Origin of the sequence: Empedobacter brevis, from assembly GCF_965118635.1 — a bacterium.
GTDB lineage: Bacteria > Bacteroidota > Bacteroidia > Flavobacteriales > Weeksellaceae > Empedobacter > Empedobacter brevis_A.
Genome location: NZ_CBCPHV010000012.1, coordinates 1 through 57,671 on the forward strand (window position 1 = coordinate 1; position 57,671 = coordinate 57,671).

The window sequence follows — 57,671 nt, forward strand, 5'->3', positions numbered from 1 at the left end:
ACATGCATGGAATTGAGTAAAACTTTTTCTTTTTTAGCGAATAAAGGGAAAAACTTATTTGATGATCATCAAATTTTGAATGTCAGCCAAACAAAAAGAATCAACGCTATTATGCAAACATGTGGTTTCTATGACGAATCTGGCGAATTTGCCTTTCGTGTAGGTTTACCTGGAAAAAGTGGTGTTGGCGGTGGAATTGTTGCAATAATGCCAAAATATTATATCGTTTCTGTTTGGAGCCCTAAATTAAATCCGAAGGGAAATTCTTACAGAGGAATGAAATTTTTGGAAGAATTTACAACTGCAACAGAAGATTCTATTTTTTAGATTGAATAATTTCCATCACTTTATTTACAGTTTCTTCTAAATTCATATTCGAATTATCCACTTCTATTGCATCATCAGCTTTACGAAGTGGCGAATATGCACGATGAGAATCGATATAATCTCTTTCATTTACATTTTTTAAAACCTCATCCAAAGGAATATTTTTTCCTTGTTGTTGATATTCTAAAAAACGGCGTTCTGCACGAACTTCAGGCGAAGCTGTAACAAAAATTTTGATATCTGCATAAGGAAAAACAGTCGTTCCTATATCGCGGCCATCCATTACAATACTTCCCTTTTCTCCCATTTGTTGTTGAAGCGCAACGCAATAATCACGAACCGCAGGAATTTCAGAAATTGGACTCACCATTTTAGAAACTTGCATGGTACGAATGTCAGCTTCTACATTTTTACCATTTAAATACGTAATATTCTTCTGAGTAGTTGAATCTTGCTTAAATTCTATTTTAATTTTAGACAAGTTATTAACCAATGATTGCTCATCAATCTTATTATCGACAATATAATTATGTTGAAATGCATATAAAGTTACAGCGCGATACATTGCACCGCTATCAATATGTGTATAACCAAGATTTTTTGCAATAATTTTTGACATCGAACTTTTTCCTGTAGAAGAATATCCGTCGATTGCAATAATTAAATTTTCTTTCATCTAAATAGAATTGAACACAAAGATAATATTTTATCGTTTCGTTGTTTGAAAAGTTTTTATAACCAAGGATTACTTCTCCAATAATCTCGTCCTTGAATAATACGATCTAAATTGATTATCAAACCAAAATGATTAGATCCTCCTGATTTATGGTAATTCGCATGACTATATTCGAATCGGAAAGCATTTACACGAATTCCAAAACCATATGTTAATCCAGATAATGAGCGAATTCCTTCCGCGGCTAATTCATTTCCTCGTTTAAAATTATATCCTAAACGCATATTGAAATCTGATTCTGGAAATAATTCTGCTCCTACAGAAACATGATCTATTATTTTTCGTCCACCAGAAACTTCTTCTCCATTTTTATTATAAGGTTGAGAAATATCAAACTTCTGCAAATCATGTAAAGAAAGCGTAAATTCTAACGGTACATGTTCCAATCGATGCGAAATTCCCAAGTTAACTTGCGTTGGCATATCTTCCTTTTTACCATTATAAGTTTGAATTTGTCCTCCTATGTTTCGCACAACCAACGATACATCGATATTTTTATCGAAATCGTGATAAGAAACTCCTATATCTCCAGCTATTGCAGAAGATTTGTACGATTCGATTGTCGAATTTATATATTTTAAATTTGCTCCAATTGTCCAATAATCTCCCAAAACGCGAGCATAACCAACTGTAATCGCTGCATCATTTGCTTTGAAATTTCCTGTGAAATTTCCATTCTGATCTGTTCCAACTAATTTTCCATAATCGACATATTGTCCATGAAGAGACAAAAAATTCTCTTTATCAATTTCATAAACCGTAGAAAATGTTCCGAAATCTACATCTGCAATATAATTGACATAATTAATTCCGAATTGTCCATGTTGTTCACGATTCATCAATGCAGGATTCCATAAAGAAGAATTTGGATCGGCATCCCAAGAAGTCGATGCATTTCCTCCCAAAGCAGCTTGGCGAGGAGAAGTTGTAATGTTCAAAAACTCGTAAACACGCGTTCCATCTTGCGCAAAAATCGAAGACGAAAGTGCGATAAACAATAATGTACTTAGCTTTTTAAACATTTAGCAAAAATAAAGATTTTGTAGAATAACGGAAACAGAATGATTTTGGTATAAATGAAACAATATTTTAAGGTTTCTGAAAAAAAAGCTTAACTTCAATTCACCTAATAAATACTTTATGGAATTTTTTATTACCATTTTTATTTTCGTGCTAATTTTCATTTTGTTCAATAAAATCTCGAAATTAAAAAAACAACTTGATTCTCAAGAAAATAAGTTAAAATATTTGCAAGAACAAATTGATGAAAAGGAAACTAAACCTGAATTAAAATCAATTGTTGAACAACCTAAAATAATTGAAGAGAAAAAAACTGAACCTCAACCAGAAATTGTTTCATATAACAAGGTAGAACCACCAAAAGAAATTTTTGACGAAGTTCCACCAAGACAAACTACTGAAAGTATTTTTGATAAAAACCTGAACAATGCAATTGCTTTTATTAAAGACAATTTCTTAACGATTTTCGGGATTGTAACATTAGTTCTTGGAATTGGTTATTTCGTGAAATATGCAATTGATCAAAATTGGGTTAAAGAAACTTTCCGTATGATAATTGGAATTGTTGTTGGTTTAGGAATTATTGGCATTGCACACAAAATCAGAAAAAACTACGAAATCTTTTCTTCTATATTAATTGGCGGCGGATTAGCCATTTTATATTTTACATTAACAATTGCCTTTCGCGAATATCAATTATTTTCTCAGAATACAGCTTTTGGATTGATAACAATCGTAACAATTTTTTCTATTGTAATGGCAATGTTATATAATCGACAAGTTTTAGCCATTTTCTCAATCATTGGTGGTTTTACTGCTCCATTAATGGTTAGTTCGGGCGAAAGCAATTTTATTTTTCTGTTTGGTTATTTATCAATTCTTAATCTAAGTATGCTTTATATGGCTTGGCGCAAAAATTGGGAAATCATTTCATTTATTGCATTTGGCTTTACCTTTATATATAGTATTGCGTGGATTGATAATTCCAAAACCTCAACCCAATATCTTTTCTTTGGTTTGCTTTACCTTATTTTTACACTAACAAGCTTACTTAATTATTTCAAAAAAGGAGAATTTTCAGTTTGGAATTCGCTTTTCTTTATTTTTAATACAATTTTATCTACAATCTTAATTTCTTCTGTTTATTATTTTATTATTGGGAATAATAATGGTTTGATAACATTTTTATTTGGATTGATAAACGCATTTGCTGCATTTTATATCTACAAAACATCAAAACACAATTTATTACAAAGCACTTTAATTGGTTTAAGCATTGCTTTGATAACAACTGCAATTGCATTACAATTCAAAGCCAATGTTGTTTCGATTTGTTTCGCAATTGAATCGACTTTATTATTATTTCTTTGGAAAAAAAGTAGAGAAAATATTTTCAAAATCTTTTTCATCGCAATGTTTCCATTTCTATTAATTGCTTTATGCATTAATTGGTTTGATTATATAGATAGCACAAAACATTTAACTATCATTTTCAATCATGTTTTTATCACAAGTTTTATTGCGCTTATTTGTTCTATTGTGAATATTTATTTAATGAATGATTTCGAAAACGAAGAACAATTTTTAGGATTTAAGCTCAATCATTCTAAGTTTATTTTCATCTTAATCTCCATTTTATTGATGTACACAGGAATTTTGTTCGAATTAATTTATCAAATCGAACCTTATTTCAATTCCGCAATGATTTTAAGTTATGTTTTTATTTATACATTGTTCTTTATTGCTTTTATTTTAACTCTTCGTCAAAAACTGAATTTAGGAAATAGATTGCAACTTGTTCTACAAATTTCAGCAAGTATTTGTGTGCTATTTTTACCAATTTGCGCAGATATTCCGAATTTAATATACGATACAAATCATAACCTTGGCAGTTATTTACTTTATTTGACTTATCTAATTCCTACCATTTACATTACTTATTCGGTTGTAAAAGATCGTGATTTCTCAATTTCTAATACAAAACAAATCGTTTGTATGTTCTTCTTAGTTTATGTTATTAGTTTTGAAATTTACAATACGTTTATGTTCATCACACTTGATGAAACATCATCTAACTTTTATCATCAAACTGATATTTTCCGAATGATATTATTACCAATTATTTGGGCAATTATAGGATTTGCATTGATTTATTTCGGATTGAAAAAACAACTGAAAGGTTTTCCTCTTGTTGGAATTATATTATTTGGATTGATTATTCTGAAATTATATCTTGTTGATGTTTGGGAAATGAGCAACATTTTCAGAATAATATCTTTTATTGTTTTAGGAATTTTAATTTTATTAACTTCTTTTATGTATCAAAAACTAAAAAATTTAATGGTTAATTTGATTGAAAAACCAAACGAAAACAAAGAAGCTGAACAATAATGTTCAGCTTCTTTGTTAATTATTTTTCTTTTAAAACATCTCCTATAAAACGCATATCGTCTGAAGAAGGCGATTCGAAAATCTCTAAATGGAAGAATGGAACAATAGCAAAAATATGATCAAAAATATCTGCCATAATCACTTCATATTCATTCCAAACAGTTGTATTGGTAAACATAAATAACTCAATTGGAACGCCATGTTCTGTTGACTGAAGTTGCCGAACCTCGAACATTAAATCTGTTCTAATTTTTGGGCTATTATATGTATATGTCTTGATATATTGTCGAAACAAACCGATATTCGTCATTCTTCTGCCATTTACTAAAACTGTAGGATCAACTTTATTCGAAACATTATATTGATTAATTTCGTTTGTTCTATCTACAATAAAATCGTGAAGCATTCGAATTTTTTTCAACTCTTCGATTTCTTCTTCTGTTAAAAACCGAATGGAATTTATCTTGATATTGATTGAACGTTTTATTCTTCTTCCTCCAGCGTTTTGCATTCCACGATAATTGCGAAACGAATCTGAAACCAAAGCATAAGTAGGAATTGTTGTAATTGTTTTATCAAAATTCTGAACTTTTACTGTTCCTAAATTGATCTCGATTACTGTTCCATCTGCGCCATATTTTGTCATTTCAATCCAATCGCCAACTCGAACCATATCATTCATAGAAACCTGAATGCTTGCTACAAAACCTAAAATAAAATCTTTAAAAATCAACATTAAAATAGCTGAAGCAGCTCCCAAAGAAACTAAAAATGTGATTGGAGATTTTCCTGTAACAATTGAAAAAATAAGAATTCCACAAACAAAAAACAGTGTAATACTCATTACTTGTACATAACTATCAATTGGTTTGTCTGCAAAAGATTTTTTGCTGCGGAGAAGATCTCGAAATGTTTTAAAAACCGCATTAAATAATAAACCAACTATTATAACTAATGCAATATCGGTGATTTGCATGGCTATTTTTATCCAATTCGGAAATCCTCTGAAGATAAATGGAATGGCTTCTTTTGCTACAATTATAGGAACAATGTGTGTTGCGAATTGCAAAACTCTATTCTTCACTAGTAAATCATCTATCTTCGTTTTACTTTTCTGAATCGCGTTTGTTAAAACTAATAACAACACTTTTCGCAATAAAAAATCGATTACATATAAGATAATCACAAGTGATATCGATAACAAAATTGTTGTCATTATCGTGGTTGAATAACTTGAAAGCCCTAGCTTGGCAATTATTTCTAATGTTGAACGATATAAATCGCTTTGAATATTTTCGTCTAAAAGTTCCATCTAAATCATAAACTAATTTGACAAAAATAAGTTTATCCTTTTCATAAATTACAAAAATTGAGTAATTAGATTGAAAAATATTTAAACTATTAATTTATTTTGATTCAAAGTAAAGAATGGTTTATATTTGTTAGATTAATCTAACTTATTTATTAAAATTAATGTTATCAAATCCTTTGATATTTGCTTTTAGTTTAACATTTCTTGCTGGAATCAGTACTGGAATTGGAAGTCTTTTGTGTTTATTGTACAAAAAATTCAATCCAAAATTCTTAGGAATCATGTTAGGAATTTCTGCTGGCGTTATGCTTTATGTTTCATTTGTAGAAATTTTGACAAAAGCTAAAGAATCTCTTTCGATTGTTTTTGGAGAAAAATTAGGTTCTACCTACACTTTATTAGGATTTTTTATTGGGATTTTAGTTATTATATTAATTGATAAATTATTACCTTTTCATCTTTGTGAAGAAAAAGAAACGGAAACCAACGATCAAAAACTTTTGCGTTTAGGGATATTTTCTGCTTTAGCTTTATCTATTCACAATTTCCCAGAAGGTTTAGCTACTTTTTTGTCTGCGCTAGAAAATCCGGCATATGGTCTTTCCATTGCTGTTGCTATTGCGATTCATAATATTCCCGAAGGAATCGCTGTTGCTGTGCCCATATATTATGCGACAAAAAATAGAAAAAAAGCATTTTTATATTCTTTTCTATCTGGATTGACTGAACCTATAGGCGCTGTGATTGGTTATTTTGTTTTATTACAATTTTTTGACGAATCTATTTTTGGTGCTATTTTCGCAAGTGTTGCAGGAATGATGGTTTATATTTCTATCAATGAATTAATTCCTACCGCAAAAGAATATGCTGGTAAAAAGCTGTCAACATACGGAATTGTTTTGGGAATGTTTATTATGGCTGTTAGTCTTATATTTCTAAATTAAAAACATAAAAAAAACTTCCCTAAAAGAGAAGTAATTTTTAAGAAATGATATAAATTAACACATGAGGATTTTGTTACTGCAAATGTATACAAGAAACTAAACACAAAGCTTAATAGAATATCATTAGATTGTTAAGTAAGTATTAAGAAGTAATATTAACATTATAAAAAAAGCTCGAAACATTTGTTTCGAGCTTTTCTAGTACTCGGAGTGGGAATCGAACCCACACTCCAAAGGAACACGAGTTTGAGTCGTGCGCGTCTACCAATTCCGCCATCCGAGCCTTTATGGATTGCAAATATAGTGTTAGTTTATTTATTTTTCCAAATGTTTTTTTAAACTTTTCACAGAATTATTTCTAACATATCGTAAGCCAAATGTTTACCTTTTGGCAATTGCTTTTCTACAACATCATGAAAACCTAAATAATGTGATATATGCGTAAAATAAGTTTCTTTTGCTCCTATCAAATCTGAATACTGAATAGCTTCATCTAACAAAATATGCGAAAAATGTTCTTGTTCAACTCGCAATGCACTTATGATTAAAACTTCAACTCCTTTTAGTTTCTCAAGAGATTCTGCTGGAATTGTTTTTACATCTGTTAAATAAGCAACTTTATCATCAATCAAATAACCCAAAATAGGTAAAGTTCCATGCATAATTTTTATAGGTTCAATTTTAAAACCAGCAACTGAAAACGATTTCTCTTTTATGACGTTCTCAATAACCGTAGGAACACCGGGATATTTATGCTCAACAAACATATATGGAAAACGATGATGCAATTCATTTAGCACACGTTCCAAACCATAAACATTCATATCTTTTCCAGATTTAAAAACTAATGGACGAATATCATCCAAGCCCATTACATGATCATTATGTTCATGCGTATATAATATCCCATCTAATCTTTGAGCATTATAACGCAACATTTGTTGCCTAAAATCTGGTCCACTATCAATTGTTATAATCTTGCCATCCTTTTCCAATAATAAAGAAGAACGCAAACGTTTATCTTTTTGATTTGTTGATAAACATACAGGATGATCGCTTCCTATAATAGGAATTCCTTGCGAAGTTCCTGTTCCTAAAAAATGTATTTTTATATTTGATTTAGCCATAATGATTTGGTAAATTTACCACAAACTATTTGAAATTAAAATATGGCATTAGAACAAGTTCTTACACCTAAACAAAAAGCTTTAGAGATTAATTTGAATCCGAAAATCTACGGTTCTTTTGCAGAAATTGGAGCAGGTCAAGAGACCGTTCGTTTTTTTTATCGTGCTGGAGCTGCTTCAGGAACTGTTGCAAAAGCTATGAGCGCCTATGATAAGGAAATGTCCGATTCTATATATGGTGTACAAGAAAATCGTCGCTATGTTACTCAAGCTCGTCTTAAAAAGATGTTAGATCATGAAATGGAATTGATGAAAGAACGTCTTATTCATGACCATTACAAAGAAAAAGCTTTTTTTACGTATGCAAATACGGTAACAACAATCGACTATTCGAAGAAAAATGAAGGTCAAGGTTGGATAGGTTTACGTTTCAAACTAAATGCAGAAGAAGAAAAAGCGAACGAGATTATTTTTCATGTAAAATTCAAAGAAAATACTGCTCAATTACAACAAGAAACTTTAGGTGTTTTGGGTGTTAATTTAATTTACGGTGCATATTACTATTATGACAATCCAAGAAAATTAATAAAATCTTTGTACGATACATTGGACAAAGATCAATTAGAAATTGACATGATTAATTTCCGTGGGCCACAATTCAAATATGTTGATAACCGTTTAATGTCACTTCAATTAGTTAAAAACGGAATGACAGATGTTGCAGTTTTTAATCCGCAAGGAAAAAATATTTTACCAGCCGACTTATTATACAAAAAAAACATCTTTGCTGTTCGTGGTTCTTTCCGTCCTTTTATGAATGTGAATATGGATATGTTCAAAGGAGGTTTAGAGATTTTCAAACAAGAAGATGATGTTCGAAATGATAATACTGAAATTTTATTCGAAATCACACTTTCTAATTTGATCGCTTCTGGTTTTGAAGGAAAATTAAACGAACGAGATTTCTTAGATCGTGCTGATATTATTGGAAGTTTGGGCTACAATGTTATTATTTCTAATTTTTCTGAATATTATAAATTGGTTGATTATTTCTCAAAATTCACCAGAAATCAAACTAAAATTGGTTTAGCAATGGGCGTTAATAATTTGATTGAAATTTTCAATGAGCAATATTATGCCGATTTACCAGGAGGAATTATGGAAGCTTTCGGAAAACTATTCAAGAAAAATGTAAAAGTTTATCTGTATCCATATTTAGACAAAGAAAAAGATATTCTATTGACATCAAAAAATCTACAAGTAAGTGATAATGTACATGAATTGTACAAATATTTCTTATATAACGGAAGAATTCAAGATATACTGAATTACAATAGAAGTTATTTAGATTCTTATTCGCGCCGAATTTTAGAAAAAATAGCGAATGCCGAACAAGATTGGGAAAACGAATGTCCCGAAGGTGTTGCCGATATAATCAAAGATCGTGGAATGTTTGGTTATAAATTAAAATATATTTTGGAGTAATTTTTTTAATAATATTATGTCTAAAAAATGAATACAACATAATAATAAGGTTAACTATTTTTTTAACCTTATTTTATATTTTTAATTACTACTAATTTTATTTATGAAATATTATTACATCTTATTCTCTTTTTTCTCTTTTATTTTATTTATTTTTTCATGTACAAACGATGATGATTCTCAAATTTTAAAAGAAAAAAAACCAATTGAATTAACTACTTTACCCGTTACAAACGAAAGTTTATATTCTCTTGAATTAAATGCAGATTTCAAAATCGATGATGTAAATTTAATGACTGAGTATGGATTTATAGTTGATACAGTTAAAGATGTATCTCCAAATAAAAATATGAAAATTTTTAAATCTCAAATAAAAAACAATAAACTATATACTTTATTAGGAGATCTTGTTAACAACAAAACATTATATATAAAATCTTACGCCAAGATTAAAGATAAATATTATCTAGGAAATGAGATCGAGCATAAACTAATAGAAGACAACGTTTTATATATTTATAAAGATTTAATTATAGACACTCAAGAAAAATTAAACGAACTAGTGTCAAAAAATTATACAAGTATCAGACAAAAAATCAATAGTTCATCTTTAATTATCACAGGAAGTGTAAATGACATTTCTGGTCTCAATTCAATTGAAATTTTAGAACTTTACCGTTTAAATATTGAAAACTCTAACATTGAAAACCTTAACAGTTTTAATAAATTGAAATCAATTGGATCTGGAAGTCTCAGATTTTATTATGGAATTAATATAAGTAATAATAAAAATTTAAAAAAAATAGAAGGTTTTAAAGAATTCACAACTAATTATTCTTCATTATCAATCTCGAATAACCCTAATTTAGAAACAATTAATTCATTTAATAAACTTTACATTAATTACACTGACTTACAGATACATAATAATCCAAATCTAAAAGTAATAGATTCCTTTAAATCATTATGGAAATTATCTAGCATATCTATTAATAAAAATGATAATCTAATTACGCTAAATAATAGTTTCGAGAAATTAGAATTAGCTGCTTATGGAACCACAATAAGTAGTAATAAAAAGCTTTCTACAGTAAATAATTTTCAATCATTAAAAAAAACTGAAGGTCTTCATATTGAAAATAATCAATCATTAAGTGAAATCTCATTCCCTAACTTAGAAACTATTAATTGGGCTTTTAATATTTTAAATAATGACAATTTATCTAAACTTAGTTTTCCTAATTTTAAAAGTGCAGAATACATAAATTTTTCTAATAACAATAGTTTAGTAAATTTGGATGGAATAAAAGGTGTTGAAACAGATTATTTATTTATAAAGAATAATAAGAAACTCAAAAATCTTACTTCATTCAAGGATGTTAAAATACAAATTCACTTATATGAAAATCCTTCATTAATCTCATTAAAAGGTCTTGAAAATATAAAATAATTAAAAGGAACATTTGATAATGCAGAAATAAGTATAAATTATAATAATTCTTTAGAAGACTTATCTGGATTGGATAATTTAGAAAGTATTTATGGTGGAAATTTCACTATTTCGGGTAATAAAAATTTGAAATCCCTAAAAGGTTTAAATAATTTAACATCAATTATTCATCCTAACGGTAATAGTCGTGCAATCGAAATTTTTGAAAACCCTAAACTTTCTGAATATTGTGCAATTAAAAAAATTGTTTCAAATTCAGATAATAAATTTTATTTGATTACAACAAATAATTTATACAATCCAACAATAGAGGATATCAAAAAGAATTGTAATTAAAAAAAGCTCTGAGTTTCCTCAGAGCTTAAAATCATTTATATATGAAATTTCAAATTAATCTTCTGCAAATAATTCTGCTTCATCTGCTGGATTATCAACAGAAACTTCACCAGATGTTGGTTCTCCTTTGATTAATGCAACAATTTTTGCTTCAATTTCTTCTGCCAATTCAGGATTATCTCTCAATACTTCTTTTACAGCATCGCGACCTTGTCCTAATTTGCTATCGTTGTACGAATACCAAGATCCAGATTTGTTAACAATTCCTTTCTCAACACCCATATCCAAAATTTCTCCAACTTTAGAAATACCTTCGCCATACATAATATCAAACTCTGCTTGACGGAATGGAGGAGCAACTTTATTTTTAACAACTTTTACTTTAGAATGATTTCCGATAACTTCGTCACCATTTTTAATTTGTGTAGAACGACGGATATCCAAACGAACAGATGCATAGAATTTTAAGGCATTACCTCCTGTTGTAGTTTCTGGATTCCCGAACATTACACCAATTTTTTCACGTAATTGATTAATAAAAATTGCTGTACATTTTGTCTTATTAATCGTTCCTGTTAATTTACGCAAAGCTTGAGACATTAAACGAGCTTGTAATCCCATACGAGAATCTCCCATTTCTCCTTCAATTTCTGCCTTAGGCGTAAGAGCGGCAACAGAGTCTATTACAATAATATCTATCGCTCCCGAACGAATTAAATTGTCTGCAATTTCTAATGCTTGTTCTCCATTGTCTGGTTGAGAAATAATTAAATTCTCTACATCAACACCTAATTTTGCAGCATAAAAACGATCAAATGCATGTTCTGCATCGATAAAAGCAGCTATTCCACCAGCTTTCTGAGCTTCTGCAATTGCATGTAACGTTAATGTTGTTTTCCCTGATGATTCTGGTCCATAAATTTCGATTACACGTCCACGAGGATAACCTCCAACTCCTAACGCTAAATCTAGTCCTAATGATCCCGAAGGAATAACTTCTATTTTATCATCAACAGCAGAATCTCCCATACGCATTACAGTTCCTTTTCCGTAAGCTTTATCCATCTTATCTAGAATAAGCTGTAATGCTTTCTTTTTATTATCTAAATCGCTCATTATATTATTTTTTATTTTTCTAAAATTTGTTTTGCGTGTTCTTTTGTTTTTACTTTTTCAATTACATCTGTAATTATTCCTTTTTCATCAATGATAAAAGTTGTACGATGTATTCCATCAAATTCGCGTCCCATAAATTTCTTTGGTCCCCAAACACCAAATGCATTCAAAATATCATGATTTTCATCTGCAAGCAAAGGGAAAGACAAATTGTTTTTCTCTGCAAAATTCTTTTGTCTCTTTACAGAATCTGCACTTACTCCGACCAAATGATATCCTTGTGCTTTCAGAGCATTTTCATTATCTCGTAAATCACACGCTTCTGCTGTGCAACCTGGTGTACTTGCTTTTGGATAAAAAAATACTACCAATTTTTTTCCTACAAAATCTTGGTATGAAATTTCTTTTCCATCTTGATCAATTCCTTTAAAATCTGGAACTTTATCTCCTATTTTTAACATCTTGATTTGTCTTTAGAACTTCTCGTAAAAATAATGATTAAATATCGAATCGTAACTGATTTAACTAATTAATCTTTCATTTATAGTACAAATATAACGCTACACAACGACAAAATAAGTCGCTATAAAATAATCAAGATAAAAATTATACATTTACACAAAAGTCTAAAACTTATGATGCTAAAGAAAGAACGTGTTCAATTTGTGATTGATGAATTGGAAAAATTATATCCTGTACCGCCTATTCCATTAGACCATCAAGATGCTTTTACATTATTAATTGCTGTGTTATTATCTGCTCAAACAACAGATAAAAAAGTGAACCAAGTAACGCCCGAATTATTTGCAAAAGCTGCAAATGCCAAAGCAATGTCGATGTTAGAAGTGGATGAAATAAAACATTATATCCGTGAGATTGGCTTATCAAACACAAAGGCAAAAAACATTAAAAGATTATCCGAAATATTACTTGAAAAATACAACGGCGAAGTTCCTGAAAGCTTTGAAGAATTAGAAGAATTACCTGGCGTTGGACACAAAACTGCTTCGGTTGTTATGTCGCAATGGTTTGGTCATCCTGCTTTTCCTGTTGATACACATATTCATCGTTTAATGAAATTATGGAAATTAACAAAAGGTAAAAACGTTGAAGAGACGGAAAAAGATGCGAAGAAAATTTTCCCAAAAGAATTGTGGAACAAATTGCATATTCAAATCATCTATTACGGACGAGAATATTCTCCCGCAAGAGCTTGGAGTTTGGATAAAGATTTCATAACTCGAAAAATGTTTGAATAAAAAAATACCTTCCGTGAATCGGAAGGTATTTTTTTATTTTATAATTTCAAAAACTTGTAAACGAAGCTTTCTCTCATCACCTTTACCCAATGTATCTTGTAAAATCAAAAATTGAGGATCTAACTGCTTTACATAATATTCTAAATTTTTATCTTTTGTTTCCATTTTCAACGAACGACTTGTTTTAGATGTATTATAAACATAAGTCCCAGAAGTTTTTTCTTCCAAACAATTTCCGTTTTCTGTTCTATACATTATAGAATTGTAATTCTTAACATCCGAAAAATCTAATGTCGATTGTCGTTCACAAGCTAAAAGTTTATCTGCTTCCCTTATATTTCCGCTTACTTTTATAATTTCTTTCAATTGCCATTTTCCTGACCGTAATAATTGATCTTGAGAGATAGGCAAAGAATTGTCTTCTTGGCATGAAAGAACAGAGAACAATAAAATTGATGCTAAAAATAGGTTGAATATATTTTTCATTCGGTCAATAATTATTTGGTAAAAATAAAGATTTAGGATGACTTAAAGTGAAGATAAAAATAAACTAGAAAACTTATTTTATTTATTGTTTACGTAAAATATCATAACTGATTGTGTTTGCTATTTTCTCAAATTCCTTATCTGAATCTACAATTTTTTTATCAATATATGTTTCAAAAGTTATCGTTTCATCTTGATTAATTTTCACTATTACATCCTCATAAACATAATCATCAATGTAAAATTGAATTCTATTATCAACAATTCGCCACAATGTTAATCGGGGCTCACTAGGAAAACAATTGCCATTACTTCCTTCTACATAATTATAAATAGCATCTCCATTATCCCAAATTGTATAATTTCTCATTAACTGGCAATCATCAAATTCTTTAGACACTTTTTTGCCATTTTCATAAAAGCCAGATTCTTGTAATTTCCAAAAACCAATCACATTATCAGGATTTAATTTTTGAGAAAACATTTTAGGAGAGAATAATATTAATAAAAATAAAATAATTTTTTTCATAAGATTGATTTACCTTGTAAAGATACTTTTTTATCTTATCAAATAAAAAAATGACAGAATTCATACTAGAAACTTCCGACAAATATCTAATTGCAGACAAAATAGCAATGATTTTTTAGGTTTGATACACTATATTGAAGAGTAAAAAAGCTCGAGAATTTCTCGAGCTTCTTTTATTTATAATCTAATACTAACTCCGCCCAAAACATTTATTCCAGCTTGAGGAAAATAATATCCTCCTCCGTAATAATAACCATTCGATTCGTATTTAACATCAAATAAATTATTGATTAAGAATGAAAATTCAAGATTTTTGATTCCTTTTACTTTTGGTGAATAACGTATTAATAAATCTGAAACCAAATAACTATCTAGTTTACCATCTGCTGGTTCTGTATTAGATAAATATTGATCACCAACATATTTATTGGTTAAATTAATTAAGACATTTTTGAATGGTACAGCTTCAAAACCAAAAGCAGAAATTACATCTGGAGAAAGTGCAATTTTAGTTTTTCCAAACTTCTTCACATATGATTTTCCAGCTTCATCCCAAGCTTCTTCTTCATAATTTGTATTTTTATTCTGACTTACAGTCAAGTTTCCAAAAATATTCAATCGATCAGGAATAATTTTATAGTTTGCATCTAATTCTATTCCTCTTCTGTAACTTTTACCTGAATTGATACGTTTTCGAGCTCCAACTTCATTTAATTCTCCTGTCGCGACCAATTGATTTCTATAATCCATATAGTACAAATTAGCACTTAAAGAAAGCTGCCCCATTTTTCTATATCCTAATTCATAATCTTGTAAGAATTCTTCCTTAGGTTTGGACTTAGAATCAACATAATCACTTCTCAAAGGTTCTCTATGCGAAATTCCATAAGAAGCGTATAAAACATTTGAATGATTAATATTAAAATTAATTCCTCCTTTTGGGTTCACAAAATTGAATGTATCAGAAAATGGTTCAAAATCTTCCTTCTTGTTCTCTCCATTTGGTAAATATTTTGCATCGTAATCAACGTAACGGTATTGTATATCTCCAAAGAATTCAAACTTATTTAATTTATATAGAACCTTTGCATAAGCAGCTAACTGTTTTTTTACTGAGCGATTATTGTAATATTTAAAATTTTTGTTGTTCCATTGGACATCTTTTACCCACAATACATTTCCGTAATGATCTCCGTCATATTCGTTTGCAGAAAGTCCGAAGAATACTTTGAAATCATTTAAACGTTGATTTTCAACTTCGAGATTAAATCCATAAAAATCATTATCTAGATATTCACGATTAATTAAATTACGAGATTCATTTTCGTATCCAGCAATTTTATAGCGATTTAATTTTCTATCATTTTTATAGCTCTCGTAATATCCTTTACCTTTTGTATAATGGAACGTTAAATTAGATTTCCAACTATTTCCAAAATCTTGAAGCCACGAAAGAAAATAATGATTCTGTGTATAATTATCAGTATGGTTATTATAGAAACCAATTACTTTTCCTTCATCATCTGTAATTTCTCCTTCAGGATTGTATCTTCTATCTTTTTTTAAAGTTTCAGCATCTACACCACTCCAAGCTTGATACGTTTGTTCTTTACCAAACATATTTTGAAATCTAAACTTTGTTTTTTCATTCAATTCATATAAAGCAGTAAAATCATAAGAGATTAAATCTGACCACGATCTATCTTTGTAACCATCTGAATTTATCTTAGAAAATCGTCCATCAATACTTAATTTATTATTTAAGATTTTACCCGTACCTGCCTGAACTGTATACTTTTGTGTTTTAAAATTTCCGAATGAAACATTCGCTTCAGTAAAAGGAACTGAAGATGGATTTTGAGAATCTATATTAATACTTGCTCCAAATGATGCCATTCCGTTAGAAGATGTTCCAACCCCTCTCTGAATCATAATTGAACTTGCAGATGAAGCTAAATCTGGCATATTTACCCAAAATACACCTTGAGATTCGGCATTATTTAGAGGAATACCATTCAGTGTAACATTTATTGACTGCTCATTAAGTCCTCGTATTCTAACAGAAGAATAACCAATTCCTGTTCCTGTATCGGAAGTAATCGAAACTGATGTAGCAGCATTTAATAAAGTTGGTACATCTTGTCCCAAGTTTTTCTTTTGTAACATTTTGTGTGTTACTTTTTCCACTGTAATGGGAAGTTTTTCTACGATAGAAACTTCATCAAGTTGAATTTCCTTTTTCTGGATTGAATCGTTCTCTTGTGCATATAGAATTGATGCACCAAATAATGACAATAAAAAAATCGACCTTTTCATAATTTATTTTAATAAACATTATGAAAGGAGCCATCTTACACTTTTTATAATTAACGCGCGAATGTAATTTGGTGAAGTACCATTTCCCTTAGCAGCATTACCTGCCCAGGTTCTTTGGGTATAATCTCAGCCTCTAATTTTGAAGCACCCCTTTCGATTGAAAGTCAAAGTTAAGTATTTTTTTGAAATCAAAAAATTTCATTGATATTTACGAATAGATACAATAAAAAAACCTTCATTTGGTATAATGAAGGTTTTTTGGTTAGTAATAGAAGATTGATTGATTGATTTTATAAAAAATCAACTGGTTTAGTTGGTATTAGATTTATGGTTATTAAATCTGAAGCAAAGAAACAGCAGAAAAAATATTTCACAAAAAAAACAAGACATCGGAATGTCTACTCGCAAAAAAAAAGCGTCTACAAATTGTCTACGTATTTTTTTTATTATACCTTTATTCACTAAGTATAAAGTGCTTATACAAGCTAAAAACTGCAAATTTATGAGTCATAAACTGCAAATTTTAAAGCATTTAATATCTTTTTTTATCCTTTTAAATGGATTTTTTCCTGTTTTTGCACAGGATAATATTCAAAAAAACATCAATAACATAGAAAAAAATACAATTGATGGACAGTTTGATGTTGCAGAAAAAGAATTAAATGTTTTATTAAAACAGAATAATAATAATCAATTAAATAAAGTTATCATCTATATAAACTTTGTTAACCTTTATGCAAATGAAAATGATTACAATAATGCTTTAAAATATGCTAATCTAGCTAAGGAAATAGCTGATAAAACACCAAATAAATTAGATGATTCCTATACATCTTATGCTTTTGCAAAATTGTATTTGCAAAATAGCATGTATGATAAAACTGTATATTTTTCTAACGAAGCATTAAAAACACTTAAAAAGTATCCTAACGAGAATACTCTAAGAGCAAAAATTTATTTATTGTTATCTACCATACATTCTAGAACGGGAGTATATTCTGAAGAATATAATAATTATATTTCTAAAGCTGTTTTTTATGCAAAAGAAAGCAATTCTCCTATGGAATTATTAGCTGCAAATACAGCTCATTCATTTATGTATTATTATAAATACTTAAGGAGTAATTCTACAGAAGATATGGAAAAAATGTTTCAGAATGCTGAATTAAATTTAAGCATCTTAAATCAACCAAATACGAATGACATTCCAAATACAGAGGCTTGTAGAACATATGAGAATTTAGCTTATTTGATTAATTTATATCCTTATAAAAATTTAAATAATAATGAACGATATAATTTAGCTGAAAAATATATCAAATTAGCTTTAGAATATTCAAATAAAATAAACAATAATCCTGGCTTAAAATCTAGTTGTTACTCAACTTTTGCTAAAATAAAAGAGAAAAATGGAGATGAAAAGTTGGCAGAAGAATATTATTTGAAATCTTATGAGATAATCAAATCTGATCGTAATGTTATAGAAAATAGTACAATTAATAATGTTGTTGGACTTATTTCAAATTTTTATGAAAAGAATAATCAACCAGCAAAAGCACTAAAATTCAATAAAGAATCTTTAACATACACCCAAAAGGCATATGAACAAGCGAATGAAAATAAGCGAAATGTATTAGAAGCATTCTATAATTTTGAGCGTAAAAATGAAGAAATAAATCAATTAAAAGTCAAGAATAACAATTTCATGAAACAACGATTTTTATATTTATTTCTGATCGGAGTTTCTGTTATTGGGATTGTATCTCTTATTTACATGATTAATTACAGACAAAAATTAAATAAACAAAAAACTAATTTATTAAAAGCTGAGAAACACGAAACGGCTTTAAAATTAAAATTAGAATCTGAGGAAAAAGCACGCTTAGAAGCTGAGCAAAAGTTGATGGATTTGCAACAAAAAAAATTGCAAAAGAAAGCGCTTGCAACATCTTTACAATTAAATCATAAGAATTCTTTTATCAGTGAACTAAAAGAAAAAATAAAAGATGATAAGAATTTTAATATTAATAAAATATTGAAAGATGAACGATTAATGGACGAAGATTTCAATAGAACTCAAGATATTATAAAAGAAGTTCATCCAGATTTTTTTAATAAATTAATTGAAGTTTCTAAAAGTAAATTAACGAATCAAGATTTAAAATATGCCGCTTATTTGTACTTGAATATGGATAATACGCAAATCTCAAATCTTATGAAAGTTGAAACAAAAACGGTTCGAATGGCAAAATATCGTTTGAAACAAAAAATAGGATTAGATAAAGAAGTTGATTTACAAACTTTTATTCAAAATTTATTCGCATAAAAAATGTAGACAAGTTGTCTACATTTTTTTTATTCTATTTTAAGCTCTGCTACAATTGGGAAATGATCAGATTTAATATTCTCTCCTCGAGAAAAATTGGTTACTTTAATTTTTTTAGAAACCCAACATTGATCAATATTTGTTCGAAAAATCGGAATAAAAGCATTCCAAGAATTATTCAATCCAAATCCTGAACGAGCATCTTTCAACTTATCTGATTGTACCAATTTGAAATTCGGCGAATAAACCGTAGAATTCAAATCTCCAATCAAAATAATATTTTCATTAGGCAAAGCATCAATTTCATTTTTCATCAATTCGTATTGCTTATTTCTTCGTTCGAAACGCGCTTGATTTGGCAAAGGAGGAACTGGATGTGTTGCTAAAATATTAACCGGTTTTGCATCTACAGAAATTTCCGCCAAAATAGAAGGATGCATTTCATCGATATAATTTTTTGTAGCTATTTTAGTAAACGGTATTTTAGAATAAATCGCGATTCCGAAATTATTACTTCTTACTTCTTCTTTATAATAAGGATATTCTTTTCTGATAAATTCTACATGTTTTTGCCAAGCTGGAGTTAATTCCTGTAAAACAATTACATCACTTTTTTCTTTAGCTAAATAATCTTGAAGATGTTGAAATTCTTCATTTTGAGAAAATATATTAATTGACGTAATTTTGAAATTCGATTTTTCGCCTTTTGCATTTTCTCCAAAATAAAAATTTCCCATGTTTTGATAAACAATATATGGAATTGCAAACAAAGGAATCAACCACAAAATATTTTTCTTTTCTTGTTTTCGAATAGAATAATTGTAAATCAAACACAGAAAAAACGCAATAATCAATGCATAGATAGAATATTGCACCAACATATCAAATACAAAATACTGATAAAAGCTCTTGCTAGATAAGTAAATCCCTGCAAATACAAAAAATAAAATTCTACTCCATTTTGTTAACATCTCGTCGATACTTTTTTAATTCTCGTAAAAGTAGAAATTATATTATTCATTAACTTCGCAATATGATAAAAATCGGAATTTTAGGAGGAGGACAATTAGGATATATGTTTTTGCAAAATGCATTGCAATATCCTTGTGAGATTAGTATTTTAGATCCAGCTGCTGATGCACCTTGCGCTCCGCATGCTCATCATTTTGTACAAGGCGATTTCAAAGATTATGAAACGGTTGTCGCATTTGGAAAAGATTTAGATGCAATCGGAATTGAAATTGAACATGTAAATGTTGAAGCATTGCGTTATCTAAAATCTATTGGAAAACGAGTTGTTCCAGATCCTGAAGCTCTAGCGATTATCCAAGATAAAGGAATTCAAAAAGAATTTTATGTCAATAATAATATTCCGACTGCGCCTTATTTTGAATTAGATAATTGGGAAGATTTAAAATCAAAAGAAGATATCAATTATCCTATTTTTCAAAAATCTAGAAAAGATGGATACGATGGAAAAGGTGTTCAGTTCTTAAAATCGGAAGCTGATTTGAATAAAATGCTTCAAGCGCCTTCTATTTTCGAAACTCCAGCCGATTTAGATCGTGAAATAGCTGTCGTTACAGTTGCCGATCATTTAGGAAACATTGTTACTTATCCAACAGTAGAATTTGTTATTAATGAAGAATATAATTTGTTAGATTATTTATTAATGCCTTCTACACTTCCGAAAGAAATCACTGATCGTGCTGAACAAATTGCATATGATGTTGTAAAAGCATTGAAATCTCCAGGAGTTTTCGCAGTTGAATTATTCTTGAACAAAGATCAATCAATTTGGGTAAACGAAACAGCTTCTCGTGTTCATAATTCTGGACATTCAACAATTGAAGCTGCATATTCTTCACAATTCGATCAAATGTTAAGAACCTTAATGCAATTACCACTTGGATCTACAAAATTGTTCACAACTTCTGCAATGGTTAACTTGATTGGTGCTGAAGGACAAACCGGACAAGCTGAAATAGAAAACATTGAAGAGTTATTAACAATTCCAGGAACATTTTTACATTGGTATGCTAAAACCATTACAAAACCAGGGCGAAAAATGGGACACGTTACATTGGTTAACGATGATTTAGAACAATTAAAACAAAACATAAAACAAGTAAATGCAACGGTGAAAGTCGTGGCAAAAAAGTAACAATTATGGTAGGAATTATAATGGGAAGTGATAGCGATTTGCCTATCATGAAACAAGCCGCTGATCTATTAACAGAATTAAACATCCCTTTCGAATTAACTATTGTTTCTGCTCATCGTACGCCACAACGTATGTTTGATTATGCGAAAACAGCACACGAACGTGGAATAAATGTCATAATTGCTGGCGCTGGTGGAGCTGCACATTTGCCAGGAATGGTTGCTTCGATTACGCCACTTCCTGTGATTGGAGTTCCTATTAAATCGTCAAATTCTATTGATGGTTGGGATTCGATTTTATCTATTTTGCAAATGCCAAATGGAATTCCGGTTGCAACAGTTGCAGTAAATGCAGCAAAGAATGCAGGAATTTTGGCAGCACGTATTTTAGGTGCAACTAATCCAACTTTGCAAGAAAGATTAATCAAATATCAAGAAGATTTACAAAAAGCTGTAGAAGCAAAAATAGAGCTTGTAAAAGGCGAATATCCGAATGGGTTTGATAAGTAAGTTAATGATCTAGTTGTAATAATTATCAAGCTACAATGAACTTTATCGAAAGTGTTTCAAATTATGTTTTAGAAAATCTCGCTGTAAAAGATTTACCTAAAATATCAATTATTGCTCTCTCTGAAAATATAAAATCTGAATCAATTTATATTTTAGCTGGAATGAGCGAAAATGATAATTCATTTGAAATTTTACAATATTTCAACAATAGCTTAGATGAATTAAATATCAAACTTCCATCTAAAATTGAATCAGCGAAAATTCTAACGAAATACTATTTAACAGAAATCGTAACAAATCCCAATGAAGCTTTTGAAATTATGATTATTCTAGATAATGAAGTTTACAAACAAATTGATTGGGAAAACTGTAATAGTAAATATATTGGTGAAGAATTAAAAATTGAATATTTATATACTTGGTATCGTGAAATTCAAGATTGGAAAGACAACGGAATATTATTATATCACAATGAATTAAATAAAAAAAATCAGTTTTTGAAACTTAAAGAAAATCTTGTATTGGAAGCTGAAAAAGCACTTAAAAATCATTACAACTAACAATCTATTATTAATAATAACCAAAAACTCCCAAACTTATTAAGCTTGGGAGTTTTTTTTATTAAAATCAATAATTTACTTTTTTTTAAAAAAATAACCTATTTGTAATAAAATCCTATTGGCGAACATTACAAACACATACGATTGTAATAAAATCCTATTGGCGAACATTACAAATACATACGATTGTAATAAAATCCTACTGGCGAACATTACAAATACATATGATTGTAATAAAATCCTACTGGCGAACATTACAAACACATATGATTATAATAAAATCCTACTGGCGAACATTACAAATACATATGATTGTAATAAAATACTATTGGCGAACATTACAAACACATATGATTGTAATAAAATCCTACTGGCGAACATTACAAACACATATTGATTAATATAAACGAATGTCTTATAACCAAAAACGCCCGAACAAATCGTTCGGGCGTTTTTATATTATATAAGAAATTTTAAATCTTAACGTAAAGCTCTATCGCGGTTATCAACCACATCAGCAGCTTGAATCAATGACTGTAACAATGTTTGTTGGAAACGTCCTTGTAATTGACGGTTTAAGTTATCCAAAATCATTGAACCTTTTTGATTCTTTTGAATTTGTTGAGTTAGAGGAATAATGTAGAAAACTCCAGCATTACCAGCAATAGCTTTAGAAGATTGATTTAGTTTTACACCAAACGCAGCTCCTACAACTTTCGGCTCTAAACCAACACCTGTTAAATTAGAATTAGAGAAGTTAACTGTTGCATCTCCTTTTTTCGCTCCAAATTTAGAAACAAAAGCATTCAATCCACCATTTGCAACTTGCTCATCAACCAATTTAGCAACTTTTTCGTGCATCAAAACTGGCTCAACATATTGGCGAACTACACTTGGATGCGCTAAACCTTTATCAAATTTTTCAACTAAATGAACAACGATATAATCTCCTGTAGAAGATGTAAATAAGTTTGTTGCTCCTTTATCTGTTTTTTTGCTAAAAGCCCATTTTAAGATATCTCCATCCTGATCGTTTGGAATATCTTGTCCAATCGGAGCATAACGCTCGATTCCTTCTGTTGTATTATTTAAATAACCACCTTTTTTCGCGATGTTTTTAAAATCATTCAATGATTTTCCTTCAACACTCTGAACATACGTTCTTGCATTTGTAAATGCTTTTTCTGTTGTTGCTTTAGAAGGTTCGATTGTTTTTACAATATTCGCTACTTGATAAGCCATTTTATTTTTTGCATCATCAACTTTGATAATATGGAATCCAAATTGAGATTCAACTAAATCAATTGTTCCAACTGGTTTACTAAAAATAAATCCATTGTACGTTTGGTCTAATTGATTGTTTTTTCCAACCCAACCAATGCTTCCTTTTTGTACAGCAGATGATTTATCATCAGATTTAGTAGAAGCAACTTCTCCAAATGAAGATGGATTAGCTTTAATTTCAGCTAAAATTTGTTCAGCTAATTTTTTCGCTTCCTCTTTTGTACGTTTCACTCCATTTCCTGCAGCACTTCCTGTGTAAGTAACTAAGATATGGCTAGATTTTACAGAATCTTTTACTTCTTTCGATTTTGAAAGTTTGTATAATTGATAAGTATTTCCAATTTTGAAAGGTCCTCCAATTTGTCCAACTGTAGCTGTTTTCAAGAAGTTTGTAGCTTCTGGTCCTAATTGTGCTTGCTCTAATTCTTCTTTTGTAAAATAATTCGGAATAAATGGTTTCTCAGAATTTTGAGTTACATAAATAGAATCGCTTTTAGCAGACCCAAAGGCAGCAATTGTATCTGTTACATTGTTCACATCATCATGAACAATTTGAGTTGATAAATACTTTTTGATATTTGCCAAAGAAACAGCTTCATCAGCTGCAGAAGCTCCAGCAGGGAAGTAAGTATAGCTTAATTTAACTAAACCTTCTGCTTTAAATAATTTTGGATATTTTGCTTCGTAAGCAGAAATTTCTTCGTCTGTTACTTTTACGTTTAATTTTTTTGCCAACGTTGCATAATCTACAAATGCATACTGGATGTTTGCATTAGAGATATTATATCCTTGTTGAATATCAGCTTCTTTGTTTGTAACCGCTGTTCCTGCCATTACATACCCAAAATATTTTTGAGAAAGTAACTGTAATTTTATTTGTTCAGCAGTTTGCAACCATGCTCTATATTGTTGTTGTGCTTCAGGATTAGAAGCTGCATTTGCTTCTAGTTGAGCAATCTGTTGTTGTGCTTCTGCACCAGATGCCATTCCAAAATTTTGTGCAGTATAGCTCCAGAATTCATCATCAGAAACTCTTAAACCTAATTTTTCAGCATGTTGTTTCAATACGCTCTGGCTAACTAAGCTATTCCATGTTTGTTGAGCAATTTGATTTGGAGTTGCAGATTGTCCTTGATTTTCATACATCTTTTGTGTTTGATCATATGCACTTTGATATTCTGCAATACCAATAGGTTCTCCGTTTACTGTACCAACTACAGACGGATCTCCTGTAAATAATTGTTTAATCTTTGAATTCTCTCCGAATAAATCTCCTGCAACGAAAGCTAACATTGCAACTCCGATTACAACGAAGATCAGCCAAGTTTTTTTACGAATTTCTCCTAAAACTGCCATTGTTTTATTTTAATGTTATTTCTATAATAGGTGGCGAAAATACGACAATACATTGAATAATAAAATAGAAGAAGCGACAAGTATTCGCTTTTTTGTTAACTTTTTTAACGCAATTTAGAATTTTTGATTACCATCAACATATTTGAATCCTTGATTGTTGAATAAAGTATATGTTTCTAAATCATCTGTTGCTTGCAAACCATTTTTGGCTGTTAATGAATCACCTTGGTTGCTAATTAAGTAAACTTCTTTTGATGTATAAACTGTTTTATTTTTCTTATTCCAAAATAATTGTTCGCTTTTCAACGAATCACCTTTCTCATTTACGATTATTACGTTTCCTCTACCTTCGTACATTCCAGTTACATCACTCAACTTTGCCCAATCTGCCTGAAAATAACCTGGTTTTTCGCTTCCTTTTTGATAAAAATCAAGGTTTAAACCTTTTCTAAAAATCGTGTAAGGTGAATCTACTGTTGTAAATTCTTCAATCAATGGCGAACGCAAATTACCTGAGATTCTTCCTGAATCTCGATTGATAATATTTGCATTGATAAGTGTTCGTGTTGGAAACTCCGACTTCTTCTTATTGATAGGAGGAACTTCTTTTTTACAAGAAAAAAGCAAGACGAAAAAGCTCATCAGCCCAAATATTAGGCATGATTTGATTAAAACTTTTTCGTTTACTTTTTTATATAATTTTTGTTTGTTCAAAATCAAAATTAATCAATAACTCTTTTTCTAAACCAAATATCGTTAATGTCAAATCCAACTTTCATCCCGAAATAATTTTCTTTGATTAAGTTGTTTGCTGTTTTCCCTCTTTGTCCGTATTCTAAAGAGATATTCATCATAGAACCATCGTTTTGCTTTCCTATTGGCAAACCGAATCCTAAAGTTGCTCCATAAGCATCTATATCAGTTCCGTGAATAGAATATTGAGCTGATTGATAATACATACCTGCTCGATAAGTTACGCGGTTAAAATAACTTTTGTAACTGTTGAAATCTGGAACCCAATATCCACCAACGGCTAAACGTACATTGTTTTTATAATCTACAGCTGAAGACATTGTGGTATTTTGTCCTTCTACAGGTTGAGAAAAATCTTTCCAGTTATTGTATTTAGCTTCTACCGCTAAAGACCATGTATTATCTTTTGAATATGAAGCTCCCAAAGTAAATTGTTGTGGAATCTTCGTTTTACCATTATCAATTCTAATAATAGAGATTGTGTCTAAAGATGACTTTGTTGTACCAATGTAAGAATAAGAAGTTGTAAGATCTGTAACGTCTGTTCTTAACTTAGTTCCTAATGTATAAGTTGCTCCAACGTTCAGGTTATGCGTTTTATCTATTTTCTTTTTATACATTGATCCTAATGTAAATTGAGCACCACGATAATTAGATTTATCACTATAGTCAACTGCTAAACTCGCACCATCTATAGCTAAAATTTCATCACGCTTCAACTCTCCAAATAAATAATTTACGCGCAAACCTAAAGAAAAGTCTTTTGTAAGATTTCTAGAATAAAAGGCATGAAGACTGTTTAATCCTCCATCTCCTTTCATTTGTACAGTTTGTTTGATGTTATTTCTCTCAGAAGTATTCATAATATCATATCCTAACGCTGTGTAAGGTTGAAAGCCAAGTCCGAAACTTCCTTTTTCACCAACAGGGAAAGCTAAAGATATATTAGATATATTGAAACGTCCAGCGCTTTCTTTATCCGTTCCAGATTTGAAATTATAATTAGTTCCACTTCCACTTGCATTGAAAGTTGTCATGCGCAAATTCTGGTTTGCTGCCGGATTTGAGAAATTAGCACTTTGCCCAAAAGGATTAGTAGGAACTGTTGAGATACCGCCCATACCAGCTTGTTCTGTATTATTATCAAATAATTGCTCTCCTACTCCGTACGCAGAATAAGGAGAAACTGATATTGACTGAGCTTTTATTGTTACCACGCTAAGTAGTGATAAACTGCAAATAATCCACTTCATTATGAATGTATAATAGAATTCTAAGACGCAAATATGATGATTTGTTGCGAATTGTAAAAATAAGATTTCAAAAATGAGTTGTTAAATCTCTATTAAAATATCAAAAACAATTCATTTTTTGCAAAGATAAAAATATTTTTAAATTTATTTCTCGGTAAATGAACAAGATAGCTTTTTAGGCTAAAAAATATTTTAAATAATGTTTGGTAGAACAGATTTTCGCTCTATATTTGCATCACAATTAAGGCGGTGCCTTAGCTCAGTTGGTAGAGCAAAGGACTGAAAATCCTTGTGTCCCTGGTTCGATTCCTGGAGGCACCACTGCTTAAAAACCTCAATCATTTGATTGAGGTTTTTTTATTTTAATCCAATAACGGAACTCTCCGACACATCTTTATTGCTTTTCTCTTTATATTCTATTAATTTTATCAAGAATAAAAAATCTATAAAAATTAAAACAAAAAAAAGCATCAATAACAATTGATGCTTAAGTAAAGTATTTTTAAAAAAATCGTTACACATTAAATAAGAAGTGCATAATATCTCCATCTTGTACGATATATGCTTTTCCTTCTACGTTTAATTTTCCTGCTTCACGACATTTAGATTCAGATCCATAAGTAATAAAATCTTCAAATTTAATGACCTCTGCACGAATAAATCCTTTTTCGAAATCGGTGTGAATAACTCCGGCAGCTTGTGGTCCTGTTGATCCTTTTTTGATTGTCCAAGCACGAACTTCTTTTACTCCCGCTGTGAAATAAGTTTCTAAATCTAATAATTTGTAAGCAGAACGAATCAAACGATTAACTCCTGGTTCTTCTAATCCTAATTCTTCTAAGAAAATTTGACGTTCGTCAAAAGTTTCCAATTCATTAATATCTGCTTCAATTTGTGCTGCTAAAATTAACACTTCAGCATGTTCGTCTTTTACAGCTTCTTTTACTTTTTCTACCCATTCGTTTCCGTCTTTTGCAGCAGATTCGTCTACATTACATAAGTATAAAACTGGTTTAGAAGTTATTAATTGTAACGAATCAACAATTTCTTGTTCTTTTTCGTCCAAGTCCATTTCACGAACATTTTTCAATTCTTCTAAATGAGCAATAACAGCTGTTAAGACTTCTACAACTTTTTGTTCTTCTTTGTTCCCAGCTTTAGCTGCTTTTTTAGATTTATCAATGCGTTTTGTAACGGTATCCAAATCTTTTAATTGCAACTCAATATCAATCGTTTCTTTATCTCGTAATGGATTGATAGAACCATCAACATGGGTAATATTATCATTTTCGAAACAACGTAAAACGTGAATAATTGCATTACATTCACGGATATTCCCTAAAAATTGATTTCCTAAACCCTCTCCCTTACTTGCTCCTTTTACCAAACCAGCAATATCTACAATTTCTACAACCGCAGGCACAACGCGCTCTGGATTTACAATTGCTTCTAACTGATTTAAGCGAGTATCTGGCACAGAAACTGTTCCTACATTTGGCTCGATTGTACAAAAAGGATAATTCGCCGATTGTGCTTTTGCATTCGACAAACAGTTAAATAAAGTAGATTTACCAACATTAGGCAATCCAACAATTCCACATTTCATATATGTTGTCTCTTTTTTTAATGATTGAATATTAGAACGATGTTCTAATAATTTTGTGCAAAGATAATGATTTCCATTAAATTTATTTAACCGAAGAAACTCTGTTCAATTTTATGCTTAATACATTTCCTGAATAAGATTTCATTTCGCCTAAAAAGCAATCGCAAGTTGCATTATAAACCAAATTATAATAATTAGAAGTTTTATCAAGATTTATCTTTCTGAATTTGAGTTGAGGAAACTTAAACACAACAGAATCTGTTATATCTTTCTCATAACCATCCTGAAAGTCAAATTCTATTTTAAGCTTTGATTTATTTCTCGCAATATCCATGATTGCATCACTTTTCGACAAAGGAACTTCCACAACTTTCGATTTATAATCCAAAAAATCTTGTTGCCATTTTCCTTCAATCGTTTTTATGTTATTAGATGCGCAACTTGTAATAAATACAAAAAAAATAAATATTAGAGAATGTTTCATAAGTGTTAATTTTTAATTGAAAATACAATTATTTATTTACATTTACTTAAATACTTATTACAATGAAATTAAAAGCCTTAATCGTAAGTTTTATGATTGCTTTCTCAGGAATCGTAAACGCGCAAACAGCAACAGAAATATTAGCTAAAGCTCAAAATCAAGCGAAAATCGAAAATAAAAATGTCTTTTTGATTTTCCATGCTTCTTGGTGCGGATGGTGTAAAAAAATGGAAAAAAATATGGATGATCCTGCTGTAAAATCATATTTTGATTCCAACTATGTCAAAACATTTATTACTGTTCAAGAACGTGCGGAAAAGAAAAATTTAGAAACTCCAGGTGGAGATGCTATAAATGAAAAACTAGGAGGAAAAAATCAAGGTTTACCATTTTGGGTAATTTTAGATTCGGATGGAAAAGTTTTAGAAGATTCTCGTGTAAATGGAGAAAATCTTGGCGGTCCAGCTTCAGAAGAAGAAGTAAATAATTTGATTACAAAGCTTGAAAAAACAACGAAAAACGATAAAGTTGATCCAGAAAAAATAAAAGAAGTTTTTATTTTGAAAAAGAAATAATAAAACAAATGAGTTCGGCAATTTAACCGAACTCATTTTATTTTTTAATTTGTCCTATTATTATGAATATAGAAAATCAAATTAATTTTCTATTATATTGATAATTATTTTCTCCAATATTTATACGTATTGATTAATCCGTTTGTAGAAGAATCATGAGAAGTAACTTGTTCATCATTTTCTAACTCAGGTAAAATAACATTTGCTAATTGTTTCCCTAACTCAACTCCCCATTGATCAAAAGAAAAAATGTTCCAAATAACACCTTGTACAAAAATTTTGTGTTCGTACATCGCGATTAAATTTCCTAAAACTTTTGGCGTTAAAACTTCATATAAAATTGAATTTGTAGGACGATTTCCTTCAAAAACTTTAAAAGCAGTTAAGAAATCAATTTCTTCTTTCGATTTTCCTGCTTTTTCTAATTCAGCAACAACTGTTTCTTCATCTTTTCCAAATGCCAAAGCTTCTGTTTGTGCAAAAAAGTTGGATAATAATTTTGCATGATGATCGCCTAAAACATTCAACGAATTAGCTCCTGCAATGAAATCAGCTGGAATTAATTTTGTTCCTTGATGAATCAATTGATAAAATGCATGTTGCCCATTTGTTCCTGGTTCTCCCCAAATAATTGGTCCAGTTTCATAATCTACTTTTTTACCATCACGACCAACATATTTACCATTCGATTCCATATCTCCTTGTTGAAAATATGCCGCAAAACGTGATAAATATTGTTCATAAGGCAACAAAGCAACCGAATCAGCTCCAAAGAAATTGTTGTACCAAATTCCTAAAAGCGCCAAAATAACTGGAATATTTTGATCTAAAGTTTCAGTTTTAAAATGAATATCCATTTCATGAGCTCCTTCCAATAATTCTTCGAAATTATCGAAACCAACTGCCAAAGCAATACTTAAACCAATTGCGCTCCAAAGTGAATAACGACCTCCTACCCAATCCCAAAATTGGAACATATTTGCTGTATCAATTCCGAAATTAGCAACACCTTCTGCATTTGTTGACAAAGCCACAAAATGTTTCGCAACATCCTCTTCTTTAGCATCAGAATTTAGAAGCCATTCTTTTGCCGAAAAAGCATTCGTCATCGTTTCTTGCGTTGTAAAAGTTTTTGAAGCAACGATAAACAAAGTAGTTTCTGGATTTATTTCCTTAAAAGTTTCTGCTAAATGTGTTCCATCAATATTTGAAACGAAATGGATATTTAAACGTGTTTTATAATGTTTCAACGCTTCAGTGACCATAACTGGCCCAAGATCGGAACCTCCAATTCCAATATTAACAACATCTGTAATTTCTTTTCCTGAAAAACCTTTCCATTCTCCAGAAATTACTTTTTCTGAAAAAGATTTCATTTGTTCTAAAACCTCATTAATTTGAGGCATAACATCTTCTCCATCAACCAAAACCGCTTCATTAGAGCGATTGCGCAAAGCAGTATGCAAAACTGCACGCTTTTCTGTAACATTGATTACATCTCCTTCAAACATTTGTTGAATTGCTGAATCAACATCCATTTCTTTTGCTAAATCAACCAAAAGTTGAATCGTTTCAGCATTAATTCTATTCTTCGAATAATCGACTAATAATGAAGGATATTGAATAGAAAATTCTTCAAAACGTTTTGGGTTTTGAGCAAATAATTCCTTGATTGATGTATGCTGAATCGTTTCGAAATGTTTCTGTAAAGCATTCCAAGCTTTTGTTGTTGTTGGATTGATTGTATTTAAAGCCATAATATTTTTTAGTATTCTTTCCTTAACAAATTTAATCATTTCAACTATATCTCAAAATCTAGTTTTCGATGAAAATGAATTAGTTTACTATTTTTCTCCAAATCAAAAAAAATTAGAATCATCGACAACAAGCTAATTTTTTTATCTTTACTTCACTAAACCAACTTCATGAAATACATCACAGGTTTTTTAGTCCTTATTTGGCGCATTTGGATGATTTTATTAGCCACAATTTATGTGTTAATAATTGGCGTTTTCATCGTTTTACCTTTGGCAAATTTCGATAGAACGTTTCCTTATATCTATCCTTTTGTTCGTTATTGGGGAAAATTTGTATTGTATGGAACTGGATTTAGAATTGATTACAAAAAACTTGTTCCGCTCGATTCGAAAGAAAATTATATTTTTATAGCTAATCATACTTCAGTAATGGATATTATGTTGATGTTAACGATTCTGAAACATCATCCAATCGTATTTGTAGGGAAAGCAGAATTACTTAAAATTCCTATATTTGGACGAATATTCGAACGAATTTGCATTCCTGTTGATCGAAGAAGTGCTCGTAGTAAAGCGCAAGTTTATCCTGAAGCAAAGAAAAAATTAGACAAGAACTTGAGCATCTTTATTTTTCCTGAAGGCGGAGTAACAGATGAAAAAGAATTCAAGATTTATTTGGATCCTTTTAAAGATGGAGCGTTTAACATTGCAATTGAAACAAAAACTCCTTTGGCTGTTTTATCAATTCATGGATTAAATAAAATGTTTCCATTTGATTGGTTTAGAGGATATCCAGGAAAAATAAAAGTCCGTTTATTAGCAACATTCGAAACGAAAGATTTGAATGTAAAAAACGATAAAATTGCTTTGAAAGAAGCTGCTTATAACATGATTTTAAAAGATTTAGAACAATGAAAAATTTAGTTTATATCGCATTAGGAACAGCTTTAACAGCGGTTGGTTGCAATAAACAAATCACTTCTACTAGAGAAATTGAAGCAAAAGACAATCAAACTTTTGCTGATTTAGATAAAGCGAGAATCAAACATTTAAGTTTAGATATCGAAACTGATTTCAATACGCATCAAATCAAAGGTTCTGCAGCTTATACATTCCAAAATAATAAAGCAAAACAATTGATTTTAGATACTGAAAAATTGACAATTGATTCAGTTTTATTAGCGAATGGACAAAAAACAACTTATAAATTAGGTCAAAAGGATTCGATAAAAGGTCAAGCATTAATCATTGATGTCACGCCAAATGATACAATTGTAAAAGTTTTCTACAAAACTTCACCTGATGCAAATGCTTTACAATGGTTGAATCCACAACAAACTCACGACAAGAAACATCCTTTTTTATTGTCTCAAGGTCAAGCTATTTTAACACGTTCATGGATTCCGATTCAAGATACACCAAGTGTTCGCTTAACATACGATGCGAAAGTAAAAACGCCGAAAGATTTATTGCCTTTAATGAGCGCTATTAATCCGAAAGAAAAAAATACAGAAGGAGTTTATACTTTCAAAATGCCACAACCAATCGCTCCTTATTTGATTGCCTTGGCTGTTGGTGATGTTCAATATCAACAAATTGATAACAGAACTGGTATTTACGCAGAACCTGGCTTGCTAAAAGCTGCTGCTTGGGAATTTGCCGATATGGGAAAAATGGTAACAGCTGCCGAAAAACTATACGGAAAATATCCTTGGGAACAATTTGATGTGTTGGTTTTACCACCGTCTTTTCCTTTTGGAGGAATGGAAAACCCACGTTTAACATTTGCTACACCAACCGCTATTGTTGGAGATCGCTCGATGACAAATTTGATTGCACACGAATTGGCACATTCTTGGTCTGGAAATTTAGTCACAAATTCTACTTGGGATGATTTCTGGGTAAACGAAGGATTTACAGTTTATTTCGAGCGTAGAATTATGGAAGAGTTAGAAGGAAAAGATTATGCAGATATGATTTCGGTAATTGGTTTTCAGGATTTAGAAACTTCGATGAAAAATATTCCTGAAAAATATACTTCTTTAAAAGTAGACATGACTGGATCAAATCCTGATGATGCTTTTTCAGATGTTCCTTACGATAAAGGTTATTTATTCTTGAAAATGTTAGAAGATAAATATGGGCGTGAAAAATTTGATAAATTCTTGAATCAATACTTTTCTTCGCATGCTTTCCAAACAATGACTACAGAAAAATTTGTAGAATATTTGAAAGCAAATTTAACCAACGGAGATGATTCATTTGTTCAGGAATGGATTTATAACACAGGTTGGCCAAAAGATTTGAAAAAACCAACTTCAAAATTATTCGATTTAGCAGAATCTCAATTGCAACAAGATATTACAAACGGACGAAACAATGTTGCTCCAAAAAAAGTGGCTATTTCAACAAAATCAACAAACGAATGGGTTCATTTTATCCGTCAAATAGATACAACTAAAAACACAAAAGAAGATTTAGCCTATTTGGATTCTATTTATGATTTTACTGATTCTAAAAATCCTGAAATACAAACAGCTTGGTACGAAAAAGCATTCTTAATGCATTATGATAAAGTTAATATAAATGCCAAAGAATTTTTAGTTACAGTTGGTCGTCGTAAATTTTTAGAACCTTTATATTTAGCGCTTAAAGAATCTAATCAACTTGATTTAGCGAAGAATATTTACAAAGATGCTCGTCCAAATTATCATTTTGTCGCTCGACAAACAATTGATACAATGTTAAATTACAAACCTTAAAAACATGGCAATTGTAGCATATACAGATGGTTCTTCGTTAGGAAATCCTGGTCCTGGAGGATTTGGTTGTATTCTGTTGGAAACTGAGAAAAAAGTAAAAAAAGAAATTTCTCAAGGTTTTCGATTAACAACAAATAACCGAATGGAATTGTTGGCTGTTATTACAGCTCTAGAAACATTAAAGTTTACGAATACAGAGATTACCATTGTAACGGATTCTAAATATGTTGTAGATGCAGTACAGAAACGCTGGGTTTTTGGTTGGGTACAAAAAAATTTTAAAGGAAAGAAAAATGCTGATTTGTGGAAAAGGTTTTTAGAAGTTTACAAACTTCATAAAGTCAATTTTCAATGGATAAAAGGTCATGCTGGACATCATTGGAACGAAGAAGCAGATAAATTGGCTGTTGCCGCAGCAAATAAACCCGAAAACTTTAAGATAGATTCTTACTTCGAAATTCATCAAAATGAAGAATAATTATCTACTTTTATAGATAGAGAGAAAAATGAGAGCGAAGATGTTGTGGAGATTCCTTCTATTACTTTTAATAGTTTATAGTTGTTCACCAAAAAATGAAAAAAATGATATAATCTACTTTAGTGGACGGATTGCGAATGCACAAACAGATAGCATTTATCTATTATTGAATAACAGAGAAAAAGCCTTTGCATTAGATTTTGATGGAAATTTTTCTGATACACTTCTCTTAGTTGACGAAGGTTATAAAACACTTTCTATAGAGCGAGAAGAATTTACAATTTATTTGGTTCCTGGTGATAGCTTGATTTTAAATGCAGATTTAAAACAACTTGAAAATAATTTTAAGTTCGCTGGAAAAGGAAAAAATAGAAACAATTATTTAATTGAGAAAAGTTTTAAAACGGATAAATTCTTAACCGATAATACAGAATTATTCAAATTAGCCCCAACAGATTTCAAGAATCAAATTAAACAATTTCATCAAAAAGTTTTTGAACATTTAGAGAAACTAGAAGTTAATACTTCATTCATCAAAACAGAAGAAACAAATCTCGACTACGATTTTATCAATTTACTGTATATGTACAAGGATTCGTATAATTACTACAATCCTGCATCGCAGCAATTACCAGATAATTTTTTAACAGAATTAGATGAAATTGATTTGGATAATGATGAAGATTATAGAACTTATCAAAGTTATCGAAATATTGTTTTAACGAATTTACAAGAAAAATTATATCAAGGATTTTCCCCAGATTATTTGTTAGAAAACATAAAAAGTCCATCAATAAAAAATGGATTTCTTAATTCATTAATCTATGAACTAGATCCTAAAGATCCTAACAGTCAAACTATTTATCAAGCAATACAAAAACATTGTAAATATCAACCTTGGTTAGATGTAGCTGATAAGCGAATGAAAAAAAATGGCTGAAAAAGATAATTATTTCTCAATCATGCTTATTTAGAGGCTTTCTTTTTAGTTTTTCTTTTTTTTGACGCAACCTTTACATTACATTTGCATCTTATTAGAAAATAAATCAACAATAATGTCTAAACCAAAAAGAATTCATAAGACTTATAAAAAGTCTATATTTCAAAAAATGAAAATAAAACCGGTCAACATATTACTTTTTATGGCTGTAGTTTGTTTTATTTTTGTTTTAGCTTTTTTGTAATAATTAAAGCCACAGATTCTATTTATTTTTAGCACTAATTATTTCTTAACTTCGTTGCAAACGATCAATAAAATGACAAAAGCTGAAGCAAGAAAATATTATCGAAATCTGAGAAAAGAATTTACAAAAGTAGAAGTAAACGAATTAAGTGAAAAGATTTTTCAACATATTAAACAACTTAGTTTTCCAGTTGAAAAGTCTTTTCATATTTTTTTACCAATTGAAAAGAATAACGAAATCAATACGTATCCAATTATTGATTGGTTATTTCAACAAAAAAAAGAAGTTGTTCTACCTTTGGTTATTGGTGATGATATGATTAATTGTAAGGTTGAAAATGGTTTCGAAACTGTTTTAAATTCACTTCAAATCCCTGAACCAATCGATTACGTAGAAGTTGAAGCTTCGAAAATAGATGTTATTTTTATTCCGATGTTTGTTGCCGATAAAAATGGAAATCGTGTTGGATATGGTGGCGGTTTTTATGATAAATTTTTAGCGAAATGTAGAACAGATTCAAAAAAAATAGGCCTAAGTTTTTTTAGACCTATAGAACATATTGAAGATGCCTATTTTGGCGATTTCCCACTTGATTTTTGTATCACTCCTGAAGGAATTGAGTCTTTCTGAATCGAATCCTTTTTTTCTTTTAAAGTCGTAAAATAAAATTTGAATTCTCGTTGAAATTTGATTGGTTCTTGCTTTAAGACAAATACACCAACTTGATTATTGGTTTCGATTAATTTTTTATCTGAATTGAAAAAATTAATTGTATACGCTATTCGTCTTATAGAATCTGGTGTAATAGAATCTTTCGGCAAAATAGCAAATTTAGATACAGATGTATAAGTAACTTTTTTTGAACGTAAATCTCTTAATAAAGAAAAAATTTCGGTTGTATCTTTTTTAGGAAAATAAGACAATAATTGATCTCTCAACAAACTATCAACAACTGTATCACTTGTATTAGATGCCAACGCAGAAAGTTCATACAATTCGCGTAATTTCTGTTTTGCAATAAAATTTACGGCTTCTACAGAATCCATCTTACTACTTACTGTTGACGATTCATTCTTATAACCTTTTATCATTTCAGGATTATAATCCCCATTATATTTATCGTCTTTGCACGAAAATATAATCCAAACACCCAATAGCAATACGATGCTAAACTGAACCAATTTACTTATCGTTTTCATCTTGTTGGATTTTAAATTTTAATTTAACAATTTTTCCTTTTTTGCTTTCCGATTCAATTAAAGAGAAATTCTTTAACGATGTCGTTGGCATTGTAACCAAATTGATATACTGCTGTTTTGAAAGAATTTCTACACCAAAAAAATCATTATCATAAACTTGATAAATCAAAGCATCATCTGCAATCATTTGATTAAGTTTAGATATTCGTTGCTTTAAATCTTTTGCTGAATTTGAATAATAATACAGCATAATCTTATAATCATCCGGTTCTAATAATAACTTTTCTGGTTGATTATATTGATGCAAATTAACCTTAAATGTATCTTGTTTATAATAAGGAGAACTTACAAACATCTTGATTGTATCTTTTTGGGATTCGAATTTGATACAACCTGTTTTCGTCGATAAATAAAGTGGCGTAAAACCATCTCTGATAATTGTAACCTCAACAGAATTTGTTATTTTGCTTTGTCTATCTGAATCTACAAAACAAAATTCATATTCTCTCTGGATAAAAAAAGAATAATATATAGCAATACCAATTCCACTCAATAAAATAACACTTGCAACTATTATTGAAATTAATTTTTGTTTCGGTTTTATTTTAGCAACTTCCTTCTTTTCAGGAATTCCTTCTTTTTCTTGTGAAGGCTCTGCTAGAATATCTACTTTCGTTTCTTCTTGAACGTTTTCCTCTGCTAAACTAGTTTCATTTTCTGTTGATTCAATCGAAGATTCTTCAACTTTATTTGAACCAAAATGTTCTATTTTTTGGGCGTTTAAAAAGTGTGCCCAGTTTTTATATCCACAATATTGCGCCAAAAGATTGAGCATATCAATACGTGGAAGTTTCTTAAAATCTGACTTAAAATACGTATAAAACCATTTTTCACTAACAGTAGATCTAGTTTTATTGAATAAATCGTCTTGAAAAGATGTAATTTCTTGCCCCTTCCAATCAGAGATATTTTCGGATTGAGCAGAATTTTCTTCCAAAAATCGATTTGAAATCGTTTTTTTCAGAATTTCGAAAATTTCTATATCTGTAAATTTGCTCAAAAAATAAAGTTTATAAGGTTGTCTTTCAATATTTTGTAAAATAATTATGATTTTACAAATTGTCTTTTAATACAACTACAAATAAAATAATTTTTTTAATAAGTTGAGTTGTATTTCTTTAATAATGCATTGTTAAATGATTTCTCTTGTTGTAAAACTTTTGTTGAATGCTAGCAAGTTGGATTACAATTATCTTACAACTAATTTACTTCGAAAAATATTGTTCTGAACTTAACTTTGGTTCAACAAAATGATTAGAAAATCAACAAAAAATCAATTAAAAACATTTTTAAAAATTAAAGTTATGAAAAAATTAGCATTAAACGTAATCGTATTAGGAGTTATCGGAACTGCATTTGGTTTATCTTCTTGTAATTTATTTGGATCGAAAGAAACAAAAACTGAAACAGAAGTAAAAAATGATACAATTACTACAATAGAAGATTCAATAAAAATTGATTCTGTAGGAAAAGATTCGGTTGTAATAAAAGATTCTGAAGTTGTAACAGAAACTCCTGTAAAAGTTGAAACAACAACTACGACAACAACAGAGAAAAAATAATCAGTAGAATAAATTAAAGAAAAATCAAATGAAAAAATTAGCGTTATTCGCTTTCGCAGCGATTTCTTTTACAGCATTTTCTTGTAAACAAAAACATACAACAGTAGGAGAACCAACAATGGTTGTTGAAGATTCTGTAAATGTTGAAAAAGCAGAAATTCCTGCTGCAGATTCTGTAGAAGGAGTTACTGTAGATTCTTCGAAAACTGAAAATTCAGCACAAACAATGAAAGATTCTGTTGCAAAATAGAAACTTTAAAACTTAAAAAAATCCGCTCGATGAGCGGATTTTTTTTGAATATATATTTTCTATATCTTAGGATTAAGATTCTTTCAATGATTTGATATCTATTACAAAACGATATTTTACATCAGATTTCATCATACGTTCGTAAGCTGTATTAATGTTTTGAATATCGATCATTTCTACATCGGATACAATATTATGTTCTCCACAAAAATCCAACATTTCTTGTGTTTCCTTAATTCCTCCAATTAAAGATCCTGCTAAATTACGACGTTTCATAATCAATAAACCTCCGTGAATAGCATCTAAAGGCTCGATAGCTCCAACCATACACATTGTTTTATCTAATTTTAATAATTGTAAATATGGATTAACATCGTGCTTTACAGGAATTGTATTCAACAGAAAATCAAATGAGTTTGTATGCGCTTTCATTTGATCTGCATCCTTTGAAATTAAAACCTCATCAGCTCCAAGTTTCTTTGCATCTTCACCTTTCGATTCGGAAGTTGTAATCATTACAACATGTGCACCCATTGCTTTTGCAAATTTAACGCCCATATGTCCTAAACCTCCAAGTCCGATTACACCGACTTTATCACCCGCTTTTACATTCCAATGACGCAAAGGCGACCAAGTTGTAATTCCTGCACATAATAGTGGAGCAGCAGCTTTTACATCGATATTTTCAGGAACATGAAGCACAAAATCTTCCTCAACGACAATATTTTCTGAATATCCACCATAAGTTACTCCTCCATATTTTGAATTTTTAGAATTATATGTTCCTGTAAAACCGTTTTCGCAATATTGTTCCAAACCTTCGTCGCAAGAATGACAATGTTGACACGATTCTACCATACAACCTACTCCAACCAAATCTCCAACTTTGAATTTCGTTACTTCTGAACCAACTTCTTTTACTCGACCAATGATTTCGTGACCAGGAACAACTGGATAATTTGGTTTTCCCCAATCTCCTTTCGCTGTATGAATATCGCTGTGGCAAACCCCACAATATTCAATATCGATAAAAATATCTTTCGCATGTAAATGTCTACGTTCTATCGTGTGTGGCGCTAATGGATCTGTTTCATTAAACGCTGCATATGTTTTTGTACTCATTTTTAGTTGTTTAATTATTAATCATTATTTTTCTAACATTCTCTATATTATATTCATGTTCGTCTTTATTATCACAATTAAAAGTTAGATTTAATCGTGTTTTAAAATATTCATTAAAACGTTTACAATTTTTAACTTCATAAAATTTTTGCTCATTGTTTATTAATACTACAGGACGAAAACTATTTCGACCTCCCGCTGATGCCATAATTGCTCCTCCAATTGCTCCTCCTACAGCAGCGCCAGCTATAACCGATCCAGCTGTTTTAAGAGGCATATCTGTATAATAATAATTCTCTGTTTTATACTTTACTCTAACATATCTATTTATTGAATGCATTAAGGCGAAACTTCCTTGCATTTCCTTCGATTCATGTTTATCAATTCCTTTAATCCCAAAATATAATTCTCCTCTGTAAACTACAGCAAAAGGTTTTTTTATAATTTTATCATTAGATTTAAACTTAAAAGTCATCAAATCCCTTGGTCGCTCATATAAGTTTAAACCTTCTTCTTTACCAGTTATAGCTTCTGTAGAAGTTGGTTCTTTTTTATAAAAATCGTCTATCGTTTCGTAAATTCCTTCTGGTAAATCATTTTCGAAGAAAGTTTCTTTTAAATCAGGAACTTTTTTAGAATAATTTATCGAATCAAATTTAATTTCTGTGACATATTTTATAGGAATAGACTCTAATGTATATGGATTATCTGATTTTGTAAACTGATATACTTTTTCAGAATAAACCACATCACGAACGTCTATTGATTTTCCATCTTTTAGTCTAAAAGTTGCTTCTTTTATATATTGCCCAAAAGAAAAAGTTGAGCATAAAATAATTAAAGTAAATAATTTTTTCATTGGATTGTATTTTAGATAAATATATAAAAAATCCATCTGAATAATCAGATGGATTTTGAATAAATTAACACTTATAATTATTTCAATTTCTTGATTCCCATGTTCCACAAAGTGAATGCATATTTATCAGCAGTTTCATTAATCACAACCTCTGTAGAACGACCTGCTCCGTGACCAGCTTTTGTTTCGATTCTAATTAAAACTGGATTATCACAAGCTTGTTTTGCTTGTAAATTTGCAGCAAATTTGTACGAATGTGCAGGAACTACACGATCGTCATGATCTCCTGTCGTTACCAAAGTTGCCGGATAACATGTTCCTTCTTTTACATTATGCACAGGTGAATAACCTTTTAGATATTCAAACATTTCTTTGCTGTCATCAGCTGTTCCATAATCATATCCCCAACCTGCTCCAGCAGTGAATGTATGATAACGTAACATATCTAAAACACCTACCGCAGGCAAAGCTACTTTTGCAATTTTTGGATTAATCGTTTCTGTTGCTCCAACCAATAAACCTCCATTAGAACCTCCTGATAAAGCCGTAAAGTCTGGTGAAGTGTAATTATTTTTTTGTAAATATTCTGCAGCAGCAATGAAATCATTAAAAACATTCAATTTATTAAATTGACGTCCTCCATCATGCCATTTTTTACCATATTCTCCTCCTCCACGTAAATTTGGAACTGCGTAAACTCCACCATTTTCAATCCAAGCAGCAGTTGCTGGACTAAATCCTGGTGTTAAACTAATGTTGAATCCTCCATATCCATAAACGATTGTAGGATTTTTACCATTTTTCTTTAAGCCTTTCTTATATGTAATAATCATCGGAACTTTTGTTCCGTCTTTTGATGTATAGAAAACTTGTTCCGAAATATAATCATTCGAATTAAATTTCACATTTGGTTTGATATAAACATCAGATGAACCAGTTTCTACATTGTATTTATAACTTGTAGATGGTGTGATATAGTTAGAAAATCCGAAATAGATTTCTTTTTCCGATTTTTTTCCACCAAATCCTGATGCAGATCCTACTCCTGGTAAAGTTATTTGACGAACCTTTGTTCCATCGTATTTATATTGTTCAACAACCGAAATTGCATCTTTTAGGTATTTAGCAAATAAATATCCTCCACCTGTAGATACCGATAATACATTTTCAGTTTCTGGAATAACAGTTTCCCAAGCTGTTTCGTTTAAATTAGAAATAGTTGCTTTTACAACTTTATTATTTGGTGCTTTGTTATTTGTAAAAATGTAAAAAGTTTCGCCATCATTGTCAATAACAGATGTATTTGTTTCAAAGTTATTCACAATCGTTTTTATTGCGCTATTTGGTTGAGACAAATCTTGATAATACAATTCATTTCCTGTCGTTGTATTAGCAGCTGAAATGATCAAGAAACGTTCATCATCTGTTAAATAAGCACCAACATAACGGCGAGGAATTTCAGAACCTCCGAAAATCAATTTATCTGTTTTCTGAGCTGTTCCTAATTTATGATAATATAATTTGTGTTGATCTGTTTTTTCTGATAATTCTGAACCTTTTGGTTTATCATAAGAAGAATAGTAGAAACCATCATTTCCTTTCCAAGCTGTTCCAGAAAATTTAACATCAATCAATGTTTCTCCAACTTGTGTTTTATCTTTTGTATTCAGGACAATTACTTTTCTCCAATCCGATCCTCCTTCAGAAATAGAATACGCAACCAAACTTCCATCTTTAGAAAAACTAACATCTGCTAAAGAAACAGAACCATCTTTTGAGAATTTATTCGGATCTAAGAAAACTTCTTCTGCTCCATTTTCTCCTAATTTGCGGTACAAAACTGAATGTTGTTGTAAACCATCATTTTTGTAATAATATGTATAATTTCCTTCTTTGAATGGTGTTGAGATTTTCTCATAATTCCAAATATCCGTTAACGATTTTTTTAATTGTGTACGTAATGGAATTTCATTCAAATAAGCATAAGTCGCTTTATTTTGTTCTATTACCCATTTCTTTGTATCATTAGACAAATCGTCTTCTAACCAACGATATGGATCTTCTACATTCTCTCCAAAATACGTATCAACATGATCTATTTTCTTCGTTTCTGGATATTTTTTCTTATAACTTTGTGCATTCACTCCTACCATAAGGGCAACATTAAATAAAATAAAAGCAGTTTTTTTCATCTTTTTTGTAATAGCTGTTTTGGTAAAGATAATAAAATCAAAAAGATAAATTGGTATTAAAAAAAATGATATAAATTTGCGTAAAATCCTCTCAGATTTTTAAATTTAAATGAATGCTTAAAACTTCGCGGCAACTTAATTTTAATTCATTTTGATTTAGAATTTTATCAATTATTTAAAATTTTTAAAACCTAAAAAATGACTGTAGAAAAATCTTTAACAGCCAAATTTATGTCTATTATCTCCTTGATTAAGCAATCTTTTTCAAGTGAAAACTTAGATTTAACCGCGATTCCAATCAAGAAATCAGTGTTTCTATTGGCTATTCCAATGATGTTTGAAATGGTAATGGAATCTGTTTTTGCATTGGTCGATTTGTATTTTGTAGGACATTTAAAAGAAAGTGCTTTTGCGATTCAGACAGTTGGACTTACAGAATCTTTATTAACAATTGTTTATTCTATCTCAATCGGGATAAGTATGGCTGCAACCGCCATTATTGCTCGAAGAATTGGAGAAAAGAAACCCGAAAAAGCTTCAGAAAGTGCTTCACAAGCAATTTTATTATCAATTATCATTACAATTCTCTTAAGTGCTGTCGCATTTATATTCTCCAAAGATTTATTGATTTGGATGGGTTCTAGTGAAGCTGCTGCTGAATACGGAAAGAACTTTACCAAAATTATGATGGCAAGTTGTTTAAGTATTGTTTTGCTATTCTTGATTAATGGAATTTTTCGTGGAGCTGGAAATGCCGCTATTGCAATGAAAAGCTTGTGGTTGGCCAACGGAATAAATATTATTTTATGTCCAATTCTTGTTCGTGGATGGTTCTTTTTTCCTGAAATGGGATTAGAAGGAGCTGCATTATCTACAGCAATTGGAAGAACTTGTGGTGTTCTTTATCAATTGTATTGTTTAACAAGAAAAGATTCATTAATTCAAATCAAATGGTCATATTTCGCTCCGCAAACAAAACTTATTGTGAACATTGTAAAAATTGCTGTTCCTGCGATTGTACAATATGTTATTGCAAGTTGTAGCTGGATTATCCTTGCTCGAATTGTGGCGCAATCTGGTGGAGAAATAGCTTCATCAGGTTATCAAACTGCCTTACGATTAATGATGTTTTTTATGCTACCTGCTTGGGGATTGAGTAATGCTGCAGCAACTTTAGTTGGACAAAATTTAGGAAATAAAGATCCTGAAAAAGCTGAAAAATCAGTCTTGATGACCATGAAATTCAATATTATTTACATGTTGATTGTAAGTATTATTTTTTATGGATTAAGTAATTATTTAGTTTCAGTATTTACAACAGAAGCACACATTAAGCTTGTTGCAAAAGAAGGAATGTATATTTTGGCAAGTGGTTTTGTTTTATATGCAATCGGAATGGTGATGATGAATGCTTTTAATGGAGCTGGAGATACAATGACGCCGACGATCATCAATTTTGTTGGATTTTGGTTATTTCAAATTCCATTAGCTTATGTACTTTCTTATCATTTCAATCTGAAAGAAGAAGGAGTTTTTATCGCAATTCCTATTACAGAAACTTTTGTCGCTATTTTGGCATTTATCCTTTTTAAAAGAGGAAAATGGAAATCGAAAATCGTATAAAAAAAATCGCTCAATATATTGAGCGATTTTTTTATGTTTTTATCCTTTAAACGTGTAATATCGTGCACCTTTCAAATCTGGATTTTCAGATTCAATTCGATCTAAGGCAAATCCTTTCGAAGCATTGATTGATGTTTTCAAATTCTTATTGTGTAAATCTTGATATTGTTCAAACGAAATAGGTTCTCTTTGTTCTAAATAATTAAACAAATCTATTTTATTCATCACATTTTTCCATCCTTCACCAATTTGTCCTTGAAAAACTTTTGATTTAGATCCAGAACCATATGCAATAAAACCAACTGTTTTCCCATTCAATTCCTCATTTGCATCTGCACTCACTTGTAATGCTGATAAAAATGCTGTAAAAATAGAAGCTGTGTACATATTTCCTATTTCTGAAGAAGCACGTTGAGTTGGCTCTACTTTTTCTTTGATTAATGCTTTATAATCCTCTGATTTTGCCACAATTTTTAGATTATCATTTGAATTATCTTGATCATTTTCTATGACAAAAACATCCGAAAACATTCTTTTTCCTTGAAATGCATAAGGCAAATGAAAAGCGATATATCGCCAGTTTTCATACAATTTTCCTTCAGCTCCAACTTTTTCTTTAAAGTTAAAATATGCTTCTCTTACTCTATCTTTATAACATTCATTAGAATATTGTCCTTCGAAAACTGGTTCATCCGAAAAAATTTCAATTTCAGATTTTGTTGTTCCAACTGCATTTAAAATAGCTGAATCAGAAGTTGCTTGATGAGGTTTGAAAAAATCAAAAACAGATTCCATTCCAATTCCCCAATTGTTATCAAAAGCGATTAAATCTGGTTGATTCGAGATTAACATTGCAACAGCTCCTGCACCTTGTGTATATTCTCCTGTCGATTCTAATCCATATTTTGCATAATCAGCTGCAATTACAATTGCTTTTTTAGTTGGATTAACACGAACATAATCAATCGAATTATGCATTGCATCTACTCCTCCAATACAAGCAAATGTCATATCGACAACATCTGTATGCTTGAAAGCTCGCTCTCCAAATTCATTTGCTAAAACAGATTCTACTAATTGAACTGCGTAAGTTGCTGTTGGTTTTGCACCATCTAAAGCACTTTCTGTTCCTAAATAAATTCGTCCAATTTCATTTGGATTAATTTTAAAATCTCTTATTAATTTTAATAAAGCATTTGCAGCGATCGTTGCTGTATCTTCATGAACATCTAAAACAGCCATTTTTTTTAATCCCAAACCTATTTCAAGTTTATCAGGATCAATATTGCGCTGAATAGCTAAATCTTTTATTGGTAAATATATATGCGGAACGTAGATAGAAACCGCTTCTATTCCATATTTCATTTTTGATATTTTTTAAGCGAACCTCAAATTTAAGTGTATTTCAATTTTATTTCATCATAAATTAATCAATAAAAGCATTATATTTTATTTATTATTCCTTAAATTTATAAGAACAATCATTATAAAAAAACTTTAAAATGGCTCGCACTTTTTACAAATCAATTAAAAATTCTGTCAAGTATTGGTGGATTTTACTTCTCATAGGATTATTATTCGTTGGACTTGGAATTTACACTTTCGCTTTTCCAACTACATCATATGTAATGCTTTCAATATTTTTTGCAGTTTCGTTTTTATTTTCGGGAATTTCAGAAATTATTTTTTCGATTTCCAATAAAGATGAAATTGACAGTTGGGGATGGACCTTAACATATGGAATCATTACAACTATTGTTGGTTTTATGTTGGTTACAAATACACTTTTAAGTTTACAAGTTTTTGCATTTTACGTTGGATTTTTGGTCTTATTCCGTTCTATTTCTGGAATTAGTTATGCATTCGAATTAAAAAATTATGGTGTAAAAGATTGGGGAGTTTCTTTGTTTTTAGCGATTATTGGACTAATTCTTTCAATCATCCTACTATCATCACCACAATTAGCAGGATTAACAGCTGTTGCTTGGCTTGGTTTAGCAATAATTTCGTCAGGTTTATTTGCGATTTTTATTTCTTTCCAATTGAAAAGAATTAAAGACTTACCAAATAATGTTTCTGATGATTTGAGAAGCCGATACGAAGAAATCCGTAAAGAAATCGAAGATTTTAAAAATCAATAATTACAAAAAAGCCATTTCTAACTGAAATGGCTTTTTTATTCTCTTATTTTTCTATATATAATTATAATATTGGGGCTAATAATCTACAAATTGATGCAAATGCTCGGTTATACCAAGGTCGATTTTCCCATTTTTCTAATGTTAGTAATTCTGAATCTTGTTTATCAATATCAAATTCAGCACTCATTTGTTGCAATAACTGCTCATTTTCAATAACTGCTGTTATTTCAAAATTAATCATGAAACTACGGTAATCTAAATTTACAGTTCCAATAAAAGCTAATTTATCATCAACGGTAATTGTTTTGGCATGAATAAATCCTTTTTCATACAAATATACTTTCACTCCTCGCTTCATCAAAGGTTTTAGGAAAGATAAAGATGCTTCTTGTACCACAATAGAATCTCCTTTCTTAGGAATGATTAATTCTACTTCTACTCCACTTGAAACTGCAATCATCATGGCAGTTTTAAATTCGTCACTTGGAATAAAATATGGTGTACACAATTGTACTTTCTTTTTCGCTAACGTAATTGCCAAAATCATGGCTTCCATAGCAGAATGTAAACTACCTCCTGGGGAAGAAAGTCCATAACTAACTGTTGTAAATTCGGTTTCTTCTTTATTTAAATAAAAATATTTAGGATCAGAAATGTTAAATTTCTTTCCTTCTGTCATCATCCAATTCAGATAAAAATGCAATTGTAAGCTATTGATAGCTCCACCTTCTATCATAACCGCAGTGTCTCGCCAATAAACTTTATTATCTGGGCTTTTTACGCCATTTTTATTGATGTATTTATCGCTGATATTAATTCCTCCAACAAAAGCTTTTTTTCCATCAACAATCAATATTTTACGGTGGTTACGGTAATTGGAATTGGCTAAAGAAGAAAAACGAACAGGTAAAAATGTTTGAAATTCAACTCCTGTTCCTTCAAATCTTTTTTTATGTTTATTGAGTTTCGGTGATCCAAAATCATCCGCTGTTACACGAACTTCTACCCCACTTTTAGCTTTTTCAATAAGAATTTGGATAATTTCATTTCCAATATTATCCTCCTCAAAAATGTAATATTCAAGGTGTATATGATTTTTTGCTTCTCTTAATGCTTCTAGAAAATAAGGAAATTTTTGTTCTCCATTTGATAATAACTTTACTTTATTATTGGTTGATGGATACGCAATTCTTTCATTATTTAAATAACGATAAACTTGTGATAGATTTCCTATTCTTTCTTCAGTTTTATTTAAATCATCGTGAATTAAATCATCTAGCTCGTTCCATTTTTCATTAATGATTTTTTGATGATCCTTGTCTATTCGTTTAAAAAATTCATCTTTTTTAAACTTTTGTCCAAAGAAGAAATAAAGTATAATTCCAATAAGCGGCAAAAAAACAATCACTAATATCCATGCAATTGTTTTAGTTGGATTCCGATTTTCTATCAAAATAGTGACAATCACCATTATATAAAGAATTGTCAGTGGTATCCAATACCATTCTTTGATAAAATCCCAGATATTCAAAAGTGTGATCGACCAGTCCATTATTAATCAATTCTAAATTTTTATAAAAATAAATGAATAAAAATCAATCAATTGAATAATTAACAAAAAATATTTTAAAAATAATTTTGGAAATTAGAAATAAACCTTCTTATATTTGCAATCCAAAATGACGGTGCCTTAGCTCAGTTGGTAGAGCAAAGGACTGAAAATCCTTGTGTCCCTGGTTCGATTCCTGGAGGCACCACCACATTTATAAAACCTCGAGCATGTGTTTGAGGTTTTTTTTTTGGATTGAATAATTAAATATAAACATTTATTGATCGAGTATTTTATAAGTTATATTTAAATATTCAGTAAATTGCAAAAAAGATGGAGATAGGAAATAGACCTTGGGGTTCTTACTATGTATTAGAAGACACCGAAATATATAAAGTAAAAAGAATTGAAGTGAATATTGGTGGACGTTTATCTTACCAATACCACAATCATCGAGCAGAAGTTTGGACAATTGTTCAAGGAAAAGCTATGGTAACACTTGATGATAAAGAATATGAATACAAAGCGGGTGAAGTCGTTATCATTCCTTTAAAAGCAAAACATCGTATTCAGAACATAGGTAATGAGAAATTAATTTTTATCGAAGTTCAACATGGTACGTATTTTGGTGAGGAAGACATCATTCGTATCGAAGATGATTACAACCGATCATCTGAAGATTAAGAAAAACTAACTATAAAATACTAAACTAATTGACTATGAAAATCGGAATTACATTTAGTGCTTTTGATTTATTACATGCTGGACATATCAAAATGCTAGAAGACGCAAAACAACATTGTGATTATTTGATTGTAGGTTTACAAACTGATCCAACATTAGATCGACCAGAAAAAAATAGACCTACACAAACTGTTGTAGAACGATACATTCAATTAAAAGGTTGCAAATTCGTTGATGAAATTGTACCTTATGCAACAGAACAAGATTTAGAAGATGTTTTAAGATCTTTCAAAATTGATGTTCGTATTTTGGGAGTTGAATACCAAGACAAGAACTTTACAGGACGTAAATATTGTGAGGAAAAAGGAATTGAATTGTATTACAATTCAAGAGATCACCGTTTCTCAAGCTCTGGACTTCGTAAAGTCGTTGCAGAAAAAGAACTTCTTAAAGTAGTAAAATAAAAATAAAAAAAAGGTTAGATTGAATTCTAACCTTTTTTATTTACAATACTTTATCAATCAAAAAATTAATGTAAAAAATAACGCTAAAAATCATACCTTTGCAAAATGTCAAATATAGTTGCAATTGTAGGAAGACCAAACGTTGGTAAATCTACGTTTTTCAACAGATTGATTCAAAAAAGACAAGCTATCGTAGATGACACTTCTGGTGTTACACGTGATCGTCACTATGGAAAATCTGATTGGAATGGAAAAGAGTTTACCGTAATCGATACCGGAGGGTATGTCGTTGGTTCAGATGATACCTTTGAAGAAGAGATCCGCAAACAAGTTGAATTAGCTATTGATGAAGCAAATGTAATTTTGTTCATGGTAGATAATCAAGTTGGATTAACGGATATGGATAAGGAAGTTGGCAACCTTTTAAGACGCACTAAGAAGCCTACATTCTTAGTTGTGAATAAGGTCGATACCAACAAAAATTTAGAGGATTCTTATGAGTTTTATAACTTAGGATTCGAAAAAATGTACACAATCGCTGCAATGAGCGGAAGTGGAACAGGTGAATTATTAGATGATGTTGTTGCTTCTTTTACAGAAGAAGTACACGTAGATCCATTTGAAGGTTTACCTAAAGTTACTATCGTAGGTCGTCCTAATGCAGGAAAATCTACTTTTATCAATGCATTATTGGGTGAAGAACGTAATATTGTAACAGATATCGCAGGAACAACTCGTGATTCTATCGAAACGTTGTACAATAAATTTGGACACGAATTTGTTTTGGTAGACACTGCCGGAATGCGTAAAAAAGGAAAAGTTAGCGAAGATTTAGAATTTTATTCTGTAATGCGTTCAGTTCGAGCAATCGAAGAATGTGACGTTTGTGTATTAGTAATTGATGCAGAACGCGGAATTGAAGCACAAGATTTGAACATTCTTTATTTAGCAGAACGTAACCGTAAAGGGATCGTTATCCTAATTAATAAATGGGATTTATTAGAAAAAGAAACCAATACAATGAAAGAATACAAAGATGCTATTCTTAAGCGTATTGCACCATTTACAGACGTTCCTGTATTGTTTATCTCAGCTTTAACAAAACAACGTGTTTTGAAAGCCGTAGATACTTTTATCGAAGTTTACGAGAACCGTAGTCGTCGTATCAAAACAAGTAAGTTAAACGAAATTTTGTTACCGATTATCGAGATTACTCCTCCACCTGCTGTAAAAGGAAAATACATCAAAATCAAATATGTCACGCAATTACCAACAAAAACGCCACAATTTGCGTTTTTCTGTAACTTGCCACAATATATTAGAGATCCTTACAAACGATTTGTCGAAAATCAATTGAGAAAGGAATTTAATTTTGAAGGTGTTCCGATTGAAGTTTACTTCAGAAAGAAATAATAAAAAATCCAAAAAGTCCATTTACAATTTGTAGATGGACTTTTTTATTGATAACAATAGAATTTAACATTCATAAAAAATGCTCAACGATTGACGCTGAGCATTTTTGTGACCGAGACAGGATTCAAACCTGTAACCTCTTGAGCCGTAATCAAGTGCGCTATTCAGTTGCGCCACTCGGCCGTTTGAAATAAATCGGAAGTATTTCCCTTTATTTTCGAATGCAAATATACAGCACTTTTATGGTAAAAACCTAAGCTTTTTTGATATTTTTTTTAAAATTAATTTAATTTACAAACTATCAATTGCTTACAAAAATATTTTTTTATGATTTTAGCAGAATTCTTAACTTGCCTTCACTAAATTCAAACCAAATGATAAAAAAAATAATCCTAAATTTATTCTTACTTCTTGCCATTAGTAGTTGTAAACAATCAAAAGAAACTATAAAAAATGAAAAAGAAGCTACTACTTTTCAGTTTGCAAAAAATATTTCTATCGAAGAAAATGACAAAACGATTACCATAAAATCTTCTGGAAATAATATTTCATTCGATAAAAAAGAGTTACCAATAAAGACTGTAATGGTAGAAACATCATCTGCTGTAAGCTTTTTAGATCAATTGGGAAGCGCAAATTTAATCAAAGGAGTTTGTGATGCAGATTTTATTTATAACCCTAAAATTGAAGAAGGAATTGCGAATAAATCTATTTTAAAAGTTGGTAATTCGAATGAATTGTTCACCGAAATTATTCTAAAAAATAAACCTCAACTGATTATTGCAAGCTCTAATCCTGTTTTGGCTAAATACCATCAACAATTGGAGCAAAACGGTATAAAAATATTGTATTTAGATGAATATAAAGAACAAAATCCTTTGGGACAAGTTGAATATTTGAAGGTTTTTGGAAAATTATTTGGAAAAGATACTGAAGCTGAAAAACGCGTAGAAACAGTTAAAAATAGTTATGATTCCATTAAAAATATCATTCAAACCAAAGCAAAAGGCAATGTTTCAACAATTGTTAATACAATGTATGGTGATATTTGGTACGTTCCGACAAATGATTTGTTGCAAGCAAAGTTAATTGATGATGCGAAAGGAAATTATATTTTCAAGAATAAAACCGGAGAAAATAGTTTGAGTTTAACATTTGAAGAAGTTTACACAGCAGGAAAATCAGCAAATTATTGGATCAATGTAACAAATGTGAATTCTTTAGCCGAAATGAAAGCTTCTTATCCAAATTATGCTTGGTTTGATGCATTTAAGAAGGGAAATGTCTATGCTTACAACAAACGTATGAATGCAAAAGGTTCGAATGATTATTTCGAACAAGGAATTCTTCGTCCAGATATTATTTTGAATGATTTAGGAAAGATTTTCTATCCAAATTTATTCCCAACTTATGAATTGTACTTCTATCAACAATTGAAATAAAATGATTGAAATAATCAAAAAATTTGAAGATTATATTCTAAAATCAAAGAATCTATCCATTTCAAATCTTGAGAAAGATGTCGAATGCGATGAATATTTCGGCTATAATTTCAATGTTAATGAGTTATCTATAAAATTTAGAAAAGCGAAAATAACACCGAAAAAAGTTGGTCAATTTGTTACATTATGGAAACGAAATAATGTTAAAGAAACCGAACCTTTCGACGAAAATGATGAGTTTGATTATTATATTATCGCAACAGAAGAAAATTCAAAACTAGGATTTTATATTTTTCCGAAATCAATTTTGATTGAAAAACATATTCTAACTTCTACAAGAAAAGAAGGAAAACGAGGTTTTAGAGTTTATCCGAATTGGGTGAAAACAGAAAATAAACAAGCGGAGAAAACACAAAATTGGCAGCAAGATTATTTTGTAGAAACCATAAACAACAAAGTTGATTCATCTCAAATAAAATCATTATTCCAATAAAAAAATCCTGCTGAACTCAGCAGGATTTTTCGTTTATATTCTATTAATCTTAGAATAACTCTGACTTGAATTGTTCTAAGAAACGTTTATCATTTTCTGTGTACAAACGAATATCTCCAATTTGATACAATAGCAATGCAATACGCTCAATTCCCATACCGAATGCATAACCCGAATATTTCTCAGGATCGATGTCTACATTACGTAAAACATTAGGATCAACCATTCCACATCCCATAATTTCTAACCAACCTGTTCCTTTTGTCATACGATAATCGGTTTCTGTTTCTAATCCCCAATATACATCAACTTCGGCAGAAGGCTCTGTAAATGGGAAATATGAAGGACGTAAACGAATTTCAGATTTACCAAATAACTCAGTTGTAAAATAACTTAATGTTTGTTTTAGATCAGCAAAAGAAACACCTTCGTCGATATATAAACCTTCTATTTGATGGAACATCATATGCGAACGAGACGAAATCGCTTCGTTACGATAAACACGACCTGGTGCTAAGAAACGCATTGGCGGTTGATTTTTCTCCATGTGACGAATCTGTGTAGACGATGTATGCGTACGCAATACAATATCTGGATCAGTTTCGATAAAGAATGTATCTTGCATATCACGCGCAGGATGATGAGCTGGCAAGTTTAACGCTGTAAAATTGTGCCAATCATCTTCGATTTCTGGACCTTCGGAAACACTAAATCCAATACGATTAAAAATCTCAATAATACGATTTTTTGTAATATTGATTGGATGGCGAGAACCTAATGTAAATGGTTCTCCTGGGCGTGTTAAGTCTAAAGAAGAATCAGTTTTTCCTTCGTTTGAAATTTCATTTTTAAGAACAGTTGACTTTTCAGTTGCCAATGTTTTTAATTCATTTACAACTTGACCAAATTCCTTTTTTTGTTCATTCGGAACTGATTTGAACTGAGTAAATAAGTCGGTTAAAATTCCTTTTTTTCCTAAAAATTTAATTCTGAATTCTTCAATTTCAGCAGCATTTGTTGAATGGAAGTTTTTTACTTCTTCAATATATTGTTTGATTTGGTCAATCATAATTTCTGATCAATTTAAGCACAAATTTAACCGATAATCAACTTATAACAAATTATTCGAGTACTTTTATTAAAAATGAAGAATTCTTACTAAATAAAAAATCCACCTAAGAAAACTTAAGAGGATTTTTGTTTTATTTTAAAATTTAGAAATTACTTTCCAAAAACTTCTTTTACTTTAGTCGCAATTCTCTCACGATCTGCATCTGTTAAGTTAGAACCTGAAGGTAAACATAATCCATTTTCGAATAATTGTTCAGCTACTTTCCCTCCATAATAAGGAGCATCTGCAAAAACAGGTTGCAAGTGCATTGGTTTCCATAACGGACGAGATTCGATGTCATCTTCTAAGAAAGCTAAACGTAATTCTTCGCGCGTTTTACCTGCTACTTTTGGATCAATTAAAATTGCAGATAACCAATGATTTGAAAAATAATCTGAAGTTGGTTCTTTAAAAACCGTTACTCCTTCAATATCTGCAAATAAATCTTGATAGAATTTGTTCATCGCACGACGTGCTTCTACTCTATCTGCTAAGACTTCCATTTGTCCACGTCCAATTCCCGCTGTAATATTACTCATACGATAATTGTAACCAATATGCGAATGTTGATAATGTGGTGCATTATCACGGGCTTGTGTTGCTAAAAATACTGCTTTATCTTTATCTTCTTGTGTTTGACAAACCAATGCTCCACCTCCAGAAGTTGTAATAATTTTATTTCCGTTAAATGACAATGCTCCAAAACGTCCAAACGTTCCACAAGCTTTTCCTTTGTAAGTAGAACCCAATGCTTCTGCAGCGTCTTCTATTACTGGAATATTGTATTTTTCCGCAACAGCATGTATTTCGTCAACTTTATATGGCATTCCGTACAAATGAACTGCTAAAATTGCTTTTGGTGTTTTTCCTTTTGCCATACGATCTTTAATTGCTTCTTCTAACGCAATTGGGCAAATATTCCATGTTTCATTTTCTGAATCAACAAAAACAGGTGTTGCTCCTTGGTAGGCAATTGGATTTGCGGTTGCTGAAAATGTCATTGATTGACAAATTACCTCATCTCCGTGAGAAACGCCACATTCTATTAATGCTAAATGAATAGCTGCTGTTCCTGCAGATAATGCTGCAACATAAACATCTGCATTTAAAAAATTTTCTAAATCTTTTTCAAAGCCATTCACATTTGGTCCTAAAGGTGCTACCCAATTTGTATCGAATGCTTCGTGAATATATTTTAATTCATTTCCTCCCATGTGAGGAGATGATAACCATATTTTTTCAGCCATTTTTTATAGTTGTTTTTTTGTTGAACAAATTTAAAATAAAAGTATGATTTAAGCCTCATTTGTTCGTCATAAAACTATGTCAATGAAAATAAAAACTTTCGAAAAATAAAAATAAAGTTAAAGCACTAATATTAAACAGCTTAAGATGTAATTCTTATCACTTGAACAGAATGGAAAATATTCCTATAAACTTATACAGCCATTATATAGCCTTTATCCTGCCTTTATGTAGGGAGTATCCTGCCAGTATCTTATCATCTGAACCATCCTAAATAACTATACAGATTTTTAAATAAAACCTGTTATAGTTATACTCCTATTTATCTTAATCCTAAACTTACTTATAATGAAGTTTTCAAATCTAAAGGAGCCTGTTGAAGAATCTCATTATCTACTTATGATTTCGACTACGCTCAATCAACTATTACCAATCTTAACCTAATTTTATAATCACAATAGAAACATAGGTTTTCTTAAGTTTTACGCTTAACGTTTTACATATTTTTCTTTATCAGTTCTATGTACCTATGTGATGAATGTTCTTTCTTGTCATTCTAAATCGTCAGATTTTTAATTCCTATTTAAATATTCAAATTCGTTATCATTCCAACATTTTATACATACATTCTACTGCCACTATATTGCCTTTATCCTGCCTTTATGTAGGGAGTATCTAGCAAGAATTTATAAATCAAATAAAAAAAGTGTACCCACGCGTTGTATATGTTTTTTTTTACATTCAGTGAGTGTTCGTGATCAACCTCACCTTACGGGTGTACAATCACCCTCAAAAATTATAATTTATGCTATAATAAGCTCAATTCCTGCTTTATCAGCTTTGTATTTTATTTTGGTTATCAATTCATAATAACCCCAATTCCTCAGTACAAATTCTTCTTCTTTGGCTAGCTCCATCTTTTCTTCTTGATCCAATAAAATAAGTGTTCCTGCTTTATTATTGATACAAAAATCAATTAGCTTTCGACTGTAAACATGTAATCGATTATGCACATAATTCCGCTCTACTTGATTCATTTTTTCTAGCGCTTTTAGTTTTCTCGTTCTTCCTTTGCCTGATTTCGCATAAGTTACTCCTGCTTGGGTTCGTTTACGGGAAGCTTGTATCGCTAATCTTCTATACAAAAACTCTTCTTTGGTTCCGATAGAAAGTCTAGACTTACCTACTTTTACAACCAATGGATATTCTAATGATAAGGAAGCTTCTGCTATAGTTTCGGGTTTTAATTGATGGTTTTCTTTTTCAATTTCAACAACAGCTAACCAAAATATTTTACCTTTTTCTATTTTTATTTGCGATGTACAAAGTTTAATTTCACCATTTACTACTTGTTCCAATAGTTTTTTGTTGTCTGTAAAATCTTTTCCTAAATAGGTTTTGAATGGAAGTTGAAACAACCGAAAACAAAAACTTTTTTTCTCGGGATGATAAGATAATTTACTAATACTTTCTGCTCCAAAAGGAAATGCCATATCTCGTTTAAAGTTTTTTAAAGAAGCTTCTCCTCTCCAATATTCTTGGTAATCTTTGTTAAAAGTACTCTGTAGTCTACTATTTAAACAAGATAATATATTCATTGGAATTTCACCTTTAAAACGATCTGATATCACACGATAAGTGGTATTTATTCGCGAACGTTGTAAGATTCCTGCTTCATCTTTCTTTTCATCAACCAACTTGTGTACAATCCCTTCTGAGAGATACAAAAACTCTTTCACCATCGCTTGTATATATAAATGAGAAACGATCAAATTAGCGGCTCTATAACATCTGTTTCTCCATTTGTAAAGTGTTTCCAAAACCTCTTGACGTTCTTCTTGGGTTGGTAAATCAACAATTAACTGTATTTTTCGCGTGAGTATTAAAGTAGATTTTTCCATTATCAATAGTTTAGGGATTGAACTTTATTTTGTTGGGTAAATTTATAGGCGACTATAAATTCATTGTGTACTTCTTTTTGAGACAATTGTAATTCCTTAGCGATATTTTCAAAAGATTGTTTATGCTCGCATCGAAGTTTTAAAATCAACGATTGTTTTTCGGATATTTGATTTTTCTTCTCTACGGTAGAGATTGTTTTGGTTTTAATAATTAACTTATCTTGGTGACTTAAAATCTTTTTAAGATCATCAATAGCATGTTTAATTTCATTACTTGTTTCAGTTATTCCTCTTCCCATTGCATTGGCAATTGCTTTGTACTGAAATCCATATTTTAAACATAGTTCAATCAAATGTTTTCTTTTAGCACTTAATAAGGGTAACACTTTTATAATTTCATCAAAATATTGCTGTTGTGTTTCTTGTTTGTTCAGGTTTTCAATATTATCAGCAGGATCATATCCAGCTAAATAACT

At 30.3% G+C, this 57,671-nt stretch carries 53 protein-coding genes, 4 tRNA genes and 1 riboswitch (1 of these 58 running past the window's edge); of the genes, 28 read left to right on the plus strand and 29 right to left on the minus strand.

All coding sequences use genetic code 11. The features are described 5' to 3' along the window. Positions 1 to 327 (plus strand): glutaminase (locus ACMHJW_RS12550; protein WP_413533761.1); only part of this gene is annotated, 327 nt, incomplete at its 5' end. Here ACMHJW_RS12550 and cmk read toward each other — a convergent pair. Next, positions 317 to 1,003 (minus strand): (d)CMP kinase, encoded by a 687-nt coding sequence (cmk, locus tag ACMHJW_RS12555; RefSeq protein WP_413533762.1) that lies wholly within the window; start codon positions 1,001 to 1,003, stop codon positions 317 to 319. The two genes, ACMHJW_RS12550 and cmk, sit on opposite strands and share 11 nt — an antisense overlap. 56 nt (positions 1,004 to 1,059) lie before the next feature. Next, on the minus strand, positions 1,060 to 2,085 hold the full coding sequence (porQ, locus tag ACMHJW_RS12560; protein WP_413533763.1) for a type IX secretion system protein PorQ: 1,026 nt from the start codon (positions 2,083 to 2,085) through the stop codon (positions 1,060 to 1,062). A 118-nt stretch (positions 2,086 to 2,203) separates the two neighbouring features. Between porQ and ACMHJW_RS12565 the strand changes: the two genes are divergently transcribed. Continuing rightward, entirely contained in the window at positions 2,204 to 4,474 is a 2,271-nt protein-coding gene (locus tag ACMHJW_RS12565) for a DUF2339 domain-containing protein (RefSeq protein ID WP_413533764.1), read from the plus strand. Between the two features lie 19 nt (positions 4,475 to 4,493). On the opposite strand, the gene ACMHJW_RS12570 is transcribed toward ACMHJW_RS12565, so the two are convergent. Further along, on the minus strand, positions 4,494 to 5,786 hold the full coding sequence (locus ACMHJW_RS12570; RefSeq protein ID WP_413533765.1) for a mechanosensitive ion channel family protein: 1,293 nt from the start codon (positions 5,784 to 5,786) through the stop codon (positions 4,494 to 4,496). Between the two features lie 161 nt (positions 5,787 to 5,947). Between ACMHJW_RS12570 and zupT the strand changes: the two genes are divergently transcribed. Next, a complete protein-coding gene (gene zupT / locus ACMHJW_RS12575) occupies positions 5,948 to 6,730 on the plus strand; it encodes a zinc transporter ZupT (protein WP_413533766.1) in 783 nt (260 codons plus the stop codon). Between the two features lie 202 nt (positions 6,731 to 6,932). On the opposite strand, the gene ACMHJW_RS12580 is transcribed toward zupT, so the two are convergent. Beyond that, positions 6,933 to 7,013, minus strand: a tRNA-Leu gene (locus ACMHJW_RS12580). Positions 7,014 to 7,074: 61 nt separating this feature from the next. Next, positions 7,075 to 7,857, minus strand: coding sequence for an MBL fold metallo-hydrolase (locus ACMHJW_RS12585; protein ID WP_413533767.1), 783 nt, complete (start codon positions 7,855 to 7,857; stop codon positions 7,075 to 7,077). Between the two features lie 42 nt (positions 7,858 to 7,899). Here ACMHJW_RS12585 and ACMHJW_RS12590 point away from each other — a divergent pair, with 42 nt between their 5' ends. The 3 genes from ACMHJW_RS12590 to ACMHJW_RS12600 all read left to right on the plus strand — a co-directional run bounded on the left by ACMHJW_RS12590 (position 7,900) and on the right by ACMHJW_RS12600 (position 11,128). After that, complete coding sequence (locus tag ACMHJW_RS12590) at positions 7,900 to 9,342, plus strand: TonB-dependent receptor (protein WP_413533768.1); 1,443 nt, start codon at positions 7,900 to 7,902, stop codon at positions 9,340 to 9,342. Positions 9,343 to 9,634: 292 nt separating this feature from the next. Beyond that, a complete protein-coding gene (locus ACMHJW_RS12595; RefSeq protein ID WP_413533769.1) occupies positions 9,635 to 10,792 on the plus strand; it encodes a hypothetical protein in 1,158 nt (385 codons plus the stop codon). Positions 10,793 to 10,825: 33 nt separating this feature from the next. Beyond that, on the plus strand, positions 10,826 to 11,128 hold the full coding sequence (locus ACMHJW_RS12600; RefSeq protein WP_413533812.1) for a hypothetical protein: 303 nt from the start codon (positions 10,826 to 10,828) through the stop codon (positions 11,126 to 11,128). Between the two features lie 54 nt (positions 11,129 to 11,182). Here the strand turns inward: ACMHJW_RS12600 and recA are convergent, their stop codons facing one another. Both recA and bcp read right to left on the minus strand, forming a co-directional pair. Then, on the minus strand, positions 11,183 to 12,244 hold the full coding sequence (recA, locus tag ACMHJW_RS12605; protein ID WP_413533770.1) for a recombinase RecA: 1,062 nt from the start codon (positions 12,242 to 12,244) through the stop codon (positions 11,183 to 11,185). Between the two features lie 11 nt (positions 12,245 to 12,255). Beyond that, a complete protein-coding gene (gene bcp / locus ACMHJW_RS12610; RefSeq protein WP_413533813.1) occupies positions 12,256 to 12,711 on the minus strand; it encodes a thioredoxin-dependent thiol peroxidase in 456 nt (151 codons plus the stop codon). Between the two features lie 171 nt (positions 12,712 to 12,882). On the opposite strand from bcp, the gene nth reads away from it, so the two are divergent. Further along, positions 12,883 to 13,503, plus strand: coding sequence for an endonuclease III (gene nth / locus ACMHJW_RS12615; RefSeq protein WP_413533771.1), 621 nt, complete (start codon positions 12,883 to 12,885; stop codon positions 13,501 to 13,503). A gap of 33 nt (positions 13,504 to 13,536) precedes the next feature. Here the strand turns inward: nth and ACMHJW_RS12620 are convergent, their stop codons facing one another. From ACMHJW_RS12620 to ACMHJW_RS12630, 3 genes are all read right to left on the minus strand, one after another. Beyond that, positions 13,537 to 13,989: a lipocalin family protein gene (locus ACMHJW_RS12620; RefSeq protein ID WP_413533772.1), complete on the minus strand. Its 453-nt coding sequence runs from the start codon at positions 13,987 to 13,989 to the stop codon at positions 13,537 to 13,539. An 82-nt stretch (positions 13,990 to 14,071) separates the two neighbouring features. Continuing rightward, positions 14,072 to 14,518, minus strand: coding sequence for a lipocalin family protein (locus ACMHJW_RS12625; protein ID WP_413533773.1), 447 nt, complete (start codon positions 14,516 to 14,518; stop codon positions 14,072 to 14,074). Between the two features lie 177 nt (positions 14,519 to 14,695). Continuing rightward, positions 14,696 to 16,834, minus strand: a complete 2,139-nt coding sequence (locus tag ACMHJW_RS12630; RefSeq protein ID WP_413533774.1) for a TonB-dependent receptor — start codon at positions 16,832 to 16,834, stop codon at positions 14,696 to 14,698. Positions 16,835 to 16,901: 67 nt separating this feature from the next. Further along, a riboswitch (TPP riboswitch) is annotated at positions 16,902 to 16,996 on the minus strand. Positions 16,997 to 17,336: 340 nt separating this feature from the next. Here ACMHJW_RS12630 and ACMHJW_RS12635 point away from each other — a divergent pair. After that, complete coding sequence (locus tag ACMHJW_RS12635) at positions 17,337 to 19,160, plus strand: hypothetical protein (RefSeq protein WP_413533775.1); 1,824 nt, start codon at positions 17,337 to 17,339, stop codon at positions 19,158 to 19,160. A 29-nt stretch (positions 19,161 to 19,189) separates the two neighbouring features. On the opposite strand, the gene ACMHJW_RS12640 is transcribed toward ACMHJW_RS12635, so the two are convergent. Continuing rightward, the gene (locus ACMHJW_RS12640; RefSeq protein ID WP_413533776.1) at positions 19,190 to 20,131 is read right to left on the minus strand and encodes an endonuclease/exonuclease/phosphatase family protein; all 942 of its coding nucleotides are present in this window, start codon (positions 20,129 to 20,131) and stop codon (positions 19,190 to 19,192) included. Between the two features lie 62 nt (positions 20,132 to 20,193). Here ACMHJW_RS12640 and ACMHJW_RS12645 point away from each other — a divergent pair, with 62 nt between their 5' ends. From ACMHJW_RS12645 to ACMHJW_RS12655, 3 genes are read left to right on the plus strand one after another with little or no spacing between them, the layout of a single operon-like run. Next, the gene (locus ACMHJW_RS12645; RefSeq protein WP_413533777.1) at positions 20,194 to 21,324 is read left to right on the plus strand and encodes a 5-(carboxyamino)imidazole ribonucleotide synthase; all 1,131 of its coding nucleotides are present in this window, start codon (positions 20,194 to 20,196) and stop codon (positions 21,322 to 21,324) included. Positions 21,325 to 21,329: 5 nt separating this feature from the next. Continuing rightward, positions 21,330 to 21,833, plus strand: coding sequence for a 5-(carboxyamino)imidazole ribonucleotide mutase (gene purE, locus ACMHJW_RS12650; RefSeq protein ID WP_413533778.1), 504 nt, complete (start codon positions 21,330 to 21,332; stop codon positions 21,831 to 21,833). A 35-nt stretch (positions 21,834 to 21,868) separates the two neighbouring features. Continuing rightward, positions 21,869 to 22,393: a hypothetical protein gene (locus ACMHJW_RS12655; RefSeq protein ID WP_413533779.1), complete on the plus strand. Its 525-nt coding sequence runs from the start codon at positions 21,869 to 21,871 to the stop codon at positions 22,391 to 22,393. Positions 22,394 to 22,873: 480 nt separating this feature from the next. Here the strand turns inward: ACMHJW_RS12655 and ACMHJW_RS12660 are convergent, their stop codons facing one another. The 3 genes from ACMHJW_RS12660 to ACMHJW_RS12670 all read right to left on the minus strand — a co-directional run bounded on the left by ACMHJW_RS12660 (position 22,874) and on the right by ACMHJW_RS12670 (position 27,039). Next, positions 22,874 to 25,033: a SurA N-terminal domain-containing protein gene (locus tag ACMHJW_RS12660; RefSeq protein ID WP_413533780.1), complete on the minus strand. Its 2,160-nt coding sequence runs from the start codon at positions 25,031 to 25,033 to the stop codon at positions 22,874 to 22,876. Between the two features lie 114 nt (positions 25,034 to 25,147). After that, on the minus strand, positions 25,148 to 25,753 hold the full coding sequence (lptC, locus tag ACMHJW_RS12665; RefSeq protein WP_413533781.1) for an LPS export ABC transporter periplasmic protein LptC: 606 nt from the start codon (positions 25,751 to 25,753) through the stop codon (positions 25,148 to 25,150). 2 nt (positions 25,754 to 25,755) lie between these two features. Continuing rightward, on the minus strand, positions 25,756 to 27,039 hold the full coding sequence (locus ACMHJW_RS12670; RefSeq protein WP_413533782.1) for an OmpP1/FadL family transporter: 1,284 nt from the start codon (positions 27,037 to 27,039) through the stop codon (positions 25,756 to 25,758). Positions 27,040 to 27,287: 248 nt separating this feature from the next. Between ACMHJW_RS12670 and ACMHJW_RS12675 the strand changes: the two genes are divergently transcribed. Further along, positions 27,288 to 27,360, plus strand: a tRNA-Phe gene (locus ACMHJW_RS12675). Positions 27,361 to 27,553: 193 nt separating this feature from the next. Here ACMHJW_RS12675 and ychF read toward each other — a convergent pair. Next, positions 27,554 to 28,645: a redox-regulated ATPase YchF gene (ychF, locus tag ACMHJW_RS12680; protein WP_413533783.1), complete on the minus strand. Its 1,092-nt coding sequence runs from the start codon at positions 28,643 to 28,645 to the stop codon at positions 27,554 to 27,556. A gap of 82 nt (positions 28,646 to 28,727) precedes the next feature. Further along, the gene (locus tag ACMHJW_RS12685) at positions 28,728 to 29,129 is read right to left on the minus strand and encodes a hypothetical protein (RefSeq protein WP_413533784.1); all 402 of its coding nucleotides are present in this window, start codon (positions 29,127 to 29,129) and stop codon (positions 28,728 to 28,730) included. A gap of 62 nt (positions 29,130 to 29,191) precedes the next feature. Here ACMHJW_RS12685 and ACMHJW_RS12690 point away from each other — a divergent pair, with 62 nt between their 5' ends. After that, the gene (locus ACMHJW_RS12690; RefSeq protein ID WP_413533785.1) at positions 29,192 to 29,704 is read left to right on the plus strand and encodes a thioredoxin family protein; all 513 of its coding nucleotides are present in this window, start codon (positions 29,192 to 29,194) and stop codon (positions 29,702 to 29,704) included. A 104-nt stretch (positions 29,705 to 29,808) separates the two neighbouring features. Here ACMHJW_RS12690 and pgi read toward each other — a convergent pair whose 3' ends face one another. Next, the gene (gene pgi / locus ACMHJW_RS12695; protein ID WP_413533786.1) at positions 29,809 to 31,461 is read right to left on the minus strand and encodes a glucose-6-phosphate isomerase; all 1,653 of its coding nucleotides are present in this window, start codon (positions 31,459 to 31,461) and stop codon (positions 29,809 to 29,811) included. A 168-nt stretch (positions 31,462 to 31,629) separates the two neighbouring features. On the opposite strand from pgi, the gene ACMHJW_RS12700 reads away from it, so the two are divergent. From ACMHJW_RS12700 to ACMHJW_RS12720, 5 genes are all read left to right on the plus strand, one after another. Next, complete coding sequence (locus ACMHJW_RS12700) at positions 31,630 to 32,376, plus strand: lysophospholipid acyltransferase family protein (RefSeq protein ID WP_413533787.1); 747 nt, start codon at positions 31,630 to 31,632, stop codon at positions 32,374 to 32,376. Next, a complete protein-coding gene (locus tag ACMHJW_RS12705) occupies positions 32,373 to 34,223 on the plus strand; it encodes a M1 family metallopeptidase (protein ID WP_413533788.1) in 1,851 nt (616 codons plus the stop codon). The genes ACMHJW_RS12700 and ACMHJW_RS12705 overlap by 4 nt, the downstream gene beginning before the upstream one ends. A gap of 4 nt (positions 34,224 to 34,227) precedes the next feature. Next, positions 34,228 to 34,701 (plus strand): ribonuclease HI, encoded by a 474-nt coding sequence (rnhA, locus tag ACMHJW_RS12710; protein ID WP_413533789.1) that lies wholly within the window; start codon positions 34,228 to 34,230, stop codon positions 34,699 to 34,701. A gap of 40 nt (positions 34,702 to 34,741) precedes the next feature. Then, positions 34,742 to 35,641: a hypothetical protein gene (locus tag ACMHJW_RS12715; RefSeq protein WP_413533790.1), complete on the plus strand. Its 900-nt coding sequence runs from the start codon at positions 34,742 to 34,744 to the stop codon at positions 35,639 to 35,641. A 316-nt stretch (positions 35,642 to 35,957) separates the two neighbouring features. After that, the gene (locus ACMHJW_RS12720) at positions 35,958 to 36,515 is read left to right on the plus strand and encodes a 5-formyltetrahydrofolate cyclo-ligase (protein ID WP_413533791.1); all 558 of its coding nucleotides are present in this window, start codon (positions 35,958 to 35,960) and stop codon (positions 36,513 to 36,515) included. On the opposite strand, the gene ACMHJW_RS12725 is transcribed toward ACMHJW_RS12720, so the two are convergent. Then, positions 36,455 to 37,084, minus strand: a complete 630-nt coding sequence (locus ACMHJW_RS12725) for a hypothetical protein (RefSeq protein WP_413533792.1) — start codon at positions 37,082 to 37,084, stop codon at positions 36,455 to 36,457. The genes ACMHJW_RS12720 and ACMHJW_RS12725 overlap by 61 nt on opposite strands. Further along, a complete protein-coding gene (locus ACMHJW_RS12730; protein ID WP_413533793.1) occupies positions 37,068 to 38,144 on the minus strand; it encodes a hypothetical protein in 1,077 nt (358 codons plus the stop codon). Before ACMHJW_RS12730 ends, ACMHJW_RS12725 begins: the two co-directional genes overlap by 17 nt. 304 nt (positions 38,145 to 38,448) lie before the next feature. Between ACMHJW_RS12730 and ACMHJW_RS12735 the strand changes: the two genes are divergently transcribed. Next, entirely contained in the window at positions 38,449 to 38,706 is a 258-nt protein-coding gene (locus ACMHJW_RS12735; protein ID WP_413533794.1) for a hypothetical protein, read from the plus strand. A 28-nt stretch (positions 38,707 to 38,734) separates the two neighbouring features. Continuing rightward, positions 38,735 to 38,956: a hypothetical protein gene (locus ACMHJW_RS12740; protein WP_413533795.1), complete on the plus strand. Its 222-nt coding sequence runs from the start codon at positions 38,735 to 38,737 to the stop codon at positions 38,954 to 38,956. 72 nt (positions 38,957 to 39,028) lie between these two features. On the opposite strand, the gene ACMHJW_RS12745 is transcribed toward ACMHJW_RS12740, so the two are convergent. The 3 genes from ACMHJW_RS12745 to ACMHJW_RS12755 all read right to left on the minus strand — a co-directional run bounded on the left by ACMHJW_RS12745 (position 39,029) and on the right by ACMHJW_RS12755 (position 43,129). Then, positions 39,029 to 40,078 carry an NAD(P)-dependent alcohol dehydrogenase gene (locus tag ACMHJW_RS12745; protein WP_413533796.1) on the minus strand — a complete coding sequence of 350 codons (1,050 nt, stop codon included), beginning with the start codon at positions 40,076 to 40,078 and terminating at the stop codon, positions 39,029 to 39,031. A gap of 10 nt (positions 40,079 to 40,088) precedes the next feature. Next, positions 40,089 to 40,937, minus strand: a complete 849-nt coding sequence (locus ACMHJW_RS12750) for a hypothetical protein (RefSeq protein ID WP_413533797.1) — start codon at positions 40,935 to 40,937, stop codon at positions 40,089 to 40,091. Positions 40,938 to 41,014: 77 nt separating this feature from the next. After that, positions 41,015 to 43,129 (minus strand): prolyl oligopeptidase family serine peptidase, encoded by a 2,115-nt coding sequence (locus ACMHJW_RS12755; RefSeq protein WP_413533798.1) that lies wholly within the window; start codon positions 43,127 to 43,129, stop codon positions 41,015 to 41,017. 198 nt (positions 43,130 to 43,327) lie between these two features. On the opposite strand from ACMHJW_RS12755, the gene ACMHJW_RS12760 reads away from it, so the two are divergent. Continuing rightward, positions 43,328 to 44,752: an MATE family efflux transporter gene (locus ACMHJW_RS12760; RefSeq protein WP_413533799.1), complete on the plus strand. Its 1,425-nt coding sequence runs from the start codon at positions 43,328 to 43,330 to the stop codon at positions 44,750 to 44,752. A 39-nt stretch (positions 44,753 to 44,791) separates the two neighbouring features. Here the strand turns inward: ACMHJW_RS12760 and ACMHJW_RS12765 are convergent, their stop codons facing one another. After that, positions 44,792 to 46,117: a hydroxymethylglutaryl-CoA synthase family protein gene (locus ACMHJW_RS12765; protein WP_413533800.1), complete on the minus strand. Its 1,326-nt coding sequence runs from the start codon at positions 46,115 to 46,117 to the stop codon at positions 44,792 to 44,794. Between the two features lie 137 nt (positions 46,118 to 46,254). Here ACMHJW_RS12765 and ACMHJW_RS12770 point away from each other — a divergent pair, with 137 nt between their 5' ends. Beyond that, entirely contained in the window at positions 46,255 to 46,893 is a 639-nt protein-coding gene (locus ACMHJW_RS12770) for an HdeD family acid-resistance protein (RefSeq protein ID WP_413533801.1), read from the plus strand. Between the two features lie 61 nt (positions 46,894 to 46,954). Here ACMHJW_RS12770 and cls read toward each other — a convergent pair whose 3' ends face one another. Next, a complete protein-coding gene (cls, locus tag ACMHJW_RS12775) occupies positions 46,955 to 48,445 on the minus strand; it encodes a cardiolipin synthase (RefSeq protein ID WP_413533802.1) in 1,491 nt (496 codons plus the stop codon). Between the two features lie 132 nt (positions 48,446 to 48,577). On the opposite strand from cls, the gene ACMHJW_RS12780 reads away from it, so the two are divergent. From ACMHJW_RS12780 to der, 4 genes are all read left to right on the plus strand, one after another. Then, positions 48,578 to 48,653: transfer RNA gene (locus ACMHJW_RS12780), tRNA-Phe, on the plus strand. 122 nt (positions 48,654 to 48,775) lie between these two features. Further along, positions 48,776 to 49,126: a phosphomannose isomerase type II C-terminal cupin domain gene (locus tag ACMHJW_RS12785; protein ID WP_413533803.1), complete on the plus strand. Its 351-nt coding sequence runs from the start codon at positions 48,776 to 48,778 to the stop codon at positions 49,124 to 49,126. 35 nt (positions 49,127 to 49,161) lie between these two features. Continuing rightward, positions 49,162 to 49,590, plus strand: a complete 429-nt coding sequence (locus ACMHJW_RS12790; protein ID WP_413533804.1) for an adenylyltransferase/cytidyltransferase family protein — start codon at positions 49,162 to 49,164, stop codon at positions 49,588 to 49,590. A 105-nt stretch (positions 49,591 to 49,695) separates the two neighbouring features. After that, positions 49,696 to 51,003 (plus strand): ribosome biogenesis GTPase Der, encoded by a 1,308-nt coding sequence (der, locus tag ACMHJW_RS12795; protein ID WP_413533805.1) that lies wholly within the window; start codon positions 49,696 to 49,698, stop codon positions 51,001 to 51,003. Positions 51,004 to 51,112: 109 nt separating this feature from the next. Here der and ACMHJW_RS12800 read toward each other — a convergent pair. Then, positions 51,113 to 51,186: transfer RNA gene (locus ACMHJW_RS12800), tRNA-Arg, on the minus strand. Between the two features lie 191 nt (positions 51,187 to 51,377). Here ACMHJW_RS12800 and ACMHJW_RS12805 point away from each other — a divergent pair. Then, entirely contained in the window at positions 51,378 to 52,445 is a 1,068-nt protein-coding gene (locus tag ACMHJW_RS12805) for an ABC transporter substrate-binding protein (RefSeq protein ID WP_413533806.1), read from the plus strand. 1 nt (position 52,446) lies between these two features. After that, positions 52,447 to 52,938 carry a MepB family protein gene (locus ACMHJW_RS12810; RefSeq protein ID WP_413533807.1) on the plus strand — a complete coding sequence of 164 codons (492 nt, stop codon included), beginning with the start codon at positions 52,447 to 52,449 and terminating at the stop codon, positions 52,936 to 52,938. A gap of 49 nt (positions 52,939 to 52,987) precedes the next feature. Here the strand turns inward: ACMHJW_RS12810 and pheS are convergent, their stop codons facing one another. The 4 genes from pheS to ACMHJW_RS12830 form a co-directional block, all read right to left on the minus strand. Continuing rightward, positions 52,988 to 54,007 carry a phenylalanine--tRNA ligase subunit alpha gene (gene pheS, locus ACMHJW_RS12815; RefSeq protein ID WP_413533808.1) on the minus strand — a complete coding sequence of 340 codons (1,020 nt, stop codon included), beginning with the start codon at positions 54,005 to 54,007 and terminating at the stop codon, positions 52,988 to 52,990. Between the two features lie 152 nt (positions 54,008 to 54,159). Further along, entirely contained in the window at positions 54,160 to 55,296 is a 1,137-nt protein-coding gene (locus ACMHJW_RS12820; protein WP_413533809.1) for a DegT/DnrJ/EryC1/StrS family aminotransferase, read from the minus strand. Positions 55,297 to 56,097: 801 nt separating this feature from the next. Beyond that, positions 56,098 to 57,195 carry a hypothetical protein gene (locus ACMHJW_RS12825; protein WP_413533810.1) on the minus strand — a complete coding sequence of 366 codons (1,098 nt, stop codon included), beginning with the start codon at positions 57,193 to 57,195 and terminating at the stop codon, positions 56,098 to 56,100. Positions 57,196 to 57,197: 2 nt separating this feature from the next. Then, positions 57,198 to 57,671 carry the 3' portion of an RNA polymerase sigma factor gene (locus tag ACMHJW_RS12830; RefSeq protein ID WP_413533811.1) on the minus strand. 309 nt of this gene lie beyond the right edge of the window, so the window shows 474 of its 783 coding nt (coding positions 310–783); its start codon lies beyond the right edge, outside the window; the stop codon is at positions 57,198 to 57,200.

Excerpts from the sequence above, each read along its gene's own strand:
- nth (WP_413533771.1), top strand. The coding sequence starts at position 12,883 with ATGCTAAAGAAAGAACGTGTTCAATTTGTGATTGATGAATTGGAAAAA.
- pheS (WP_413533808.1), bottom strand. The coding sequence starts at position 54,007 with ATGATTGACCAAATCAAACAATATATTGAAGAAGTAAAAAACTTCCAT.
- ACMHJW_RS12725 (WP_413533792.1), bottom strand. The coding sequence starts at position 37,084 with ATGAAAACGATAAGTAAATTGGTTCAGTTTAGCATCGTATTGCTATTG.
- ACMHJW_RS12590 (WP_413533768.1), top strand. The coding sequence starts at position 7,900 with ATGGCATTAGAACAAGTTCTTACACCTAAACAAAAAGCTTTAGAGATT.
- porQ (WP_413533763.1), bottom strand. The coding sequence starts at position 2,085 with ATGTTTAAAAAGCTAAGTACATTATTGTTTATCGCACTTTCGTCTTCG.
- ACMHJW_RS12700 (WP_413533787.1), top strand. The coding sequence starts at position 31,630 with ATGAAATACATCACAGGTTTTTTAGTCCTTATTTGGCGCATTTGGATG.
- pgi (WP_413533786.1), bottom strand. The coding sequence starts at position 31,461 with ATGGCTTTAAATACAATCAATCCAACAACAACAAAAGCTTGGAATGCT.
- ACMHJW_RS12660 (WP_413533780.1), bottom strand. The coding sequence starts at position 25,033 with ATGGCAGTTTTAGGAGAAATTCGTAAAAAAACTTGGCTGATCTTCGTT.
- recA (WP_413533770.1), bottom strand. The coding sequence starts at position 12,244 with ATGAGCGATTTAGATAATAAAAAGAAAGCATTACAGCTTATTCTAGAT.
- ACMHJW_RS12755 (WP_413533798.1), bottom strand. The coding sequence starts at position 43,129 with ATGAAAAAAACTGCTTTTATTTTATTTAATGTTGCCCTTATGGTAGGA.
- ACMHJW_RS12645 (WP_413533777.1), top strand. The coding sequence starts at position 20,194 with ATGATAAAAATCGGAATTTTAGGAGGAGGACAATTAGGATATATGTTT.
- ACMHJW_RS12640 (WP_413533776.1), bottom strand. The coding sequence starts at position 20,131 with ATGTTAACAAAATGGAGTAGAATTTTATTTTTTGTATTTGCAGGGATT.
- ACMHJW_RS12740 (WP_413533795.1), top strand. The coding sequence starts at position 38,735 with ATGAAAAAATTAGCGTTATTCGCTTTCGCAGCGATTTCTTTTACAGCA.
- ACMHJW_RS12820 (WP_413533809.1), bottom strand. The coding sequence starts at position 55,296 with ATGGCTGAAAAAATATGGTTATCATCTCCTCACATGGGAGGAAATGAA.
- ACMHJW_RS12685 (WP_413533784.1), bottom strand. The coding sequence starts at position 29,129 with ATGAAACATTCTCTAATATTTATTTTTTTTGTATTTATTACAAGTTGC.
- der (WP_413533805.1), top strand. The coding sequence starts at position 49,696 with ATGTCAAATATAGTTGCAATTGTAGGAAGACCAAACGTTGGTAAATCT.
- ACMHJW_RS12750 (WP_413533797.1), bottom strand. The coding sequence starts at position 40,937 with ATGAAAAAATTATTTACTTTAATTATTTTATGCTCAACTTTTTCTTTT.
- ACMHJW_RS12630 (WP_413533774.1), bottom strand. The coding sequence starts at position 16,834 with ATGAAAAGGTCGATTTTTTTATTGTCATTATTTGGTGCATCAATTCTA.
- ACMHJW_RS12635 (WP_413533775.1), top strand. The coding sequence starts at position 17,337 with ATGAGTCATAAACTGCAAATTTTAAAGCATTTAATATCTTTTTTTATC.
- ACMHJW_RS12715 (WP_413533790.1), top strand. The coding sequence starts at position 34,742 with ATGTTGTGGAGATTCCTTCTATTACTTTTAATAGTTTATAGTTGTTCA.
- ACMHJW_RS12705 (WP_413533788.1), top strand. The coding sequence starts at position 32,373 with ATGAAAAATTTAGTTTATATCGCATTAGGAACAGCTTTAACAGCGGTT.
- ACMHJW_RS12565 (WP_413533764.1), top strand. The coding sequence starts at position 2,204 with ATGGAATTTTTTATTACCATTTTTATTTTCGTGCTAATTTTCATTTTG.
- ACMHJW_RS12770 (WP_413533801.1), top strand. The coding sequence starts at position 46,255 with ATGGCTCGCACTTTTTACAAATCAATTAAAAATTCTGTCAAGTATTGG.
- ACMHJW_RS12785 (WP_413533803.1), top strand. The coding sequence starts at position 48,776 with ATGGAGATAGGAAATAGACCTTGGGGTTCTTACTATGTATTAGAAGAC.
- ACMHJW_RS12735 (WP_413533794.1), top strand. The coding sequence starts at position 38,449 with ATGAAAAAATTAGCATTAAACGTAATCGTATTAGGAGTTATCGGAACT.
- ACMHJW_RS12760 (WP_413533799.1), top strand. The coding sequence starts at position 43,328 with ATGACTGTAGAAAAATCTTTAACAGCCAAATTTATGTCTATTATCTCC.
- ACMHJW_RS12790 (WP_413533804.1), top strand. The coding sequence starts at position 49,162 with ATGAAAATCGGAATTACATTTAGTGCTTTTGATTTATTACATGCTGGA.
- ACMHJW_RS12670 (WP_413533782.1), bottom strand. The coding sequence starts at position 27,039 with ATGAAGTGGATTATTTGCAGTTTATCACTACTTAGCGTGGTAACAATA.
- ACMHJW_RS12595 (WP_413533769.1), top strand. The coding sequence starts at position 9,635 with ATGACTGAGTATGGATTTATAGTTGATACAGTTAAAGATGTATCTCCA.
- rnhA (WP_413533789.1), top strand. The coding sequence starts at position 34,228 with ATGGCAATTGTAGCATATACAGATGGTTCTTCGTTAGGAAATCCTGGT.
- ACMHJW_RS12810 (WP_413533807.1), top strand. The coding sequence starts at position 52,447 with ATGATTGAAATAATCAAAAAATTTGAAGATTATATTCTAAAATCAAAG.
- ACMHJW_RS12745 (WP_413533796.1), bottom strand. The coding sequence starts at position 40,078 with ATGAGTACAAAAACATATGCAGCGTTTAATGAAACAGATCCATTAGCG.
- ACMHJW_RS12570 (WP_413533765.1), bottom strand. The coding sequence starts at position 5,786 with ATGGAACTTTTAGACGAAAATATTCAAAGCGATTTATATCGTTCAACA.
- ACMHJW_RS12825 (WP_413533810.1), bottom strand. The coding sequence starts at position 57,195 with ATGGAAAAATCTACTTTAATACTCACGCGAAAAATACAGTTAATTGTT.
- ACMHJW_RS12765 (WP_413533800.1), bottom strand. The coding sequence starts at position 46,117 with ATGAAATATGGAATAGAAGCGGTTTCTATCTACGTTCCGCATATATAT.
- ACMHJW_RS12620 (WP_413533772.1), bottom strand. The coding sequence starts at position 13,989 with ATGAAAAATATATTCAACCTATTTTTAGCATCAATTTTATTGTTCTCT.
- cls (WP_413533802.1), bottom strand. The coding sequence starts at position 48,445 with ATGGACTGGTCGATCACACTTTTGAATATCTGGGATTTTATCAAAGAA.
- ACMHJW_RS12655 (WP_413533779.1), top strand. The coding sequence starts at position 21,869 with ATGAACTTTATCGAAAGTGTTTCAAATTATGTTTTAGAAAATCTCGCT.
- ACMHJW_RS12690 (WP_413533785.1), top strand. The coding sequence starts at position 29,192 with ATGAAATTAAAAGCCTTAATCGTAAGTTTTATGATTGCTTTCTCAGGA.
- purE (WP_413533778.1), top strand. The coding sequence starts at position 21,330 with ATGGTAGGAATTATAATGGGAAGTGATAGCGATTTGCCTATCATGAAA.
- ACMHJW_RS12625 (WP_413533773.1), bottom strand. The coding sequence starts at position 14,518 with ATGAAAAAAATTATTTTATTTTTATTAATATTATTCTCTCCTAAAATG.
- ACMHJW_RS12805 (WP_413533806.1), top strand. The coding sequence starts at position 51,378 with ATGATAAAAAAAATAATCCTAAATTTATTCTTACTTCTTGCCATTAGT.
- ACMHJW_RS12720 (WP_413533791.1), top strand. The coding sequence starts at position 35,958 with ATGACAAAAGCTGAAGCAAGAAAATATTATCGAAATCTGAGAAAAGAA.
- cmk (WP_413533762.1), bottom strand. The coding sequence starts at position 1,003 with ATGAAAGAAAATTTAATTATTGCAATCGACGGATATTCTTCTACAGGA.
- ychF (WP_413533783.1), bottom strand. The coding sequence starts at position 28,645 with ATGAAATGTGGAATTGTTGGATTGCCTAATGTTGGTAAATCTACTTTA.
- ACMHJW_RS12585 (WP_413533767.1), bottom strand. The coding sequence starts at position 7,857 with ATGGCTAAATCAAATATAAAAATACATTTTTTAGGAACAGGAACTTCG.
- zupT (WP_413533766.1), top strand. The coding sequence starts at position 5,948 with ATGTTATCAAATCCTTTGATATTTGCTTTTAGTTTAACATTTCTTGCT.